Genomic DNA, 56,907 nt, shown 5'->3' with positions numbered 1-56,907 from the left:
GCGGGAATAGAAACTCGTAGCCGGCGGCCTGCATCACGCCGGGCATGGCTCGCTGCGAGGCCAGCAGGATTTCGGCGAACTCGCCGATCATCAGTCGCAATCCAAACTCCGGCGCCGGCAGGATGGCCGGGCGATGCACGGCGCTGGCCAACGCTGTGGTGAATTCGCGATTGGTCAGTGGATTGGGCGACACCGCATTGAAAGGGCCGCTTAAAGTCGCGCGCGTGGCCGCGAGGCGCAGCATGCCGACCACATCGTCGACATGCACCCACGGCATCCACTGCCGGCCGGTGGCGAGTCGTCCTCCTAGCCCCAGCTTAAAGAGAGGCAGCATTTTCTCAAGCGCGCCTCCTCCACGACCGAGCACAATGCCGATGCGCGCGATGGCGACGCGCGCGCCGATCGCTTCGGCCTCTTGAGCGGCGGCTTCCCATTCGCGGCAGACGATCGCCAGAAAGTCGTCGGCCGGTAGCGCGTCTTCGTATAGCACTTCGTCGCCGCGATTGCCGTAGTAACCCACCGCCGACGCGCTGACGAGCACCGCGCCACTTTTTGCCTGCTTCATCCCGTCAACGAGATTCTTGGTTCCTAGATGGCGGCTGTCGCGGATGGCCCGCTTCTTTTCGGGGGTCCAGCGTCCATCCGCCACGGGGTCGCCCGCCAGATGAAAGACGACATCGACTCCGTCGAACGCGGCCACCGGCGCAGGCTCTCGCTCGGCGGACCAGGCATAGGCTTCCACATCGCCGAGCGATTTTTTTGCCCGCGCCGGATCGCGACTGAGCACGACAGGTCGATCGAGCGTGGCCGCCAACCGGGAGCCGATGAATCCCGTGGCGCCGGTGACGAGTGCTCGCATGATTCGCTCCCAACGGAATGGCGTGGCTGCGCGGGCGTCTCTCGCGCAAGTCTAGGGAGGGACCATAGCGTGTCAACGCGCAGCGCGCTTTGAAGTGATAATAATTATTGATATATTCTTAGTCGCCCAATTTTTCGGTACGCTGCTGGCGTATTCTGCCGATCGACGGGCGCCTGCCGCATTGTTGCGGCGCCAGACTGTCGACCCCGGATTCACTCCGCAAACTCGCCGTGCAAGGAACATCCATGCGACGCACACTTCGATTTCAAAGTCTGTTGTTTCTGGCCGCGATGTGCGGCTTTGGCGTGGTCGGCTGCAAGAAGCCGGGCGAGACTCCCCCCGCGCCGGCGAAAGCGAGCAATGTGAACTCGGCCGCCGAGGCGCGAAATCTTCCGGAACCGTCGTCTGAGCCCGTGGCGACCGCAGAAGAATCCATGCCAGCGGAGCCGGCGGAAACTACCGCTGAGCCCGCCGCGCCAGTTAAAGCCGCAGCGGCCACTGAACAACCGATGCCCGCGGAGCCGATGCCCGAGACGCCCGCCGCGCCGGCCGAGGCTGCGGAGTCCGCCGATGGTCCATCGCTCGCTAAACCGGTGGCGCTTGAGACCGAGAAGGTGACACTCGGCGATCCATCGTTGACCGCCGGCATACCGGGGGATGGCGCGCTCAAGGTTGAAGAGATCAAGGCTTGGCTCGACAAACCAGAGAATCATGTCGCGCTCGATCCGATCTTGCCGCTGGGGCTCAACAAGGGACAGGGGGCGATCAAGGGAATCGACAAGAATCCGCTGACCCGCGCCAAGATCGAGTTGGGGCGGCAACTTTACTTCGATCCGCGCCTGTCGCGCGACGGCACCATCAGTTGCGCGTCGTGTCACAGTCCCGACGAAGGGTACGCGCGGCACACGCAGTTCGGCATCGGCGTCGACGGGCAACAAGGTGGGCGCAACAGCCCAGTCAGCTACAACCGCATTTTGAGCGACTTGCAGTTTTGGGACGGGCGCGCGGCGACGCTCGAAGAGCAAGCCAAGGGGCCGATCGCCAATCCGATTGAAATGGCCAACACGCATGATGCTTGCGTCAAGGCGCTGGGCGAGATCGAAGGCTACAAGTTGCAGTTCGATAAGATCTTTGGTGAGCTGAACATCGAGCGGGTCGCCGAGGCGATCGCGTCGTTTGAGCGCAGCATCGTCACCGGGCCTTCGCCGTTCGACTACTACGAAGAACTGCGCCCGTTCTTGACCGCCGATCTCGAAGCGATGAAAGAGGATGACCCCGACACTTATGTCTTGTACGAGAAGGCCAAGGCGGCGTCCGACGCGCATCCCATGTCGGAGAGCGCGATCCGCGGCCGAGAGATTTACTTCACGCAGAAGGGGAACTGCTCGGCCTGCCATGTCGGTCCGAATTTGACCGATGAGTTGTACTACAACATTGGCGTCGGCATGGACAAACCGGAACCCGATTTGGGGCGCTATGTCATTACCAAGGAAGAAAAGGACAAAGGCGCTTTCAAGACGCCGACCATCCGCAACGTGGCCCTTTCGGCTCCCTATATGCACGACGGCACGCAAAAAACGCTGGCCGAAGTGGTGGAGTGGTACAACAAGGGTGGCCACAAGAACGATTGGCTGAACGAACGCATCAAGCCGCTGAACCTTACCGATCAGGAGAAGCAGGACTTGGTGGCGTTCATGGAGGCCTGCACCGGAGACTACCCGCAAGTGACGCAAGATCGCTTGCCCGAGTAACCGGCGCGCATCACGCGCAAGGCGTCAGGACGAGCACACCGCAGCCCACGAGTTGCGGCGCTTGTCTTGGCGCCTTTTTTGTCGCGCTGATTGCCGCCGACAGTCCATCGGCCAGCCGGCGCTTCACACACGACGGCCAGCGCGCCAATAGAGCAGCATTGCCGAGGCAGCGCCCACCAATGCCAGAGCCCAGGCGGTTGGCTCGGGGACGGGCAGGGCCGCGCTGGCGGCGGGTTGATAGTGGTCTGCCCACAGCGTGTAGTCGGCGCCATCGACCTTGCCATCGGTGTTGAAGTCGCCCTGCGCCACCAGCGGGTTGGCTTGCTGAAAGTGATCGGCCCAGAGGGTGTAGTCGGCGCCGTCGATCAGGCCATCGTCGTTGGCGTCGCCAGTGGCGTTGAGCACGATGCGGAAGGCCTGCGTGTGGTCGTTGGGGTCGGTCCCCCAGCCGACGATCGTGCGGCCATCATCGGAGAGGGCGTTGACCCACTTGCCGGACCAGCCGGCGAGTTGATCGGCCAGGCCGTAGTGCTGGGTGAGCACCTGATTCAGGTCGCGGATGCCGTTGAGCGGGTCCCAGATGAAGCATTCGTCGGAGGGATCCACGAAATTTGCCGTCCCATTACCAACGATGCGTTGGGCGTCTGCGGACACACCCTTGGCGATGCTACCGGTGTGGCCGGGCGCTACGCCAAGCGGTTCGATTCCGCTCGATTCCGTCCAGCGCACCGCAAGCGGAGGGCTTCCGACTTGAGAATCCCATCCAACCACGATCGAACCGTCTGGAGTTATGCGAGTAGGATTGTCAAATCCCAACGAGGTGAATCCGGCGCCCTCGGTCCACATGATGGCGCCATACGTTCCGTCTAGCAGGTCAGTGGTGACCACGCGCGTGCCATCGGCAGACATGTCGAAGGGACCCAATCTGCCGGCGTGAACTTCTGGACTCGGTTCAATGGAAACTGATCCCTGGCTCTCGGACCACAAGTAGGGATGGGGCATTCCGCCAAAAAATGGGATGACGTCTACGAACGCACGGCTACCATTCGCCGAAATCGCGAAAGCGGCACCTTGAGATATGTTGAGATCGGTGGCAATGGCCTCCGTGCCGTTCAATCGCGACCAGCGCACAGGCCTAGCCGTCTCGGCCGCCGAGTGCAGAAAGGCGCCATCGTATCCCACGGCGGAATTGCCGTCGGCGGAAACGGCCGTGTACACGCCCGTGCCGGTTAGTGGCGCCGTTGTTTGCGGAGTGAACATGCCGGTCGATGACGTCCAGATGAACGGTCGTGTGCCAGGCATCGGTATGGTATATGTTTCTCCCCCCACGATTACCGAACCGTCGGCCGACACATCCCAGGCGTTGCTGGTTGTGCCGTCGGGCAAAAAGCCGAGGCCCTCAAAGTGCGCCGCGTGGGCAGGGGACCACAGCATCGCCGCGAGCAGCAGCGTGGCGGCGGCGCGAATCGAAGCCGCCATGCGATTCGGCTCGGCGAAAGTACAATGCCTGCCCACGGGTTTGCCCCTGGGGGTGAATTGCAGCAAAAATGACCGTGAAATGAGCTTATTTGACGCGGCGCGCGGCGGCAAGTGAAATGCGCCGCACATGATGTAGGTGAAATGGCGAAGCGGCCTATTTGGCGAATTTAACGAACGGGTCGTCGCTGGGATCGCGGTTCCATACGTACTCCGTGCTGGCGGCGATCTGCTCGGCGATTGGCTCGCCATAGAGCCGGGCGATCAGGTGCAGCGCCATGTCGATCCCGGCGCTGACGCCGCTGCTGGTCACGCGGTCGCCGTCGTCGACCCAGCGGGCCTCCTTGACCCAGTTGACCTTCGGCCCCTGCTTCACCGCGCCTTGAAAATAGACTTTGTTCGAGGTGGCGCGGTGGCCATCGAGCAGCCCGGCCTTGGCCAAGATGGCCGAACCGGTGCAGACGCTGGTCACGATCTCGGCGGTTTTGGCGCGCTCGCGAAGCCAGTTGAGGAAGGCCTCGTTATTGAGTTCGCGGAGGGTGCCGAACCCGCCCGGCACCAGGATGATGTCGAGCGGCGGGCAATCGTCGAAGCCAAATTCGGCCTTCATGGAAGGGCCTTGCGAGCTTTTCACATCGCCGGCGTGCTGCGCCACCATGACCAGTTTGAGGGGCCCGCCCACGTTGCCGAACATCTCGGCCGGCCCGCACACGTCCAACAGTTCAAAGCCTTGATACAGCACAATGCCGAGCGTGCGCGAACCCTTGTCCGCGGGCTTGGCGGGCTGCGCCTGGGGTTGAGGGTCGTCGGCGCGCACCGCGCTTGACAGCAAGACGCAGAGGGCGAGGCAATACAAGGCGATTGAGCGGCGGGCGCAGGCAAACATGATGGTGTTCCCAGACAAGGGGCTGGAGATGTGATGGGTTTCAATAGCCGCAGAGGCTACTACGGACTTCGTACTTGATGTGCTCTTTCTTGGATTTTCCTGGTTCGTGGCAGTGGGCACAATACGCCACATCTGGCAGATCGCGGTGTTTGATGCTTGTGCCGCGATGCACGTCGTGGCACGAAAGGCAGGTGAACTGTTCATTGCCCAACAGGGCCACTTGCCGGATGTTGTCGAGCACATGCCGATCGCCGGGGTTGACCCGCGGATCGTCGGCGAGCGACCAGTCGAACTGGAAATCTTTGAACAGGTTGTCGTCGGCGACGAAGTTGTTGGGGTAGGGGAGGCCAGACGACTTGGACTTGCCGAAGCGAATGTGGCACTGCGCGCAGATCGATGTCACCACGCGCGGCGCGTCGTGCCGCGCGTGGGAAAGGGGCATCAGCTTGGTGTCGGTGGAGTGTTCCAGCGGCGCCGCGCCGTGGCAGGCGTAGCAATCGATCGACGCCACAAGAAACGCGTGCGTGTCGGGCTCGACCGCGGTGCAGTGACAGCCGACGCAGCCTTGGGCAAACCGCGTGGTGTCCCACTCGGCGCTGGCGGCATGCAGGCGCCAGCGCGAGCCGCCGGCCGGCGTGGCGTGGGCCGCCAGCAGATCGAAGGCGCCAAACTCCGCGCCGCGGCGCAGAAATGATGTGGCGTGCCGGCCGCCAAGCGTCATTTGCGCCTCGGCGGCGACAGCGCGCGTGACGGGATCATCGGCCAAGGCCCGCATGGCGGGCATTTCGGGGCGGGCGTCTTTGATCGATTGCGAGTGGGGGTTTTTCTCCCAGGTGGGGCCGATGTCGTTGCGATGGCAGAACAGACATTCGCCGCTGTCGACAAACTCTGGCAGTTCCTGGCCGACATGATCGGCGCCCCAGGCCGCCGGATCGAGATGCACGGGCTCCTTGGTTGGCGTCGTCTCAGCGGCGGTGAGCGTAACTTGGCGCGAGGGGGAGAGCGCCGTCGCCAGCGCCAATAGGCCCAGCGCGGCGAAGGCGATCAAGATGGTGCGGCGAAGCCAGTTGCGCATGACAAGCTTGCTCGGGGCCAAGTGCTCGGCGCGCATTGTATCACGGGCGCGCACAAAACGCGGGCAAGGAATTGTGCCAATGCTTACTTGCGTTAACGAAAAACGCCCACGGGTAATACCCGTGGGCGTGAGTTGGCGTTTTACTGTTCAGCGAATTGTCGCCGTGGGCGTTACGCGTTGGTGTCGTCGCGGACCCAGCCGTAGGCGGCGTTCTCGCGCAGACCGCCATTGGCGTTGTACATGGCTTGCAGCTTGCTGAGGCCATCCTTGGGCAGGTTCTTGCGCTGCGCCTCGATGTCGATGCCATAGATTTTGGCGGCGTTCTGGCCAAAGATCTTGGCCTTGTCCTCTTTGGTTAGCTTGGAGTAACCGAACTTGTCGCACATTTCGTCGGTAATCTGGAAGCGTTTGAAGGCGTCGATCACCCACTGCGGCGAGCCCCACCAGAGGCAGTCGGTTCCCCAGATCACATGGTCGGCGCCGTAGTTCTTCACGTTCTTGCCGATCAGGTGCTGGCAGACTTCGGGGTTGTCGACCGCCAGCGACCCGAACGAGGAGCCAATTTCGGGGTAGACATTGTCGAGCTTGGGATTGCGCTCTTTGATCTTCATGAGCACATCGTGCCAGGCAAAGTCGCCTGTGGTGGGATCGTAGGCCTTGTCAAAGCCTGGCTCGGCCGGCGCGTGCTGCATGGCCGAGTGGTAAATGACAAACTTCATATCGGGGTGGTCGAGCGCGGCTTTCTCGACATCGGCCGGATTGGCGTAGTGGCCGAGCGTTTTCGACTGATACGAAAAGCCCTTGTGGACGCTGACGGTCTTGATGCCTAGCTCCTTCGACTTTTCGTAGAAGGGATAGCTGATCTTCTCGTCGTCCATGCGGAAGCCGTCGCCCGAACCTTCGCGGCTGGTGGTATGGCAGTACCACTTCCACGAGTCGATGCCGTAATCTTTGACCTCGCGCTCCATTTGCTCGAACAGCGCGGTCTTGTCCTGCGTGTTGGTCTTTTTGTCCCAATAGTGATTGGGAGCGCAGTTGCCTTGGCAGAGCGCCCGCTGGCTGCCGGCCATTTCGTTGATGTCGCGCTTGCGCATCGACATGAGCCAGCTTGGCAGGACGCCGCCGCCGCGGGCCCGCGTGACTTGCGGATCGAACGCCGGCCCTTCGATGCGATTGCCTTTGCGGTCGAAGTGCTTTTCGGCGCCGGGCACACCGGAGATGATCAGTAGCGCGGTCTCGCTATCGAAGAACATCTCCTTGACGAAGTTGGGGAATGCGTACTCCTCGGGCTTGTCGGAAATCTTGAAGCCCATGTTCTTCACGAACTCTTGGTTCTTGAAGATCGACATGCTGCGGAAGTTAAGGGCAAAGCCGTTGGTGAAGTGGGACTGCACGTCGATGATGAAGTAGTCGCTTTTGGGCCATTTGTCTTCGTAGGCGCCGAGTTCGACCGTTTCGGCCTCGTCGACATCCCAGTAATTGCCAAACACCTTGTTGCTGGCGAGGAAGGCGGTGGCCAGTCCCATGCTGGAGGCCATGTATTGCCGGCGATCCATGCCGAGGCGCTTGGCGTTGTTTTCGCCCATTTCGACGATCAGTCGTTCGACCTGTTTCAGTTTTTTGGATTGCGGGCGCGGAATGAACTCCTCGTTGGAGACCACCTGCGTCGGCATGGGGGAATCAACCCCCTTCTTGCGGTCACGAACCCATTTGGGAATCCACATGGAAGCCAAGCTCCTTGTTGGTTGTCGAGCGTTGAGCGCACCGGCGAAAGGATGCGACGAGAACGTTATTAGCAACCCACCGCAACGGCGCGCCCGCGCGGCGATTGTCTGGCGCTGGCAATTATAAGGGCGTGCTCTGGGCAGCGCCAAACAAACTATCGCTGCCCAACGACTTGGCAGAGCGGGGCGAAAAGGGGACAAACCGAGTTCGCTGTTTGCGGCAGAATGCTAGCGGGGCCTTTATCCGGTTCACAGCGAGCGCAGCGGCGCCGATGGCCGGCCTCAACGCGCCACAATAAATAAGGGCGACTGCCCCACGGGTGGGGGGCAATCGCCCTGCGCTATGCGCCGGAATGAATTCGAACGGACTTGCTAGCTCTGGGGCTCGCCCTCGGCGGGGGCCGCTTCGGCAGCCGGCTCTTCGTGATGTTCTTCTTTCTTGAGGTTGGCCAGCTTTTCGGCGTATTTGGCCGGATCTTTGCGCAGCGTTTCCTCGCATCCCTCGCAGCAGATCAGGTAATCTTGGCCTTCGACATCCTTGACCAGGACCGGCTTGCCCATCGAGCCAAGCGGCTCACCAGCGACGATGCAGTGCATGCCTTGCGCTTCGGCCAGCTTCATTTCATCGGGCGTGAGCAGGGCCAGCGCCTCTTTCACTTTGGGATCGTCGTGAGCGTGTTCGTCGTGTCCCTCGTGATCGTGCCCGTGCTCATGATCGTGGGCCGCCTCTTCGGGCTCGGCCTGGGCCAGTTCGCCCGTTTCCGACTTGGCGCAGCCGCCCAGCCAGAGAGTGGCAGTGAGAGACAAACCGGCCGCCAGGGTCCAACGTTTCCAAATTGTGTGCATTGTGATGCGCTCCTTCATATGGCAAGGTGATTGCGAATGGGGCTATCCGTCTTAACCGCCTATGCGTGGCGGGTTTCGGCATTGTAATGGGGTGGACCGGGGCAGGGGAGGGGGCGGAATCGGCCCAGGGGGCTGCGCTCTCAGCGGTAGGCGGCCCGCGTATACTGAGGTCATGCGAATCACTCGCCGGCAATCGAAGCAAATTCGAACATGGCCGCTTGCCCTAGCGGTGGCGATGTGCCTGTTCATGTCTTTAGCCGGTAACGAATCTCACGGCAGCGATGCAAATGCTCCGCCGCCCGTGATCGATTGCGTCGGTTGTCGCGAGACCCATTGGGCCGACGTTGCCTTGGGGGCGGGATTGCTGGCCGGCGTGGCGTTTATCGCACGCTGGCAGCGCGGCAAGCGCGGTTAGCGCTGGCGACGCCGGTACATCATAAAAAAGCTCGACGCGGCGAGCCGGTGGCCCGTCGCGTCGAGTGGTTTGGCAGTTGGCGAGTCGTGTCGGAGAGTGTTGCGAGCGGCTATGGCACCAGGGCCACGGCGCCCACCCAGACGCCGGCTTCAAGCAAGCCGCCGCGCAGGCTGATCGGGACCGGATAGATCATCTTGGGAGCGCAACTGCCAGGTCGGTAGTAACCGAGCGGATAGATGCACTCGCACGGCGGTTCTATGCCCATCTCGTAGGGCAGGATGGGAATGGTGAGGAAGAACAAGGCGCCCGACACGAACGGTTGCACCAAGGGACCCCACGAGTGGCCGTAGCGTTCGAGGGCAAACTGTTCGAAGTACAGCGGCTTGTGGCACAGCGCCGAGGCCTTCCAGGTGTAAGTGGTTTGGGCGAACATGCGCGGCTGGTAGGGCATGTCGCCGAGGGTGCACTCTGGCGGAAACTCGCCGGCTTGCGCCGAGATGTCGGTGGTGATGTCGCGGATGCCTTTGGCGTCTTCTGGCTTGGGGCAGGGGGGGAGTTCGCCGGCGGGGGCCTGCGCCAGTTCTTGATCGAATTCTTCCCGCTCGCGGCCGGTGGTCGGTGGCTCGGGTTCTTCGGCGCGCTGCATTTGCTCATCGGCCGCTTCGGGTAGCGGCGCTTCTTCGGTAGCGGTGTCGGGCTGTGGTTGCAGTTGGAACGGATCGGGCTGTCCCGGTTCAGCCTGCGGCTGCGCCACAATCGGCTCGACCTTCAACTTGGGTTTGGCACCGCGATCTTCGAAGAAGGGATCGGAGAAAGGATCGTCCTTGGCCTTGGTGGCGCTGGTGCGCTGGATGAACTCGGCCTCGCGCTCGGCGCGTTCTTGTTCGCGGCGCAGCGCGCGATCGGTGTTGGTTTCTGGAGGAGCGGCTTCGTCCGTCTGGCGGCCTTGCTCTTCTTGGGCCACCGCCTCGGCGGCAGGCGGCATGGGACGATACGGCTTCCAGCGAAGTCGGCCGCCTTGCGCTTTGGCGAAATCGCGCGAGCGCGATGGAGCGGGGGCTGACTCGTCTGGCGTGCTGGCGCGGGCGCTTGCGCTCCAAACCAGTACGACGGCGACGCCGAGCGCGGCGATGATCCTTGCCCGGCCATGTGCCAGCCTAGAGCGGATCACCTCCGTTGTATTCGGCGGTGTAGTTTGGCGCTTCCTGCGTGATGGCGATGTCATGCGGATGACTCTCCCGAACACTAGCCGGCGACACTTGGATGAATCGCGACTGGGTCCGCAGTTCTTCTATGTTGTGAGCGCCCACGTAGCCCATGCCGGCTCGCAGACCACCCACGAGTTGGTAGATGAAAGGTCCGAGTGGTCCTTTGAAGGGGACTCGACCTTCGACACCCTCGGGCACCAACTTGCCCGAACCTCGTTCATCGGCCTGGCGGTAGCGTTCGCTGGAGCCTTTGACCATGGCTCCGAGCGATCCCATGCCGCGGTAGACCTTGAACGTGCGGCCTTGAAAGAGGATTTGCTGTCCGGGGCTCTCGGCGAGTCCGGCGAACAAACCGCCAATCATGACCGCATGGGCGCCGGCGGCGACTGCCTTGGTCATATCGCCCGAGTATCGAATCCCACCGTCGGCGATGATTGGGGTGCCGGTCTCTTGGGCCGCTTGGACCGCGTTCATCACGGCAGTCACCTGCGGCACACCGACACCCGAAATCACGCGCGTGGTGCAGATCGAACCCGGTCCGATGCCAACCTTGACGGCATCCGCTCCGGCTTTGATCAGGTCGAGGCAGCCTTCGTAGGTTGCCACGTTTCCCGCCACGACGTCGATATCCCAGCGCTGTTTGATGGTGCGCACGGTTTCGAGCACGTTGGCCGTGTGACCGTGAGCACTATCGACGACGAGAATGTCGACATCCTTGGCGATCAAGCTTGCAATACGTTCGTAATCAAAGACGCCGACCGCGGCCCCGACCCGCAACCTGCCTTGCCTATCTTTGCAGGCATTGGGAAATCGCCGCATCTTGTCAATGTCTTTGATCGTAATCAGTCCGGTCAGTCTGTAATTTTCGTCAACCAGCAGAAGTTTCTCGACCTTATTTGCCATCAAGATCGTTTCAGCTTCCTCAAGCGATACGGTCCCTGTGGCGGTGACCAGGTTTGCCTTGGTCATCACCTCGGAAACCTTGAGGTCGCCCCCCTCCAGAAACCGCATGTCGCGGCGGGTGAGAATGCCTTGCAGCTTGCCATCGCTGGCAGTGATGGGAATGCCCGAGACGTGGTGCTTTTGCATCACCTCTCGCGCGCGGGCCACGGTGGCGTCGGCGGTGAGACAAACGGGGTCGACGATGATGCCGTTGGCGCTGCGTTTGACCTTGTCGACCTCTTCGGTTTGCCGCTCGACCGACATGTTCTTGTGGATGATGCCGAGTCCCCCTTCCTGCGCCAGCGCGATCGCCATTTCGCTCTCGGTGACGGTGTCCATGGGGGAACTGAGCAGGGGAATATTGAGGGCAATCCGCTTGGTGAGTCGCGTGCGCACATCGACATCGCTGGGGACGACATCGCTATAGCGCGGCAAGAGCAGCACATCGTCGAAAGTGATCGCCTGGCCGGCAAACTTTTGATCCATGGATCGGTTCCTGCGATTTGCTTCCTGGGCCGGGAAAGGTGGGACCTTGCATTATGGCGAAATGCGCCGCAGTGCGGAAGTAGTTCACGCAAGGCGCTCTCACGGTCACAAGCCGCGGACGCTCACTGCATGTTGGCGGCGATCGGTGGCGACTTGCTACCGACGGGAATCAACTGCAACCGCGGCAGGCGCTGCCGGAGCGATTGAATGGTTTGCTCGGAGACGACCATGCGCGACAGGGACAATTGCCGCAAGTTGGGCAATTGACCGAGCCGGACAATCCCGGCATCGGTGACGCGGCTGTAACCGAGATCGAGTGTTTCGAGCGTAGGGATGCGCAAGAGGTATTCGACACCCGCATCCGAAATGTCAGTGCCGAACAAATTGAGAAATTGCAGCTTTGTTAAACCCGCCAGATGCCTGAGGTCTTGATCGGAAACGGTTGAACCGCTCAGCGTGAGCGATCTCAATTGCGACCGTGAACTCAGGGCGCGCAGCGTGGGTTCGCCGATGCGCGCGCCGCCAAGTTCTAATTCTTCCAGCCGCGGAAGCCGAGCAATCTGGACCCCCAATTCGTCGTCCACCGACGAGGTTACTAGCTGACAGTTCACCAACCCACGCAGTTCGGGCGCCAGCGTGATTTGCGGGGGAACGGGCGTTGGATCGCGATGCCAAAGTGTTTCTGGGCGCTCGAGCAGCCAAGCGAGGCCGAGTTTGTCGGCTATGGAGTGCTGGCTGCTGGTGACATAAAAGTTGCCTGTGCTTGTAAGCTGGGAGGCGATGTCGCGCTCGCGGTCGAGACGCTGCATCCAAATGCGAGTGAGACCAAAGGCGGCGCTGACCAGCGCAACGATGAGCAACAACGCGCGCAGCGAGAGCCGGGCGCGACACCACCTTGGCTTGTGACCTGCGCGCACTGGGCACGACAAACTCATGCGGCCCCCTCCGTTCGCCATGCTTTTCAACCTAGCAGCGGCGTGGCTCAAAAAGCAAAAGTATTCTGTCGCGATTGCCAGGCAGGCGCGTTGGAGTCGGTCGGAATTGAATTCAAACGAATTTCAAAAAACAGGGGGGTAAACTCCGAAAACCGCCGCACTCCGAATTGAGAGCGGTCCGACGCGCAGCATTGCAAGTTGCTCAATAGCAAGAAGTTGAGGCAGGGATCGCTTGTCCCGGCTGGAGCTTGCTGGCGGGAGTTTTCGGAATTGGCGAATGCAAATCGTTCCATCGGCTCGCATGGCCGCATGGCTGGTGGAACGACGACTGTCGTAACGCGGAGAATTTCGCCAATCGACCCTCAGCGGGTATGCTGATGACCAAAGCGCGACCATGGACTTTCGCGCGTGGAGCCCATTGGGGGATAGCGTGATGCTCGGCCCGACTCATCCGGCTCGCTGCGCCGGCACGCTCAATCGGCGATCGTTCGTCCGGAGCGGCCTTGTTGGTCTCAGTTCCCTCTCCCTGGCCGATCTATTGCGGATCGAGGCGACGGCCAGCCAGGCCGGTCGCGAAATTGCCAGCGACAAGGCTCTGCTCGTGCTGTGGTTATGGGGCGGCCCCAGCCACATGGAGACCTTTGACCTGAAGCCCGAGGCGCCGACCGAGTATCGCGGCGAGTTTCGGCCGATTTCCACCAACGTGTCGGGCATCGAGATATCAGAACATTTGCCGAAGCTGGCTGGCCTGGCCGACAAGTTCGCGCTCTTGCGCTCGGTTAGCCACAACAGCCCCGGTCATGCGAACAGTTCGCATACCATGCTCACCGGTTATCCGGGCGAGTTGATTGAGACGCCGCCGTTTCGCCCCAAGTTTCCCGATGTCTGGGCCGTGGCCAATCATGTCTTGGGCGAGCGGCAGCCGGGCATGCCTCCGCATGTCGTGCTGCCGCACATGCGCTATCAAGGCGCCGCGTATCTGGGCAGCCAACTCGATCCGCTGGAAGTGCGCGGCGACCCGAACGAGCCCAGCTTTCAGATGCCGAACCTGACGGCCAAGGCCGAACTGCGTCCGCGGATGCGCGAACGGCTGGGACTATTGGCCGATTTTGATCGGCTGCGGCGCGAGATCGACACCACGCGCGCGATGGACTCGCTGGACGAGTTCAATCAGAAGGCGTACTCCATGCTCACCAGCGAGCGCGTCGCCCGTGCGTTCGACATTGCCGCAGAGGACCCGCGCACGCGCGATCGGTATGGGCGGCATACGGTGGGGCAGCGCTGCCTGCTGGCGCGGCGATTGGTCGAGTCGGGCGCGCGGATCGTCAGCGTCGATTTTCCGCATGTCCCCGGCCAGAAGGCGTTCAGTTGGGACGATCACGCCAGCGTGTGGAACATCTTCACCGAAATGAAGGCGCGTCTGCCGGTGCTCGATCAGGTAGTGAGCGCGCTGGTGGAAGACCTGTACACCCGCGGGTTGGACAAAAAAGTGCTGCTGGTGGTAATGGGCGAAATGTCGCACACGCCGCGGCTGTCGAACTTCAACGGGCAACCGGGCCGCGAGCATTGGGGCAACACCATGTCGATCTTCCTGGCGGGGGGCGGCATGCGCGGCGGGCAGGTGATTGGCGCCACCAATCGCCGCGGCGACGAGGTGCTGGAGCGGCCGATTTCTCCGGCCGACGTATTGGCCACCTGGTATCAGTTTCTGGGCGTGCCGCTTGATCTGTCCTTCACCGACTATGCTGGGCGGCCGACGCCGATCTTGCCCGCCTGCGAACCAATCGCCGAGTTGTGGGGTTGATATAATCTGCCGCTCAGGGGTCACTATTCGGAAAGGGTCTGGCATGTCGCGATCGCATTGGAACCGTCGGCAAATGTTGGGTAGCGTGGCTGGCGGCGCCGCCTGGTTTTCGGTGAGTGGGTTGTTCGCGGAAGAATTGGCCAAGACGCCGGCGCTCACCGAGGGGCCGTTCTATCCCGACAAGTTGCCGCTCGATGTGGACAACGATCTGTTGATTGTCGGCGACGGAACCACCCCAGCGATTGGCGAGATCACGCATTTAGCGGGGAGAATTCTTGGACCCACCGGCACGCCGCTGCGCAACGCGGTAGTCGAGATCTGGCAGGTGGACAACAACGGCGCCTATTTGCACTCGCGCGATCCGAACCAAGAGAAGCGAGACGCCAACTTTCAGGGCTATGGACGCTTTCTCACCGACTCCAAGGGGCAGTACTATTTCCGCACCATCAAGCCGCCGCCGTACACGGGCCGCTGCCCGCACATTCATTTTGGCATTAGCCAAAATGGGCGGCGGATTTACACGACGCAGCTTTTCATCCGCGGGCACGAACTGAACGACCGCGACATGGTGTTTCGCGGCATTCGCGAGGCGGCCGATCGCCAGCGGGTGATGGCCGACTTTGCGCCGCTGGCCGATTCGCGGATTGGCGAACTGGCGGCGAATTGGGACATTGTGCTTGGCGTCACGCCGCAAGACCCGGACGAAGCGGTGCAAGGGAGCTACGGCCCGCCCGAGCGCATGCGCCGCCGCCGCGGGTAACGGCGAATGGCATCTGTGATCGCTGCATTGAATTGCGCTGCTCGCGGCAATTCGCATGCTCGGAATTATTTGTGTTTCTGCTGGCCCTCGGTGGCAAGATCACCTATTCTCTGGAAAGTCAGTAGAGTTCGTTCAGATTTTCCACTCTCCCACCGGCAGCGCTAGTGAATCGAGATCGCGGCTAAGCCAACAGACTCGATCGGGGCTTTCTTCTGGGAACCCAATGAAGGACTGTGGTCCTTCTTCTTTTGCTGCGCTGCTGCGCGCCTTGGAGTGTGGGATGAGATCGCTGCTAGGTTTTTTGGTGCTTGTGACCATCTCCGCAACGTGGGCCAGCGCCGCGCCGATACCGGTTCATTTGGCGGTCACCGATGGGACCAACGTTGTTTCGTTGAACCCGGATGGAGATCTCTTGCCAATTGGCCAATATCATTCGGAGGGCAGCCAAAGCACCGCCACATTTTCACTGGAATGGGACATCTTTGCAGGTCCGACGTCAGACATTCAAATCGCAAATTACTTATCGGTGGATCTCAAGGTAACAAACCTGATGTCAACTGCGCAAACGTACTCCGCCTTGGCGACACTTCCCGTCCCGTTCCTCGCGACGTCAGGTATACAGGGGATTTGGGGCGGCGCCATCTTGGACCTGAATGGTGATGGCGCAACACTGTCTACCGATGACACAACAGGCGATCCAATGTTTTTGGGGCTGGTCGACGGAGTGCCAAAGTTTGTTGACTACCCGCACCCATTCACGCTGGTTGCCGCGCCCGGTAAAGGCAATGGAACCCTGTTTGCAGGCTTCGGACCGGCCGCTATCCTTGGTCCGCCGATAGTTGGCGAGATCGGCGTACAGCTACGATTCACGGCGTCCGCAGGCGACAAGGCGTTCTCGCATGGAACCTTCCACGCGTTTAGCGTCCCTGAACCACCAGGGTTCATGCTCGGCGGCATCGCCGCGCTCGTCACTGTCGGCTTTATCAGTAGACGCAAGCCAGGAACGGCCGCTTAGCTCTGCGCGCGGAAGCAATTCAATGTGGCTGCGATTGGCGCGCCGCGCAGCAAAAAGCCCACGAGCAGGCTCGTGGGCTTAGGGGACCAGCGGCAATTTTGTGTGGCAGTAACGTTTAGCAGTACGGACTAGTCGAGGAAGCCCGAGAGTTCTTGCGAGCGGCCGGGCTGTTGCAGCTTGCGCACCGCCTTGGCTTCGATCTGGCGGATACGTTCGCGGGTGACCTTGAAGATGTGCCCGACTTCTTCGAGGGTGTAGCTGTAGCCGTCGCCGAGGCCGTAGCGCAGCTTGATGATCTCGCGTTCGCGATAGCTGAGACTCTTGAGCACCTTGTGGATGCGGCCGCGGAGCATCTCTTGGGCGGCGCCGATCGCGGGGCTCTCGGCTGTGCCGTCGGGCAACAGGTCGCCAAAGTGGCTGTCCTCGCTGTTGCCAACCGGTCGATCGAGGCTGATCGGGTAGCGGCTCATGGCGAGCACGCGGCGCGTCTCCTCGATGGGGGTGCCGGCCGACTTGGCGGTTTCTTCAATGGTCGGCTCGCGGCCCAGTTCTTGGAGCAGCTTGCGGGCCACGTTGCGCACCTTGGACATCGTTTCGACCATGTGGACCGGAATGCGAATCGTCCGGCTCTGGTCGGCGACGGCGCGGGTGATCGCCTGGCGAATCCACCAGGTGGCATAGGTGCAGAACTTGAAACCGCGGCGGTACTCGAACTTGTCGACCGCCCGCATCAGGCCGGCGTTCCCTTCTTGGATGAGATCCAAGAAGCTGAGGCCGCGATTGCGGTATTTTTTGGCGATGGAGACGACCAAACGCAGGTTGCCTTCCGAGAGACCGCGTTTCGCCCGTTGGTACTTGGAGTAGACCGTTTTGAGAATGGCGATGCGGTTCCGCAGGCTGGTGGGGGTTTCCTGGCACGCCTTCAAGATGCCGCGATACTCCTTGAGCAGTTCGGCGCGCTGCGCGGCGACCGACTTATTTTTGGGGAGCGAGCGGATTTGATGGCGCAGTTGATCAACGCGGCGGCTGAAATCCTCCAGCGTCTTGATCATGGTCTCGATGCGCTGGGTGCGCAGACCGAGTTCTTCGACCAGGATGACCGCTCGGTGACGGCGGCGGCCGAGGCGGCGCCAGGCATCGCGGCGTTCATTCGCCTTGTGCGACTTGGAGAGAGCGATGCGGTAATCGCGCTTATTGCGCCGCAGCAGGGTGTCGAGCGTTTGCAGGTTGTGGGGCAAGCGGCCGGTGATCTGGTCCTTTTCCAGGCGATCGGTGACGGAGACCTGCACAGTGCGGTCGAAGGGGAGTTCGCCGGTATGGACCCGCTTCAAGATTTTGACCGCGTGCCGAATGACATAGTCGCATTCGAGCAGCTTGCGACGAAACCGGCGGCGGGTGAGCTCGATCTCTTTGGCCAGCGCGATTTCTTGCATGCGGGTGAGGAGCGGAATCTCGCCCATCTGGGTGAGATACATCCGCACGGGGTCGTCGGACCAGGACTCGCTTTCTTCGGCGATGACCAGGTCGTCGGCGCCCAAGTCGGCATCGTCGTCGGCGGCATCGCTCTCTTCTTCCGCCGCGAGTTCGGCCTCGACCTCGTCGTCTAGCTCACTGTCGAGCTCGACGTCCTTTTCGACATCCTCGACGGCGTCTTCGAGGGGGCCACGTTCTTCTTCCAATTCGTCCAACAATGCGTCGTACAACGTCACACTCCTACGCAACTAGGGCTATTCAAATGTTGGGCGTGCAGCGCGCAAATGGGACCACTTCTCCGCTAGACGACAGTCCACGCCGTCGACCAAGCATTGATCCGTCCGTCGTCCGGAGATTGAATCGATCGCGATCCTCAGGTGGGGGCGCACACAGCCATCGTTGGCGCCGCGCAGTGCCAGGTTCGAAGCGCTGTTTTTCTCGCATCGCGAAGGCGTCGCAGGGGCGTGAGGTAGGAGGGGGTAGCCGCCTGACAAGTCGCACAACAAACTAAGCGCCATCTCCCGGAACCGCAGCAATTATCTCAACCCTGCGGAGAAAAAGCCAACGAATTCTACCACTGATTTTGGAACATGGTTCGTGTGGTGGCCATTTGGCAAAAGATGGCGCTTGAGCAAACCTCGCAGCGCGAGAAAGGTCTTTGTAGATTTCCTATTTTCACAAATTGGCGCGATGATTGATCCATTGCTCCGCTTGAGTAGTGGTTTCGCGGTAGTGCAGTTGAGCGCGACACTTTTGTGGATGGCGCCAAGTCAAGCCCTGCGCGGCGCATTCTGACCGTCGGCCGCGCCTAGCGCAAGTGACGTCGCCGGAACCGCCGCAGCAGCGTGAGCACGGTTTTTTCTTCGCCCTGCGCGTCCCAGAGGCCGCTGTGGGGAAAGTCGTGCGGTTCGTCGTCGCGGCAGGCGTTCCAGAAGATGCCGTGAATGGCCGGCTTGGCGGCGCAGAGCGACACCAATTGCTCGGCCCAGCGTTCTTGGATGGCGACGCTCCAGGGACCGTGCTCGATCACCCCCGTCTGGAGGTGGGCCTTGGGATCGGGCGACGTCGCGCTGGGGAGGGTTAGATACACGTAGAGGGGAAGCCCGAACGTGGCCCACCAGTCGAGCAGGCGGTTGACCGCCAGCAAGGGGCGCAGGTGACTGCCGCCGGGATGGTAGCCCAGATTGAGCTCGAGCGCGATGCCGGCCAGGCCGACTTCGCTGCGCAACAGGGCGTCTGCGACGTGCAAGGGGGAGAGTTCATGGTCGCCGCCGCGCATGTACTCTGCCCAGGGCTGGTCAAAGGCCATGATGACCGGGGTATCGGGATCGCAGCGGCGCGTGATTTCGACGGCGCGGGCGGCCAGATGCAGGCATTCTTCCTCGGAGAGGGAGAGCGCATCGCCGATGGCAAACCGAGCCGCGCAGTTCCAGACCGCGATCCGGCCGCGAAAACGCTCGACGACGGTTTCGACGTAGTCGGTCACCAAGCTAATGAGGTTGTCGAAATCTCCCGCCCAAATGAAGAGCCAATCAGGACAGCCGGTGGCATCGAGCTTAAGTAGTGGGCCGCCGACGACCGGGATTTGGTGCTGCCGACACCAGGCAACCTGTTGATCGTAGACGCGCCAATTGTAGACGCGCTCTGTGGATTCGACATGCCGCCAATTGAGGGTGACGATGGCGGCGTTGCTGGCCGCCAGAAATCGCCGCGCGTGCGACTGGTCGAGCAGCGATTGCTCGAGCGCCATGCCGATCCAGGTGGGCAGCGGCGCGGTTTGTCGCTTGCGCACGTTGATGGCCTGCTCGACGAAGGCCTCGCAAAGCTGGTCGCCGAGCGCCAGCGTGGTTTCGATCGCCGCCGCCGCGGCCGCTTCGGCTTGCGCCAGATCGCCGCGCGAGGTGGCCGCCAGCGCGAATTGGCTCATCGCCTGCTGGACGTTGTCGCCGAACCCTTCGGGCAACATCAGGCCGATTTCTTGCCACTCAAACACTTGCGAGCGGAGTTGGCTGAGCGTGCCGCGAGCCAGTTCGACCGCGAGTTGATAGGGCGCGGCGCGTTCCATGAGCGAAGCGGTGCAGAGCATCAACTCGCCGCGGTCAGTGGGCCATGGGACATAGTAGACGCCCGAGTCGGGGAAGTCGCGTTCGATTGTAATGCCGCTGGCGTCGGCAAGGGCGGCAATGCCCAATGGGATGCCGTCTGGCCCGGTGAAGTAGAGTCGCGCCGCGGCGTCTGGGGCGATGCGATGGGGCGAGGTGAGCAGAAACCGGACTACGCCCATCGTGTGCTGTACTCGCCGTCGAGATTGCCGTCCGGGCAAGGGCGGCGCGGTCGCCCATTGGCAGCGCGCATTTTTTAGGTTGACCGTTCGAGCGCTGTGAGGCGAGTCTAAACCAGCCAGGTGGCGCGTACAAGCAAGCTTTCGATTGAGCCGGCGCGGCGCTGGGCCGGCCGCCGTTGCTTTGCCGGGGCGGCAACGGCATTGCTATACTCGCCGCGTGGCGCGGCTCGGCTCTCTGGCCCAGAGGTAACTCCATGTCCCAAGGTGTGGTGCTCGAAACCCATTTTGCCGGCTTGCCGGTGCGCCGCGGCAAGGTGCGCGACGTGTACGACCTGGGGGATCGGTTGTTGATTGTCAGCACCGATCGGATCAGCGCATTCGACTGGATATTGCCGACGGGCATCCCAGACAAGGGACGCGTGCTTACCCAAATGAGCCTGTTTTGGTTCGCTCGGCTGGGGGAGCCGAATCACTTGATAACGGCCGACATGGCCAATGCGCCGCTGCCCGACAGCGTGGACCGAGACCTGGTTGCGGGCCGAGGAATGTTGGTGCGCAAGGCCGAGGTCGTGCCGATCGAATGCGTGGTGCGCGGCTATTTGGCCGGCTCGGGGTGGAAGGAATACCGGCAATCGGCGACAGTGTGCGGCTTGCCGCTGCCACCGGGATTGCGCGAGAGCGATCGCCTGGCAGAGCCGATCTTCACGCCCGCGACCAAGGCGGAGAGCGGACATGACGAGAACATCAGCTTCTCGCAAATGAGCGCCCAGGTGGGCGGCGATGTCGCCAGCGAATTGCGCGAGCGGAGTCTGGAGGTGTATCGCCGCGGCGCGGACTACGCGCGGCAACGGGGTATCTTGTTGGCCGATACCAAATTCGAGTGGGGACGGGTCGACGATCGGCTGATCCTGGTCGACGAAGTGCTCACGCCAGACAGTTCGCGCTACTGGCCGGCGGACAGCTACGCGCCGGGACGAGGACAGGCGTCGTTTGACAAGCAATTTGTCCGCGATTGGCTGGAAACCAGCGGCTGGGACAAGAACAGCGTGCCCCCAGAATTGCCAGCAGAGATCGTGACGGCGACGCGGGCCAAATACATCGAGGCGTTTGAGCGGCTCACTGAGCAGAAGTTTGGCTAGCTCAATTTGGCGGACGACCTGCTAGCGGGGCATCTGACCTGGCAAGCGCGCCAGCGCCTCAAAGCGAATTTGGTCGAGCTGGTCGAGCGTGTCTTCCAGATGGTGCAGACTTTCGCCGGGCTTCAACATGCGAGCTGTCGCGTCGTCGTGTTCGGTTGACCATTGCCGCCACAAGGCGATGACGTGATCTAGCTCTTGCTGCTCGGCCGGCGTGAGCGCAGCGCGCGACCATGCCACCGGCAGCATTTCTCCCCATTGCCAAAAATCGGCGTCGATGTGGGAAGTCATTTTTACAGTCCTTGTTTCACGCGGCTGTCCGCTATTGCCGTCTGCTATCAATCGTAGCGCGAACGCCAGGAAGGGACAAGATTGTTGTCCAAGTGGCGACGGCTGGCGGGGCGGCAATTCAATCCGAATCGGCAAAGTGAACCGCAGAATGTTGACATGCGTACAGTTGATGGATAGTATAAATGCGTTCACTGATGCGACTCTCCCTGAAAGGATAACCCAACATGGTCAATCCGCTGCGTGGCGACGATTCGTGCGGTGTGTGGGCATTGAGCGACGTGTTGCTCGAGTTGCGAGCGAAGTCGCCAGAACTCTGGGAAGAGTCCGCGGCCGCGAACCGAGTCGGCGGATGGGAGAGTTGCGCGAGCGAAAGTGATTTGCTGGCCATTGGCTTGCTGGCGAGTGTTTAGCAGTCGGCGTCACGTTGGGCTCGCTTGGCGCCAACGAATGACAAAAAGATTTCATGTCAAAATAGTTGACGAGTCACAGGGCCATCGGCATATTGATACCTGTCTCCTGCTTAGCGGGAGACAAACATCGAGCCGCCTGGTCCTGCCCCGCCAGGCGGCTTCTTTTTTGCGCTGGCGCCATTCTGGGCAGCCGGCCGATGGGGCAGCGCAACCTTTCTTATGGCCTTGGCGCGCGAATGACTGCTGGCCGCGCGCGATATTTTGCAGGCACGCCAGCGCTGTGACTGCCCGGCAGGATGAAGACCTACAAGAAACTATCGAACGGAGCGGCTAGGCGGCGAAAGGTCTCGGCCGGCATGGCAACGGTGTCCCAGGCGGGGGAGATGGGTCGCGCATGTTGCGCGTAATCGCGGCGCCGGATGCCAAGAAAGGCGTACAGGCTGCCGCGAAATTCAAACAATCGCTCGGCGGGCAAAGGAGCGCGATCGCCAACCACATCGTAGGCAAAAACAAAAAGCCCTCCGAAACGTTCGCCGAACAATTGCTCCCAGGAGGCGAGACTGTCGAGATCGTCGCGCGTGGACCAGTTGCGCCAGTATTGTTTTTGCTCTCCCGAGGGAAAGCGGCGCCCCTTTACATCGACGAGCCAACTGTCGCCGGACGCGGAAGAGACGATGAAATCGACGCTCTTGAGCGACGACTCGGCGACCAAGCTGCGGCGCGACTCGTCGACGGCCACATAAGGTTGTTGGCGCGCGCGCAAGTACTCTTCGAATGCCGCTTCGTAATGATTGTCGCGTTTGGTCATCGGCCGCCCGTGCCGTGGTGATTGCCGCCGGGGTCGCTGCATCGTGCGGCAGTATATCTCGATACGCGCTAGCCGCCGAGCATTTGGCGAATCGCGGCCACCACGCCGTGTGCGTCGGGATCGAGCGGCGCGGTGACGCTGATGCCGGTCGCCAGATTCTTGATCTGGCACTGGCGCGCGTTGAACTCGTCGTCGCCCGCGATGATCGCGATCAAAAAGCCGCGGCGATCGGCGTATTTCAGTTGCTGGCCGATCTTTTTGGCGTCGGGATAAAGCTCGACGCCTATACCCGCTGCGCGCAACTGCGACGCCAGACGCACATAGTCGGCCAGTCGCGACTCGACAAAGTACGCGAGCAGCACAGGCGCCGGCGTTGCCACGCGATCGATCTGCCCCAATTCTTCCATGGCGGCCAACAGACGATCCAGTCCGAGCGATGCGCCAATGCCGGGCAAGGATTGCGAGGTGTACAGTCCGGCGAGGTTGTCGTAGCGGCCGCCGGAGCAGACGCTGCCAATCGCGGGCAAGGCGTCGAGAAAGGTTTCGAAGATCGTGCCGGTGTAGTAGTCGAGACCGCGGGCGATGGAAACGTCGAGCACAAGCCGCGCTTCGGGGACACCGGCGGCGCGGGCGGCTGTGAGCACGCCGCTCAAGCGCTCAAGACCTTCTTCTCCAACGAGACTGCCCGCCACCAATGGTCGCAATTGCGCGAGCACTTGATCGTTGGGGCCGGTCAAGTTGGCGAGTTTGAGCACATCGCGGGCCTGGTCGGCGGTGGCGCCGGCGGTGGCTTTGATTTCCGTGGCCACCTGATCGGCGCCGATTTTGTGCAGCTTGTCGAGCGCCCGCAAAATGGGAGTAGCCTGATCGGCCAACTGGAGTCGTTCGAGCAGGCCGTTGAGCACCTGGCGGTTATTGATGCGTATTGTGAAATCGGCGAAGCCGATGGCGAGCAGGAGATCGTGAATCACCAGGGCCGTTTCGACATCGGATGCCAGCGAGCGCGTGCCGATGGTGTCGAAATCGCATTGCATGAACTCGCGGTAGCGGCCGCGTTGCGTGTTTTCGCCGCGCCACACCGGCGCGATGTGATAGCGTTTGAATGGCGTGCCGAGTTCGCCGATGTGCTGCGCCGCGAAGCGGGCGAACGGCACGGTGAGGTCGAACCGCAGCGCCACCGAGCGGCCGCCATGATCCTGGAACTTGTAAAGTTGCTTGTCGGTTTCGTCGCTCCCCTTGCCAGTGAGGATTTCGAGGTATTCCAGCGCCGGCGTGTCGATGGGGCTAAAGCCGTAGGAACGGTAGACGCGCCGCGCCGTTTCCATGAGCCGCTCGCGCGGCATCATGGCGTCGGGCTTGTAGTCGCGAAAGCCCTTGAGCGTGCGAGGTTCGATGCGGCGCAGTGTGGTCACGAGGCGAGAATGGGCAACAGGTCGGGGCGGGGAGTGCGAAAACCACTGCCAGGAGGTGGCCCCAGCACGGCTTCGGCAAACTCATAAACTTGCTGTGGGGTTTCGAAATATCGCTCGTACACCCAATCGTCCTCGAATTCGCAGGCGTCGGTCGAGTATTCGCGACAGATTTGCGGACGGGTGTCGTAGATGCCGCAGCGCTGGTCCGCTTGCAAATGATCGCAGCAATTGTGAACGACCAGGTACCAGTTTTCGTCTTCGATGAACACCGAGACCTGCCCGTGCAGCAAGTACCAGCGAATGAAGTCGAAGTCCTGCCAGGTAGTGGGCGTTTCGATCGGCAGCGCGAAGTAGCGGCAGCACTTGGCGGTGCAATGGGCGCAGAGCACCTCGCCCGGCGCTAGATCTTCACGTCGAATTTTCTTGATTTCGGCGATCGCCATGCGCGATGGTCATGAATAGGATTGGGCCAGAGCGCGACGCTGGCGTCGCGCGGAGCATCAGAGTAGCAAACGGCGCGCAGACTGACCAGCGGCCAACATCACACAGCGCTCACCACGACCGCGCACAGCTAGGCGGTCGTAAACGCGACCGCCGCCGACTGTCCACCGGCAGTGGTGTTCACCGAGACGCATGCGCGCTTAACGCAGCTTGCCGGCTCGTCGCGGACCAGTTGAATAGGGCAAGCGGGATCAAGCTGGTCGCAGTTCAGCGTCCGCGGCACGATCCCTTCGACCAGCGCCAGCAAATTCGCCGCAAACTCGACCGCGCCGCTGCCGGCGCCTAGATTGCCGAAATAGCTTTTGGGGGCGAAGACCCGCGATTTTGGCAAAACTTCGGCCAGGGCGCGAGCCTCACGGCGGTCGTCGTTGGGGGTGCCTAGCCCATGTGCGCCGACATGTCCCACATCGGTCGGCTTGAGTTGTGCCCCGCGGAGCGCGGCCGCGACGGAGCGCATGATGCCCTTTGAGCAGTGCGTCGATCCATTTTGCCCGTTGTCAAAGCTCGATCCCCAGCCGGCAATGCGCGCCAGCACCGGGGCGCCGCGTCGCTCGGCATGCGCGCGACTTTCAAGGATCACCGCCGCGGCGCCTTCGCCGCGCACCTGGCCATCGCGCGCCAAGTCAAAGGGTCGTGCCGCCGACGCCGGCGGGTCGCAGCGCCGGCTCAGTTGGTCATAGAGGCAACTGCGCACCCAATCGTAGGGGTGCATGCGCGACGCGGAGCTGCCTGCAATCATCACATCGGCGGCGCCACGGGCAATCACCGCCGCCGCCTCGCCAATGGCGAGCAGGCCGGAAGCCTCGGCGCTGCAGACGGTGTTGTTGGGCCCGCGCGCGTCCTTGGCGATGGAGATGTGGGACGCCAACATATTGGGAAGGTTCTTAAGCATGCTCAGCGGATACATGGCGGCCGCGCCATCTTGACCCCAGCGCTGAAAATCGAACTGGGCGCTCTCCATGCAACTGCGGTAGGCGTCGGCGATTTCTTCCAGGCTGTTGCGAATTCGATCGGCGCCAAAGACGACGCCGTACCGATCGGGATCGACCGCTCCCGACTCGAAATGCGCATCCACGCAGGCCAGTTCGACGGAGGCGACCGCGAATTGCGCGCAGCGCGACATGATCTTGAGGTTCTTGCGTGGTCGCACGTACTCCTTGGCGTCGAAATCGCGAACTTCGCCGGCGATGCGCACCGGAAATTCCGCAGTGTCGAATTGCGAGATCCAATCGATCCCGCTTTGCCCGGCCAAGAGCGCGTTCCAAAACGCTTGCCGGCCCACGCCAATGGGGCTCACCACGCCAACGCCGGTAATCACCACATCGGCTGAGCGGGAGTGATCGACGAGGTGGGGCATTTCCATTGACACCGGTATGGGGGGACCTGCGATGCCAAATCGGCGCTCGCCGCCGCCAGCCTTAGGGAACGGCGGTAGTTAGGGGATTTAGCGGCGTCGTGCCTACGTCACGACTTGGGGCGTCCCGGTTAACTTCGCCCGGGTTGCCTATCTTCGCTCGTTTTTGACGCAGGGTCAAACGGCCGAGCCGCTGAATGGCGCCATTCGGCTTGTCGGACCCCCGGTGTTCTCGTATTCTCCGCCGCCCCACCAAAGGCCAGCGTCACCTGGCGCGGACCTCCCTAAGGCGGCCCCTGAAACGGTTTTGGCATGACGCCACGCGTAACGACCAGGCCACGATGCCTTGCAGCACTGTTTGCAGCGAGCGTGCTGGCCGGTTGCGCGGCGCCGCCACAGCCGAAGCTCAGCGCGGTGCCGACGGCGGCGTTTCGACCGGCTCGCGCCCCGAGCGATGCCGCCGAGTCGTCGTCAGTAGATTCAGCGCAGAGCGCTGATGGGGTGTTACAAGATGCGCTGCAAGCGGTCGCGAAGGGGCAATCGGCGCAGGCGGCACGTGAGCCATCGAACGACGCAGCGGCCGACGAACTACTGGCGGAAATCGAGGCTTTGGGCACGCTCAGCGCAGCGGAACAAACTCGGCTGGCCGCCGACCTCCAGCGCACCGATCCCGCGCTGCGGCAGCAGATGCTGGCGCTAGTTCGGGCTGCCGCTGCTGATCAATCGCGCGGTGAGCAACGCGCCGAAGCGAAAGCGGTCGCCGCCACTGTGGATGGCGAGGCCAGTCGCGAGGTAGAGGAGGCCGCCGGACCGCGCGCCGCGCGCCGCACTTCCCATTCTGCGTTAGCGCAGCGCGAAGCGAGTGAGGAACTCAATTCTGAGCGACATAGCGCCAAATTGGCGCCGCGTCGAGGAGAGCGGCCAACCGCCGCTGCCGATCCAGAGCAGACAGCTACCGATGAACCGCGACCATTACCCAATACTGAAGAGCCGGCGCCGATGGACGTGGCGCGAGCCAGCGGCATGAGCAAAGGCGAATCGCGCGCCAATCCGATCGCCGCGTCATCGTACACGACTGGCGCCGGGGAAGCCGATCCGACCGGCAATGCGGTGGCGGCGGCCTCGTTCGAGCGCCCCGCGGCGGCGCACCGCGCCGCCAGTGGATGGAAGGACCGCCTGCGCGATTTGGCGATCGAACTACAATCGGAGGCGGAGGGAACGGAGCTTGGTCAGCGGCAGCGCGAAGTGTATCAACGGCTACTGTGGCTAATGGCCGGCCAGCGCGAAGACGCGCTACGTTCGCTGCCGGGGGCCGAACCGGCCGAGCAAGAGTTTTGGTCGAAGGAGTTGTATGGCCTGTGCGCGCTGCTGGACGAAGAGCGAATTCCCGACACCGATCGCCGCGCCGCCGAGGCCGCGCTGCATCTGGGGGACGCTGCCGCTCGACTGCGTGAGACCGCCACGCTGGTCGTGCGCAATCTCTCCTTCTGCACCGAAGTGGCCAGCTTTGGTGTATCGAAACCGTTCGAGAAATACGAGTTTCGGCCGGGACAGGAGGTGCTGCTCTACGCCGAAGTGGAGAATTTCAAGAGCGAGCTCTTGCCCGACGGATTCAAGACAAAGCTCAACAGTCGCTATCAGATCTTTGACAAAAGCGGGCAGCAGGTGGACCAGCGCGACTTTGGGGCCACCGAGGATCTGTGCCGGAATCGTCGTCGCGACTTTTTCATTCGCTACCAGTTTGCCATGCCGCAGCGTTTGTACGACGGCGCGTATACCCTCAAGCTGACGATCGAGGACGCGCAGGGCGAAAAGATCGGGCAGTCGTCGATCGACTTTGTCGTGAAGGACGCCAAACCCTCGGGCGAATGAGGCGCCGTGCGGCCGGTCAACCGCGCCGCGCCAGCCGACAGAGCGCCTCGACTCCGCGCTCGAGCGTGCGCTGGTCAGCGGCGTACGACAAACGAAAATGCGTGTCTTGCCGGCTGAAGACGTTGCCGGGAATGACGAGCACGCCCGCCTCGATGGCGCGTGTGACGAACTCGGTTGCCGAACCATGTGGGGCGCGCGGAAACATATAGAACGCGCCACCGGGGCGAACCAGGTCGAAGTCGTCTTTCAGTCCGGTGTACATGAAATCGCGTTTGGCTCGGTACTGCGCTAGTTCGGCTTCGAGCCGCATTTCGAGCGCTTTGATTCCCGCCCATTGCACTGGCTGCGGCGCGCATACGAAGGTGTATTGTTGCAGTTTGATCATCTCGTCGATCACAGCGGATGGTCCGTGGGCAAATCCCAGTCGCCAGCCGGTCATGGCATGGCTCTTGGAAAAGCCGTCGATGACGATCGTCTGATCGTTCCAGCGCGCGGGAGAAACGAACGCCCCGTCGTAGCAAAACTCGCGATAGATTTCGTCACTCACCAGCGCGATGCCGCGTTCGGCCGCGAGTTCCGCCAGTCCTTGTGTTTCCGACGCCGTCGCCACTACGCCAGTCGGATTGGCGGGGCTGTTGAACAGAATCAACTTGGTCCGAGAGGTGATTGCCGCTGCGACGCGATCGAGGTTGATGCGAAAATCAGGGTAGGTGTCTACGAGTATCGGCGTGCCGCCGACGAGGTTCACCAGCGGTTGATACATCACAAAGAACGGATCGAAGACGATGACTTCGTCACCCGGGTTAACCAACGTGAGCATCGCCACCACCAGGCCGCCGCTGGTGCCGCTGGTGACGAATACATTGCGATCCACGTGCCGTAGGTCGGCGTCGACACGATGTTGCAACTCCTGGCAAAGCGGCGCAATGCCTTGCGTTGGCGAATAGGCATTGCGCCGATTGCGAATGGCGTCGATCGCCGCGTCCTGAATTTCGCGCGGCACATCAAAGTCGGGCTGGCCAATCGATAGATTGATCGGGTCTTGGAGCTTGCCCGCCAGTTCGAATACGCGGCGGATGCCCGAGCTATCGAACGTGCGCATCCGATCGGCGATCCAGGAGCGGGGCAGGGCAGGGGGCATGTGGTTGGTCCAAATGGTAGCGGCAGGGCAGGGGGGAGGCAGCGATCAGGGGCATCGTATGCCGCCGCGTGCGAGATTGCCAAGGGACGGTCGCCGGCAACCAACGGCCAAGACAAGTGACGCTAGGGCAAGGTTCTTTTCGCCCCCTGGAAAGTGCTGCGCCGGGCGCTAGCTGCACGAGTGGCCGCGATCGGCGGCGGCGCCACAGGGGGAGGCTAGCGCGGTTTTGAACACGCGCCAGGCCAGCAAGCAGCAGCGTTGCCGCGTGGGGGTCAGGCGGGGGCCGAAGAGCGTCAGCATGTCGGTGGCGGCGAAGCGAGCCGCCTCTTCCACAGGCTTGCCGTACAGATGTTCTAGCAGCATCGACGCCGCGGCCTGGCTCACGCAGCAGCCATCGCCGTGGAAGCAGGCATCGCACACGCGACCATCGGGGGAGATTTCCAGCTCGATGGCGATATGATCGCCGCAGAGCGGATTGTCGTCTTCAAAACGATGCGTCGCATGCGGGCAATTGCCACAATGCCGCGGATTTTCGTAGTGCTCGAGTATGCGCTGCTGATATAGGTCGTCGTCGACCATGCAATTGGCCCTTGGGTCGCAAATGTGCTTGTGGTCGTATTCTAGCTGGCGCGGGCGTTTGCCTCCATTGGCAGAGGCCAGCGTCGCCTGGCCTACTTTGCCGCCTGGGCAAATGGCGTCGGCCCAAACCGTCGAATTTGACCGCGCATTATGAAATTTCGTTGCATTGTACGAATGCCAATAAAACACACGGCGCGCCCTGGTCGAAAGCTAGCAATGAGAGTTGCAGGTCGAAATATGTCCGCCTGCGGCCTCATTTCAATGCAGTGAACGGTCAAGCAAGGCCGCGGTGATATGAGACGGATATTTTGGACGGCGCTGGCAGGGGGATGGTTTGCCGCCGCGTCGTGGGGCGCCGAGAGTGAGAAGCTGCTGGACGATTTCGACGTTAGCCGCCCGGCAAATAATCTTGTCCTGACGGCCGCTGCTCAGCAGCAGCCAGCGCCAGCCGCAGGCGTCAAGCCGCCGCCCAAACCAGCGGCGCCGCCCAAGGGACCATTCGCCAACTCGCCGCCAACGTTTATCTTTCCGCGGCTGGGCCACTTCATTAACTTTCCGACCGGCCCCGGCTATTACTCGGCGGCCGATTGGCTGACGGGCAACTACCGCGAGAAGGCGCCGCCGTTTCCGTGGGGCCGCATCAGCCTCAAGGCTCAGCCCTTTTACGATCTCGATTTTCGCTATCTCGACGATCCTAAGAACACCTACCACATGTGGTCGGACGGACTCAAACGCCGTCGGATCGGCGATGGCTGGATCTTCTCGACGGGTGGCGAGTTTCGCGATCGCTACATGAACGAAGTCGACTCGCGACTGACTCAGATCAACAACAGCTATGAGCAGATTCGCACAATGGCCTATGGGTCGATGTACTACTACGATGACTTCGGCGTCTTCGTGCAGTACATCGACGCGCAGCACTTTGGCCACGAGTTGACCCCGCTGCCGATCGACGTGAACCGATCCGATCTGCTCGACCTGTTTGTCGACGTGAAGGTGATGGAGTGGGAAGACAAGCCGGTTTACGTTCGCGGTGGTCGGCAAGAGCTTTTCTTGGGATCGCAGCGTCTGGTGTCAAACCTCGATTGGGCCAATACGTTGCGGACCTTTCAAGGGGTGCGGGCCTTCCGGCAGGGGGAAAATTGGGACATGACCGGCTTTTGGGTCCAACCGGTTCCGCCCGACCCCTCGAACTTCGACTCGCCCGACGAAAATCAAAACTTCTCGGGGTTTTGGAGCACGTATCGCAGCAAGCCAGGGCGTTTTTGGGATTTTTACGCGTTGAACCTGGACAACGACAATCCCGTCGCGCAAGGACAAGGGGGCGCGGTGGGAGGAGTCAATGTCACGACGTTGGGATCGCGCGCCGTCGGGGATATCGACAACACCTGGCTCTACGACCTGGAAGGGATGTTTCAGATTGGTAAATACGCCAATCAGCAATTGCAGGCGGGAGCGGTCACAACGGGCGGAGCGTACTGTTTCAAAGACCTGCGGATGATGCCGCAGTTGTGGGTCTATTACGACTACGCATCGGGCGACACCAATCCCGGGCAGGGGAGCAAGTTCGGCACCTTTCAACAGTTGTACCCATTCGGGCATTACTACCTGGGCTGGCTCGATCTGATCGCGCGTCAGAACATTCAAGATTTCAATATGCAATTTGTCACCTTCCCGGCCAATTGGATTTGCTTTATCGCGCAGTATCACAACTTTCACTTGGCCGAGGCGCGTTCGCCGCTGTTCAATGCGGGGGGCGTCGGGCAGCGCGTCTCTCCCGACGGATCGGCCGGCACCGATGTGGGGGACGAGCTTGATTTGATCGTCAACTTTCATCTCACCGCGCACCAGGACATCTTGATCGGCTACAGCAAGCTGTTCGCGGGCAATTACATTCGCAACACCGGACCCGATGTGTCGCCGGAGTTGCTCTATGTGCAGCATCAATTGCGCTGGTGATACGAGCAGGCTGCTGGTTTGACGCTGGTTTGCCGCGCGGCGTATAGTGGGCCCGCCTACCTGTCGCGCGCGAAACCAGGGCGTTTTGTGATCACCATCATCGATTACGGATCGGGCAATTTGCTGTCGGTGGCCACCGCGTTTCGCCGGCTGGGCGCCGAGATCACCGTGTCTTGCCAGCCGGCCGACGTGCTAGCCGCAGAACGGATCGTCTTGCCGGGCGTTGGCTCGCTGGCGGATGGGATGAACCGCCTGCGCGAAACGAGGGTGGCTGAAGCGCTCGAGCGTAAAGTGGTCCAACAGCGGACCCCGATTCTCGGCATTTGCCTGGGAATGCAGATGTTTTCGCGCCGCAGCGAAGAGGGGGACGCGCCGGGTTTTGGTTGGATCGACGCGGAGACGCGCCGTTTCGCGCCGCCCGCCGACAGCGCGCTCAAGGTGCCGCACATGGGCTGGAACGAAGTGCGACTGGCGCGGCCGCACGCCATTGTGCGACAAGTGCCGAGTGGAGCGTGTTTTTACTTTGCGCATTCTTATCATGTGGTATGCGAAGATCCCGCCGATGTGTTGGCTACCACCAATTTTGGCGGAGAGTTCACATCGGCGGTGCAGCGCGAGCATGTGTTTGGCTTTCAGTTTCATCCGGAAAAAAGCCACGAATTGGGCGCGCAATTGATCCGCAATTTTCTCGACTATCGCGAGTAGGCATGCTCAAGACGCGCGTCATTCCTTGTTTGCTCCTCCGCGAGTGGGGCATCGAAAAGAGCATCCAGTTCAAAGATCATGTCTACGTCGGCAGCCCAATCAATGCCGCTCGCGTCTTCAACGCGCACCATGTGGACGAGTTGATCTTGCTCGACATCCAGGCCACTGGACAGGGACGTGGACCGATCCGCGAGATCATCGCGCAAATCGCCGAAGAGACCTGCATGCCGCTGACCGTGGGGGGAGGAGTGCGCTCGTGCGACGAGGCTTGGAAACTGTTGCAAGCGGGCGCCGACCGGATTGCCATCAACACCTATGGCGTGGAGCGGCCCGAGATTTTTCGCGAGGGCGCCGAGCGCTTCGGTCGGCAATGTATGGTCGCTTCGATCGACGCCCGCCGGCGCGCGGATGGACAGTACGAAGCCTTTACGCATGGAGGAACGCGCGGCACGGGACGCGATCCACTCGACTTGGCGCTGGAGTTCGAGGAGTTGGGAGCGGGCGAGATATTGCTCAATTCCATTGATCGCGACGGCACGATGAGCGGCTACGACATTGAGTTAATACGACGGGTGGCCGACGCAGTGAAGATTCCGCTCATCGCGCTGGGCGGGGCGGGAAAGGTTCAGCACTTTGCCGCGGCGATCCACGAGGGGCACGCCGCGGCCGTGGCCGCCGGCGCGTTTTTCCTATTCTATGGCCGGCGTCGCACCGTGCTCATCACCTATCCCAACGACGAGGCGCTGGCCGGCGCGATCGGTAGCGACTTGGTGCGCTGGAAGAATATTGAGGCCCCGACTAAGGAGTGAAGCGCAACGAGGCCCGAAATTCCCGGATCACCGTGAAAGTCGGATCGGTGGCTTTGGCCGCCAAGTCAATACGGTAACCCTGGTCGACGGCGCGGATGTTCAAAGAGTCTCGCTCGACGGCACGCGGCGCGCGAGGATGGCGACGACCTGCTGCCCCTTGCGCGTGACGAACAACGTGCCACGTCCGTCGCCTTGCAACGGCAATCGCCGGCGCAGTTTTTCGGGATGGATTTCCACTCCGCGCTGTTTGATTTCGATTTCGCTCCAGTGTTGGGCACGAACCAGTTCGATGACGGCACGCTCGCGAAACGGGACGTCGGCGATGATTTGGAAACTGGCGCACAGGGCGCCAGCGAGGGGCGAGTCGCTGGTCAGATAGATGGCGCCAGGGGCGATCGCGGCAAGCTGGTGCTGGTTGGCCAGCGCTCCCACGAGTTGGCTGGCGATCACCGCAGCGTCGGGTTCATGCAGATAGCCACTCAAATGGCTGGCGACCGAGCAAATCTCGCGTGGGGCGCCAGATAGCGAGGCAGTCGCTTCCCCAGAAATGGAGACCTGGGTCGCCCGGCGTGAGCCGGAGTCTCTCGCAAGCGAGCCGAACCAGGCCACCAATTGGCGACATTCGCCGCCGCGGCTGATCCATTCCAACTCGGCCGCTGACTGCCAATGTGTCGGCGGCTGGCTGGCCGGGGCCAGTTTGATGGCGCCGGCGGGTTGTTCCTCCAAGAGCCGGTCCATCCATTCGGCATTGGGCTGAAACTGATCGACTTGGGTGGTGCGGCGACCGCTGGCGGCACGGCGATCAGGATCGATATGCCAGGCGGCGAATTCTCGCCAATCGCGCGTGGTCACATCGGCAAGGATCGACTCGCCGCGTCCCTCGTGACCAGCGACCCGCAAATTCTCTTGCGACAAGAGACGCACGGCCGCGTCGCTGTCGACGCCGACCGTGGGGCCGCGCGCCGCTAGTGCCAGCAGATCGCCACCCACGCCGCAGCACAGGTCGACGATTGGTTGATCGTTGGGAAAACGCCCGGCCTTATAGGCCGCGATGGCGTGGTCGGTCGCTTGTTCCAAAGCGATGCGAGTGAAGTACATTTGCGCAGCAAGGGGGAATTTGTCTCTCGCGCGGTGGCGGAGATCGACTTGCGCAAGCGCCAGGCGAGCACGCGCGGGCCCAAGTGTCGCACGCAATCGGCGCGACTGCGCCAATTCGCCATCAGGCGAAGTGGCCAGTTGCGCGAGCAACTCCCCCACCTCTGGCGAAATCAGCCACTGAATGTCGTCGATATCTGCGATTGGTGCGCGAGCGGTCAAGAGCGTGTCGTGGAGAAAGCGGATGGCTGGGCGAAAATTCACTTGAACTTGGCCAGTGAATGCCAATGATGAAGTACAGGCGTGGTTGTCTCAACACCCCAGGTCGACTGCCGACGGCATTCATGAACGAATTGGCCATCTATCTGCACTTGGCGCAGGCGAGCCATCGCCGCCGGCGACCGCTGGTTCGTGACAAACTACTGGTATTGGCGGGCGTGATCGCGCTGGGCCGCAATCTGGATCAAATCGCCCAATACTGCCGACAGCTCATTCTCACGCACAATCCGGCACATCTGGTGGGGCATTGGGCTAGCTTTGACGCCGCATTGGCCGATGACGACTTTCGCATTTATCTGCGACGCTTGGCACGGCTTTACCCACTGGAAAAGGCGGAGCATATGCTCCAGTCGTGGGGGATCGATCTGGCTCATGAGCGTCATTTGTACCTCGACGACCATGAATATGCCGCCGGTATTTTAGGCGCCACACCCGATCTGTTGGCCGCTTCCACCTTGCAACCGCCGGTGCGCCGCGTGGAGTGTGGACGGGGAGAACCACGGGCGCCGCTTGCCGCTCGACTTTCTGCCCGGTTGAAGTCGCTGGTTCGTTTCTTGCGATAGCGACGTTTTCTCCGCATCTCTGTGGATTGGTTGTGACGAGCGCGAAGACTGCGCCGTCGGGGCGACGGACGATCAATCTGACAAGTCTCCGCGCGCCGATACTGTTCGATGACGGGCCGTGCTATTCATCGCGTCCGCGCGGAGCGAGATCGGAATGGGTCGACCAGGATTATTGGGCTTGGGGCTCGCGGCGGCGATCGGCCTGCCCTATGTGACTAGCCCCGACAGCGGCTTGCGCAAGTGGGCCAATTCGGCCGTGGAAAAGCCGGCGGCAACGAGCACCGCCGCGGCAGCCGGACTCTCCGCCGCTGGTTCGGCGCCGAACGCCAGCCATCCGGTCACCCGCCCGGAGGGGCAACCAGTGACCCATCTGGGTGAGGTCTTTCGCTTTGATGTTACGACTGGCTGGGTGCTTGCCCGCTGGCCGCGCGTGACGACTCGATTGGCCACGCTTGACCTGCAAGGTTATCGCGTGGCGCTGGTCACTGGCACCAAGGAGAGCGATCTGGCGGGCTCGTTGACGTATTACTTCAACCCGGACCAGCGCGTGCAGCGCATCGCCTTCAAAGGGACAACCGGCGACACGCGCATGTTGGTGGCATTGCTTTCGTCGCAGTTTGGGTTCGTACGCACAGCGACGCCCGATCCGCATTTGCACCTGTATCAGGTGAAGGAGGATCGTGAGGTGGTCAGCGAACTGCGGATCCATTCGATCAGCACGATCAAATCGACCGATCCGCACGGTCGCTTTCAGGTGGCGCTGGTGATCGAGCGCCCCAGCGAGTCCTAGGCTCGCCAGTCATGCGAGCGAAGGCGAGGCGCTAAAGTCGAACACGCTTTCGCACCACGCCGCGACGGCGAGGGTTTGCGCTTCGCCCAAGTTGGGACCAATCAATTGCACCGCGACCGGCAGGCCGTTATCGGCCAGTGAGCAGGGAATAGATACAGCCGGAACGCCGGCGTAGCTCCACGGCGAGTTGAACACCGGGTCGCCGGTTGTGGACAAGTCGCGCGGCGCGGTGTCGCAGGTGGCCGGCAGCAGGATCGCATCGACCTCCTGCAATGAATCGTGGACGGCGTGGCAGAAGCGCTTTTGATGTTCGATCGCCGCGACATATTCGCCGGTTTCGATCGCCAGACCTTCATCCAGCAGCGTGGTGATCTGCGCGCCATACTGTTCGCGTCGCTTGGCGAACAGATCGCGATGGAGGTGCGCGGCCTCCACCGCCATGATGCGGCGGTGCATGGTGTGGACTTCGTCGAAGCCGGCTGGCAGCGGCAACGGTTGGATGGTGGCTCCCGCCGCGGCGAGTCGCTGTATCGCGGTCGCGGTAGCCTGTCGTACCGCGGGGGAAGACCGCTCGTGGAAGAAATCCGCGACGGTCCCTAGTCGCGGCGGATAGCCGGCATTCAACAGCGACGCATAGGCAGGCGCTTGCATTGGAGCTAAGTTATTGACGGCGGATGGATCGGCCAGCACTTGCAGCAAGATTGCCAGGTCTTCGACACGGCGCGCCAGCGGGCCGGGATGATCGAGGTGATAGGTGAGCGGTACGACGCCAGCATCGCTAATTAGCTGAAAGGTTGGTTTGCAGCCCGCGATGCCGCAGTAGCTGGCGGGGCGAGTGATCGAGCCGCCGGTCTGCGAACCGATTGCCGCCAGGCACATGCCGAGCGCCACGGCCGCCGCCGAGCCGCTGGATGATCCGCCGGGGGTACATTCAAGATTCCAAGGATTGCGGGTCGGCGGTGGGTCGAACGACGCAAATTCGGTGGTGACGGTCTTACCGACGAGAATGGCGCCGGCCGCGCGCAACCGCGCCACTAGCAGCGCGTCGGCCGCGGCCGGGCGATCGGTGGTCAAGAGCGAACCGGCCCGGGTGGGCCAGCCCTCGACATCGATCAAATCCTTGATGCCAATCGGTATGCCGTGCAGCGGCCCGAGCCAGCGCCCCTGGGCCGCGGCCAGATCGGCTTCGCGAGCTTGTCGGCGCGCGTCGTCGCGTGCGACCAGGACCCAAGCTCGCACTTGCTCTTCCCATTGATCGATGCGCGCCAAGCACTGTTCCAGCAAGTCGCTGGCGGTCAATCGCCCTGCGCGCAGCGCGCTGGCGGCCTGAGCAAGGTTCCAATTTTCGCGCATGCGACACGAATTTCTAGGGAGATTGAAACGACCCGGGAATACGACGGGTATGTACGGTGCGCTGCGCGCCATGCCAGCTGGATGCAGAAGTTACCGCAAAAATTCTTGCAAATCTTGGCCAATCTTATGAGAATCCGGAAACGAGCGCCGGCTTTCAGGGCCGAGATCGGCGCCACTGGGGACCCTAGCGAATGAATTTTCCCTTGGGCCAAATCGTTGTCACGCGGCGCGCAGAGGAACTGCTCGAAGCGTCGGGACTGACGATCAACGACCTGCTGCAACGGCACCGGGCGGGTGATTGGGGAGACTCGACCGCCGAGGAACGGCGACTCAATGAGCACGCGCTGGCGAACTCGATGAGCGTGATTTCCAGCTTTCTCGTTGGCGCCGGCGAGCGATTGACGGTCCATACGCGACCTGACCGCAGTGTGACGATGGTGCATGTGGCGCCCGCCGTGAGTCGAGTAGCGCGTACGGCTTGACAGGCCACCAAGATTTGCGGGCTAACCTTGCCGCTAATAACGCTGTTTCTTGCTGCGCGGCTTCGCTATTCTGGTGCTCCTTGACGCGTACCCGAGGCTCTCGGCCAGCAAGCAATATGATCTTTGGGCCAGTCTTCACGGCCGAAATCATCACTAGCAGCAGGCGGCGGCGCAACTTTTCATTGCGTATCGGCTACGGCTTGTTGTTGCTGGCGGCGCTGTGCATGGTGTACTCCGAGTATTGGCGCCCGCGGCGGCGTGGCACGGTGCAAGAATCGGCCATGGCCGCAAGCGCCTATTTTAGCACGTTCGCCACTTTGCAACTGTTGGGCGTGGTGATGATCGCGCCGGCGCTGGCGGCAGGCGCCATTGCCAGCGAACGAGAGCGCCGCACCATCGAGTATCTGTTCGCCACCGATCTATCGAACTGGGAGATCGTGTTTGGCAAGTTCATGGCGGCTTTGCTGCGATCGGTCGCCTTTCTGCTGGTGGGGCCGCCAATTCTCTCGCTGGCGATGTGGATGGGGGGGGTGGGCATCGACCGCTTGTTGGCAGTGCTGTTGATCACCCTCAGCACGCTGGTGGCGGTCACCGCGCTGGCGGTGGCCGTGTCGGTGTGGTCGCCCAAGGCGCGGCAGGCGGTCGTCCGCTGTTATGTGGCGCTGTTAATTTTGCTGCTCGTGCCCGCGTTCTTGAATTTGATGCTCAGTGGCGGGATGTGGCAGTATCCCGCTTGGGCGCAATATTTCTTGAATTGGCTCGCCAGTACAGCGGAAACGGTATTTAACGCCAATCCATTCTATGTGCTTGCACAACTGATGGGTGCGACTGGGCGAGTGGGATTTTGGGAGTTGCTCGGACCGATGCTCCGCGATCACGCGGTGCTGGCGGCCGTGTGTCTGGTGGCAGCGCCGTGGGCCGTGCGGCGCGTGCATCTGCGCAAGTCTTCGGCGGGCGTTAAGGGGCCGTCGGCACGCGCTAAGCGGCGCGCGGTGGGGGATAGCCCGATGCTCTGGAAGGAACTGTACGCCGAGCGGATGGGCAACCGACTCGGCTGGGCAGGGCGCCTCTTGTTTTTCTTGTTATTTGCCAGTCTTGCAGGCTTCACCCTATGGGCATTCTTGCAAGCGCTGATCCACGACCCCAAAGATTTTGAGCCGTACGCGATCACGATTGCCGTGATTGCTTGCAGCCTGACAGTGCTCGGGGTCGGCGCGCGGGCGGCGACCTGCGTGACCGCCGAGAAAGAGCGCGACACCTGGTTGACGCTGGTCAGCACGACCCTCACGCCTCGCGAGATTGTGTTGAGCAAGTGCGCCGGCGCCATGAGCGTCGCGTTGCCGCTGTTGTTTCTCTTGGCAGCGCTGTGGATCATGACGCTGGCGCTCACGCCCGAATACTTTATCGCCATTCCGCCAACTCTGTTCTCGTTGACGGCGCTGGTGGCGTTCGCCGCAGCGCTGGGGACATGGTTTTCGTTGTGGTGTCAGAATTCGACGCGCGCCCTCGGCGCCACGCTCGGCACGCTGGTGCTGCTTGGGGGCGCCTATCTCCCCTTTGTCACTTGCTGCTGCGGCGGTATCTTCTTCAGTCAGTTTATTGGCACGGGGCCCAGCCACTTGGCCAATTTCGTCTGGCCACACGTATTCACGCCGTGCGGACCGTATTTGCTGGGACTGCCGAGCACGCTGCCGTCGCTGCTCCGTTACAACGGCAGTGATTTGTTCGAAATCGAGTCAGTTGGCTTCATGTCCTCATATCTGGTGGGCAATGCGGCGTACCTTGTGGCCACGTTCGCATTGTTGCAAAGATCAACCCTTGGCTTCGATGCGCTGGTGGGGCGGGTCACGGATAGCACCACTCGCTGGCGCCCGAGACTCTCGGAGCAGTCGCCTGCGCTCGCCGTAGTCATCGACATTGCCGCGCTCGACGACGAACCGGCGGAGGGTTCCGCTCATGCTCCGCCAGCGGAGCCGTAATGTGTGATGGCTAGCGCGTGATGCCTAGCGCGACCAATCGCCGGCCGCATTGGTGGAGCGCGGGGGCGCGACTACAATGCCGCGATGAAAGTTCAGCTCATGGTCACCTGTTTGAGCGATGTGTTGCGCCCCGCGGCGGCGCAGGCGACTGTGCGCTTGTTGCGCCGATTGGGACATGAGGTGACGTTTCCCGCCGCGCAAACGTGCTGCGGCCAACCGCTCTACAATAGCGGACTTGCTGATGCTGCCCGTCAGCAGGCGGAGCATACGCTGCGCGCCTTCGCCGACGAAGCGCCGGTGGTGACCCCTTCGGGTTCCTGCGCGGCGATGGTGAAGGTGGAGTATCCGCACTTGTTCGAGCCTGGAACCTCGCTGCGCACGGAGATCGACGCGCTGGCGGCGCGAACGTTTGAGTTTTCTGATTTTCTGGTAAATCAACTGGGAGTGCTCGACGTGGGGGCGAGGTTCGCCGGGCGCGTCACCTATCACTACGCCTGCCACTTGCGAGGGTTAGGGCTGGTGAACGAGGCGATTCGGTTGATCGAGCATGTGGAGGGCGCCACGTACGTGCCGATGGAGCACATGGACCAGTGCTGCGGATTTGGCGGCTCGTTCGCGGTGCGCTACCCACATATCTCCACGGCGATGGTAGACGACAAGACGCGCTGCACGCTGGCCACGCAGGCCGAGGTGGTGGTGGCCACCGACGCGGGCTGCCTGATGAACATTGGCGGTCGGCTGCGACGGCAAGGCGCCAAGATCGAGGTGCTGCATTTGGCGGAACTGCTCGATCGCCGCTAATTCGCGCGGAGAGTCGCGGGAACGCTCGGCCCTCCACTCGCCGCCGGTGAGGCTCGCCCTGTCGGCCTCTCGTGGTCCGACGTATGATGGTTGTGTTGCGAAGTTTTGGAATCGAGCAGCGGCATGGGCGTACCTCAGGTAGTGATTGTTGGCCGGCCCAACGTCGGCAAATCCAGCATATTCAATTGGTTGGCCAACAAGCGCCTGGCGATTGTCGAAGATCGCCCCGGCGTGACCCGAGATCGATTGAGCCATTTGCTGGAAGTGGACGATCGCTACTTCGAGCTGGTCGACACTGGCGGCATGGGGATCAAGGACGAGGACAACCTGACCGCGCACATCGAGCGGCAGATCGATCAGGCGATCGACTCGGCCGATGTCATTTTGTTTGTCGTCGATGGCCGCGCGGGGCTGACCGCGCTCGATCAAGATGTTTCCAAGCGGCTGCGCTATGTCCACGCGCCGGTGATTCTGGTGGCCAACAAATCGGACGCCCCCAGTCTCGACGCGGGCGCGAACGATTTCTATCGGTTGGGGCGCGGCAAGCTGGTGCTGACTAGCGCCACGCAGAACCGGGGCCGCGAGGAGTTGTTGGAGCAGATCGCCGAACGGTTGCCCCCCGCGCACGAGACCGACACGGTGGCCGAACCGGTGATGAAAGTGGCGATTGTCGGGCGTCGCAACACCGGCAAGAGCACCTTCGTCAACACGCTGACCAAAGCGGAACGGATGATCGTTAGCGAGGTTCCGGGCACCACGCGCGACAGTGTCGATGTGCGCTTTGATTTGGACGGCAAGCCGTTCGTGGCGATCGACACGCCGGGCCTCAAACGGGCCCGCAGCATCGGCACGGATCTCGAATACTACAGCTTTCATCGGGCGCAGCGCAGCATTCGCCGAGCGGACGTGGTGCTGTTGTTTTTTGACGCCTCGCAGCGGATCAGCAAGGTCGACAAACAACTTTGTCATTACATCGATCAGCAGTACAAGCCGTGCGTGTTCGTGGTCAACAAGTGGGATCTGCTGGTCGATGCGATGCCCACCGAGAAGTGGGCGGTGTACTTGCGCGACACGTTTCGCACGATGCAATACGTGCCGATCGCGTTCATCACCGGCGAGACGGGCAAGAACGTGAAGGCGCTGGTGAACCACGCGCAGATGCTGTTCAAGCAGTCGCGGCAGCGTGTGCCGACGCCTGATCTGAACAAGTTGGTCAAGGCGGCGCTGGAACGCAATCCGCCGCCCTATCACCAAGGGTTGCAGCCCAAAATCTATTACGCGACGCAGGTGAGCGAGCAGCCACCGACGATAGTGCTGTTTTGCAACAGCCCGCGTTCGATCGCGCCTGATTATCAGCGCTACCTATTGGGAGTGTTTCGGGATCATCTGCCGTTTTCCGAAGTGCCCATCAAGCTGTATCTGCGCAAACGGGACAGCGGCCAGAAACCGCGGGCCGCGGAGGGGCCCGACGAGTCGGAAACGGCTAAATCGGACTGGCACGAAGAATAGCAGCGGCGTCCGCGTCGATCAGTCCGCGCCGGGTGCGTGCTGGCGAAACAGGGCGTCCATCTGGCGATCGAACTGGCCGCGCGAGAGCACCAGATCGCAACCAGCGGTCTGCGCGGCGGCGAGGCGGGCCTCATGCACGTGGGGCGCAAAAGCGATGACGATGGGGCGTGGCGTGAGTGCGGCCAGTTTCGCCATGACGACGGCAGGATCAAGTCCGCGCAAGGCGAGATCGAGGACCACCGCGCGCGGCGTCGATTCGGCGGCCTTGGCGAGGGCCGATTCAACACTGAGCGCGGTGACCAATGCGGCGCCGGCGCGCGTGGCGGCGGCCTGGCACTTGGACGTCATCATCAAATCGCCGGAGACCAGCAGGATCGACATACGGCGAGTTTACTGCGAAGCGGCGGTTTTTTGGAATGGCCGAAATAGAGTAGTGGCGCTTCGCACCCCTGATTGCATCGGCTAACATCAAGGCAGCTTACAATCGCACGGAGGCGCAACCGCAATGAGCGCAGACAAGTCGCTGGGCACGTTCGCCGAGTTCTTCGCTGGGATTGGCCTGGTGCGGCTGGCGCTGGAGCAATGCGGTTGGGTGGCCGCGTTCGCCAACGACATCGACGCCAAAAAGGCCGAAATCTACCGGCATAATTGGCCTGACGACCAACACCTTCTGCTAGGCGACATCCACCAGATCGATGTCGAGAGTCTCCCCTCTGTCGAACTGGCGACGGGTTCGTTTCCGTGCAACGACCTTTCCATCGCCGGCAAATGGGACGGGCTGGATGGGCAGGAATCGTCGGCGTTTTGGGGGTTGGTAAGTATTCTTGATCGACTGGACGAACGGCGGCCGCCGCTGGTGCTGCTCGAAAATGTCGTGGGCTTCTTGCAGCGCAATGGCGGGCGCGACCTGGAGACGGCGCTATTGGCGCTGAACGAACTGGATTACTCGGTCGACGTGATGCTCATCGACGCCGTGCGGTTCACGCCGCAGAGCCGCCCGCGGCTGTTCGTGGTCGCCAGCCAGGGACAGCGCCTCGATCGGCGCACGACGTCTTGCGAAAGCGATGTGCGGCCCAAGAAGCTGGCGCAGTTCATCCATCTCAACGACCATTTACGCTGGGACGTGCGCGAGCTGCCGGCATTGCCGCGCAGCGCCTTGCGCGTGGCCGACATTGTCGAAGACCTGCCGGACGACGATCCTCAGTGGTGGAACCGCGAGCGCGCGGAGTATTTCATGGGCCAACTCAGTCCGCGCCATGCGGAGCAGGCGGCGTCGATGATCGCCGGCCCACAGGTTAGCTACGCGACCGCGTTTCGACGCGTGCGACAGGGCCGAAGCATGGCGGAACTGCGGGTCGACGGCATCGCCGGTTGCCTGCGCACGCCGCGCGGTGGGAGCGGACGACAAATACTGTTCGCGGCGGGTCTCGGCGATTATCGGGTGCGCTTGCTCACGGCCCGCGAATGCGCCCGACTGCAGGGTGTGTCCGACGACTATGTGATCGACGTGCCGACGAATCAGGCGCTGTTTGGTTTTGGCGACGCGGTCTGTGTGCCGGTGATTCAGTGGATCGCCACGAACTACCTGGGGCCGTTGTTGCAAGAGCGCGGCGTCGCCGCGTTAACCGGGGCGGCGGGCGGCTGAACCGATGGCCGACAATATCACAAGCGCCGAGCGTTCGCGGGTGATGCGCTGCGTGCGTTCGGTCGACACGCGTCCGGAGCGGATGGTGCGTTCGATTGTGCATCGGTTGGGTTACCGATTTCGACTGCATGTTCGCGAGCTGCCGGGAACGCCCGACATGGTGCTCGCGCGGCTGCGCACGGTGATCGAAGTGCGCGGCTGTTTTTGGCATGGTCATGCCTGCGGCCAGTGTCGGATACCGGCGACGCGGCGCGGTTATTGGCTGGACAAGATCGAACGTAACCGGCGGCGCAACGCGCGCACGAGTCGGGCCTTGCGGCGGGCTGGCTGGTCGGTGCTGGTGGTGTGGGAATGCGAAACCCGCCAGCCGCAGCGATTAAGCGCGCGTCTGGCGCGGCTGTTGGCTCGATCATTGCCATGATGCTCTGTCGTTTAAGGCATACGGCTTATTGCGACAAGTCGTTGTACAGTTTCGAGGGTTGGCGACAGACAACGATGACGCCATTGCGCATCGCGAGAGCGATGTCTGCCGCGGGCCATACTTGGTCGCGTCTGAGTATTGTTTTGATCGAATTCGATAGCTGGCCTCGCGCTTGCCAAGCAACAGGGGTTGTTTGACACGGCGATCGATCTGAAGATGTGTGCATGGATGATCGACTGCCACAATTGCTTGCCGCGCGCTTGGAGCGGCCGCTGCCCGGCCGTGCGGCGCAGCGCGATTTCGAACCGGAGCTAAGCTACGGTCGCCATTACGCGCCGGCGCCGGCGGAGAGCCGAGCGGCCGCCGTCATTGCCCTCTTGTATCCCAGCGACGACGGCTGGCTGCTGCCGTTGATTGTGCGGCCGCAGACGATGACCGATCACGCGGGGCAGGTCAGTTTGCCCGGCGGCATGATCGATCCGGGTGAGTCTCCAGCCAGCGCCGCCTCACGAGAATTGGAGGAAGAGCTGGGCGTCGACCGGCATAGTGTGCGGATCGTGGGGCAGTTGTCGCCGATCTACCTGTTTGTGAGCAATTTCAGCGTGCAAGCGTGGGTTGGGTTCTTCGGCCAGCGACCGCGACTGACGCCCAACCCGCACGAAGTGGCCGAACTGCTCGAAACGCCACTAGCGCATCTGGTTGACAAAACGAACTATGGGCGACACGCTCGCGACTTCAATGGCCTGCAATTTGGTGTGCCGCACATTCGCTTCAAGACGCATTACGTCTGGGGCGCGACGGCCATGATCTTGGCCGAGTTGATTGCTTTGGTGCGCGAACTTGAGGACGCTGCAGTATGCTAGCTTATTTAGCGTCTGTGGATGGCGCGGCAAGTTCCGCGGTCAACTCTTCGGCAAGCACCTGAAATCCGGCGCGCACCAGAGGCATACGCTGTGCGCTTGATTGACTGCGCCGCGCGGCGGCGCGCACGCGAACCCGGTCGGCCAGGCGTGGGACGCGCACTGATAGTTCGCCGTTGTCGGCCAGCGCGCCGCGCAGCCGATCGAGCGCGTGATTCACTTGCGCGCGGGTGGCGGCGGCCATCTGCTGCCCGGTGGGTGAATTGAGGTTGTCCATCACCAATCCGGCGGCGCACACCAGATCGAGATCGATGCGTGGGCCTCGCGCGCACTGTGTTTCGGCGGGTTGCTGCTGCGCAAGGTCGATCAGCTTGGCGGTCAGGTCGCCGCTGGTGGCGACGATGAACCGCTCACCGACAACGCCAATGGCCGGCGTGAAGTTATAGCGCATCCGTTCGCCGGTGGCGCCCGCCTCGGGCGCTTGAAAGCGCGAACTGGCGAAGAACGCCTCGCCGCGTTTGCCGCTGGTCATCAAGATTCTTGGAGTTTTCTCTTTGTCAGCCTTTTCATTGATGCCGCGAATCAGCCCCCAGTAGGTCGCCAGCAGCATCGATTTCGAGCGCCGCTGATCGCGCGGTTCAAAGATGATTGCAATGCCGGGCAACACGGGATCGGGACGAGTTTGCAAAGCGCTCAGATCTTGACGAGCAACGACGACTTGAATCTGCGGCTCAAGCTGCTCCACCAGCGGAGCGGCCGCCGCCAACAGGGGAAGCAGTTCGGCCAACTCCGGCGTTTGCCGTCGCAAAAGCACCAGCGCGTCGGGATCTTTGAAGCGGCGTTCCAGAATATCGATGCCTTCCGGCGTCAGATGTCCGCACATCGAGGCGATCGTTCCGGTCGGCATCAGCGGGCGCGGAACTGGATGCTCGTCGCACAATAGCGCCATGAAGCGAATGAAATCAACTATCCGCTCGAGGTGGGTTGATCCTTGTGGATCAGCGGCCGGAGCGTCGTGAGGAGCGGGTAATGCCTTTTTGGGCGCCGGCGCTGGTAGTTCCTCGGGCGCCGCTTTGATGGCCAACGGCATCGCCAGTAAGCTCAGCGCTATACCGATGGCTACCAACGCGCGAAACGCAAAATGGGTTGTGGGCAAGCTCTGGCCCATGCGCCGGCCTCCTCGTTATGATTCCCGGGTGCGCCACGTCGGTCGCCGTCGCGCACGCTTCGTGGAGCTACGGCTCTATTGTGAGCAGGACGCGCCAATCACACAACAGATACTCCGGTTTCCACGCCGATCTGACAGCCCCATGACCCATCGCGCACCGAAATCAAAGCCCAAAGCGGTGGTATTCGACCTCGATGGGCTGATGTTCAATACAGAGGAGCTTTACCAATTTGTCGGCGGCGAAGTGCTGCGTCGGCGCGGACACGAGTTCTCGGCGGACCTGCTGGACGCCATGATGGGGCGGCCGGGCGCTGTGAGCCTGCAAATCATGATCGACTGGCATCAACTCGACGACACCGTGGAACAATTGGCCACGGAGTCGGACGAGGTTTTCGCCACGATCTTGGACGAGCGGCTGGAGACGATGCCCGGCTTGTTGGAGTTGTTGTCCGCACTCGAGAGCGCGACAATTCCGAAGGCGATTGCAACCAGCAGCGGGCGCGCCTTTGTCACCGATGTGCTATCGCGATTCGAGCTGGCGCCGCGATTCGCGTTTATTCTCACCGCCGAGGATGTAGTTCAAGGCAAGCCGAACCCCGAGATCTATCTGACCGCCGCCCAGCGATTTGAGATCGAGCCGGGCGAAATGCTGGTGCTCGAAGACAGCCAGAACGGATGCCGGGCCGCGGCGGCCGCGGGCGCGTATACTGTCGCCGTGCCCAGCGGACACAGCTTGCGCCACGATTTCAGTTGCGTGTCGCTGCGAGTCGATAGCTTGGCGGACTGGCGATTGTACGAAGTACTTGGTCTGCCCGGCGCCTGAAAGGGCGTCAGGCCGCGCGAGCGGCGGCCAGCGTGTGGCTGCCGGCGCGTAGTTCGTCGAGATAGCCGTTGGTTGACTGCGCGGCGAAGCATTCCAATCCTTCGCGCAATAGTGGCATTGCTCGCCCAAGTTCGCGCCGCGCACGGCGTGTGTTGAGCGATGTTTCGGCGACAGGCCGCGCGACAGCAACAGTACACTCGGACGCTGTAGTCGAGCGAAAAGGTTCTACGCCAAGCGCGGCGGCCAGTTCGGCGCCAAAGCGATGCGGATTTGTCCGCTCCGCCCCCGTGATATGGTAGAGGCCGGTGAGTCGCGGTCTCACGGCGCCGAGCAGTAATTCGGCCAGATCGGAGGCCAAGATCGGCGTTGCGTAGCGTTGTCCATCCAGTTCCGGGTCGGCGCCGGCAGTCAGTTTGAGCGCCAGCGATTCGGCCCAGCAGGGTTCCTCTTCGGTGGCCGACCAGCCAAAGGCGTGCGTGCGGACCACCAACACCGGCAATCCTCGCAGCGATTCCTCCGACCTGCGGACGGCCTGCGCAAACGGCGTCGCCGCTGCCGCGGGCCATGTTTCTTCATGGAATAGACGTGGCCCAGCGAACACCGCATCGCTACTAAGTAGCGCAAACTGGCTCCCCCGCGAGATCGTGGCTTCGGCGGCCTGACGAATTGGATCGGCCGCGGCTCCGGTTATCTGGCGTTCAGCGGGCACGTCCCAGGCCGAGCGAGCGGCCGCGCCGGCGTACACCACCCAGTCGGGGCGATGTGATTCGATCGCCGCGACGACTGCGGACGGCTGACGAAGGTCGCAAGGTTCGGTGGAAGTGCCGGCCGGTTCTACCTCGAACTGGTCCCAAAGGCCAACGCAGTCCATCTGTTTGCCGCAGACCAACGCCAAGTTGGCGCCGAGCATGGTATCGACGCCGATGACCAGAACCTTCGTCATGGTGGCCTCCCTGCCAGCCGGATAGGTGAGTTTTTGGGCGGGCCAACAGTGTAATGACAGCAGCTTATTGGTCCAAGACGACTTGGCGCCAGCATGCCATGTCTTGACCTGTGACAAAATACGCCAGTAGACTTCCGCGCGCTTTCGCACGGATTGGCTTGCGATCATTATCGCAGGCAGCGCCCACTTTCCGCGGGCAAACGGACTTGAGGTGATTCATGGACGGAACCATTGCCGTGATCGAAGCCCGAGCTAGTGAGGTGTGTCGGCGCAAGCTGGAGCGTCGCTTGGGAGGAAAGTCGCTGTTGGAGTGGGTCGTGCGTCGGCTGGGAGAATCCGCGCGGCTCGAAAAAGTGGTGGTGGCGCTCGACGACGAATTTGACGCGGGGCAGATCGCGGAACTGGTTCCGCGCGGCGTGCCGGTGTTTCGCCATCGCGGAGACTGGCTGGCGCGCTACGCCGCCTTGGCGCATGCGCATCCGTGTCAGGCGTTGGTGCGCGTGGCGGCCGTCCATCCTTTGATCGACGCCACTTTGATCGATCGGCTGATCGCCGCCGCCGACGCGCATCCGAGTTGCGATTACATCAGCTATCGTTCCGGTCAGTCGCGCGCCGTGATCCTATCAGCCTTGGGCATGTTCGCCGAGTGGTGCCGCGCGTCGGCCCTGCTGCGCGCGGATCAACAGGCTGCGCATGCCGCCGATCGTCAGCAGGCGACGCGGTACTTGTATGCGCATCCCGAGCATTTTTCGACGCGTTTGCTGACGGCTCCGGCGCCGCTCGATCGCGCTGATTTGCGGTTGACGGTCGAGCACGACGAGGATTGGGACCATCTGGAGACGATCTTCGAGGCGCTGGGCTTTGACCGGCTGGATTGGCAGCAAATTACCGACTTTCTCGATCACCAGCCACGCATGCGGGCTCGCATGGCCGACCTCAATCTGCGCCATCTTGGAGCGGCGTAGTACGCGAGCAACCGACGCAATGCGGCCTGTGGAAAGGATTCCCATGCCGATGCAGGAAGGAGAATCGCGACGGGCGACAGCCCAACGCGTGGTGGCGCCCGACGCCAACGAACGCTCGCGGGGAGCGCGGGGCGCCGCATCGCCGTTGGCGGTCAGCGCGCTGCTGATGGAAATGTCTGGCGTCTTGCACGACGCCACGGTCTGGTGGCGCTGGATGGCCGCATTGATTCAGCGGCTTCATGGCGATCTGACGCCGGCGACGCTGCAGCGCGAATGGATCACAGGCTACTTGAACGCAGTGCGCTGTGGACAGCGCGAGTTTAGCGAAGCGCTGGAATCATTTCTTTGGGCGCAAGGCCTGTCGCGGGGCGAGATCGACGAGGCGCTGGCGGCCGGGCTGTCGCGTCGTCGCGATCTGGAGTTTGAAGTATTGCCGTTTCCGGGAGTGAAGAAGACGCTCGCGCGCTTGCGGCAACGGGGACTGCGCATGGGCATCGTCACCGACGCGGCGCATACGAGCGAAGAGTTGTCGCAACGCATTGAGAGACTTGGACTCGCCGGCATGTTCGAGACGGTGGTCTCGTCGGTTGAGCTCGGCTGCATCAAGCCCTCCGCGCCGGGCTATCGACACGCTGTCGGTCAACTCAACCTGTCCGCGGCGGAAGTCGCATTCTTGTCGACATCCGACCGCGACCTGGAGGGCGCGGCCGCCATCGGGCTGCGCACGATCGGGCTTGGCGGAGCAGTGTTGCGCGGCGATGCGAAGATTGGCAGCATTGAAGAATTGATGGCGACGCTTGAACAACGTGAATTGGCCAGCGTCTAAATCCTGGCAAGGGGTGCAGAACACGTGTCGAGCATAACGATCGAGACCAGCGCCGTTTCGCCCGTCGCCGGCTGGCGTCGCTTTCTTGCCGACAGTCTGTTGGTGGGGGCGGCGACCTTGGTATGCCAAGCGCTGGGCGTCTGTACCAGCATCCTATTTCGATTGCTGCTCGATCCGGCGCAGATGGGGGTGTGGCAAGCGCTCAAGATGGCGCTGGGTTACGCCAACTACGCCAACCTGGGCGTCAGCAAAGGGGCAGCGCGAGAGGTGGCCATTGCTCGGGGACGTGGCGACCATGTCGCCGCCGCGGCGTGCGCCAATCTGGCGTTCACCGCAAATACCGTGAGCAGTGCTGTTTATGGATTGGCACTTTTGGCCTTGGCCACGGTGATTCTCATCCAAGATGCCGGACCCTCGGCGCGAGCATGGTCGATGGGGCTTGCGGCGATGTCGATCTTGGTCGTCTTGCAGCGACACGTTTCGTTTCAAGTGACGCTATTGCGCGCCAGGCGATCGTTCGGCGTCACATCGCTGGTCAACTTATCGGAAGCAACATTGACACTCTGCGCCGGCGCGCTCTTGGTTTGGTGGTGGGGGCTGTTGGGCCTGTATCTGGCGACAGCCCTCACGTTGTTGGCCTCGCTGGCGTTGGTGGAGCACAACTCGCCGCGACTCGCCTGGTCGTGGGACCGCGCCGAATTGCGGCGATTGCTGCGGATCGGGGCGCCCATGTTATTAGTTGGCTTGGCGACGACGTTAGCGTTCTCCATGGATCGCTGGGTCATTCTGACTTGCTCCACACGGCGCGAGTTTGACCTGGGGTGCTATTCCCTGGCTCTGTTAGGGACAGCGCAATTGAACGGAATGGCGAGCTTGTTTTCGATCGTTGCGGGACCGCAGTACGCGGAACTGTTCGGCCATTCGCAAGACACGCGGTCGGTGGCGCGCTTCGCCGCGCGGGTCAGCGAAGTTGTCGCCGCCGCGATGAGCATTGTAGGGCTGGCCGCAATCGTTCTGGCGCCCTGGCTGCTGGGCAGCATCCTGCCGGACTATCGCGCGGGACTAGCGCCGCTTGCGGCGCGTGTGCCCGGCGCCGTGGCGATGGCGCTGGCGGCCACAGCGAATCAGCACTTGTTGGTCGTCGATCGCGCGTGGAAGGCGCTCGCCGCGCTGATGCCCGGCATGCTAATCTCTGGAATCGGTGGTTGGTGGGCCATATCCCACGGACAGGGGCTGATCGGCGTGGCCTGGGCAATGACCGCCAGCGAGATCGTTTATTTGATCATTGCGAGCCATCTGGCGTTTGGCGGCGAACTACGGTTGCGCGAGCGGGCCCGTCACTGGGGCATCGCCCTTTCGGCGGTGGGCGGTCTGGCGATCGTCGCCATGCGGCAGGGCGCCGATCACGACATGGCCGCTTGGGGAGGCGTCGTTTTTGTTCTGACCTCGTCTCCCATACTGCTTTGCGTCTGGCAAGGAGCAAAATCAAGGAATCGTCGATGCGCCGACTCGAATTGAGCGAACTAGAAGCACGCTGTCAAAAGCTGGGCCATCGAGAGTTGGGCACCTGGATGGCGCGAACGGTTGGTCGACCGATGGCGCTGCGCGTGACGCAGACCATCGCCCCTTGGGGCATCTCGGCCAATGCGGTCACGCTTTGGGCCTGGGCGCTGGCGGTGGCGGCCGCCGGCAGTTTTGCGATTGGCGCCACCTGGTCGTGGATCATTGGTAGCGTGCTGTGGCAATTGTGGTACTTGCTCGATCATGTCGATGGCCAGCTTGCCCGGCTGCGGCGCACGGAATCGTTGGATGGGGTGGCGCTCGATTACCTCATGCACCATACACTGCACTTGCTTATGCCACTGGGATTGTGCGGTGGCATCGCGGCGTGCCGCTTGGAGCCGCTGTGGGTTTATGTCGGCGTGGCGTGGAGCTTGGCGCTGCTCCTACTGCACTTGCAAGCCGACGTGCGGTATAAGGCGTTTATCCAGCGACTCAAGCGCGTGGAGGGACAACTGCTAGTCACCGGCGGGGCAGGGGGGAGGCCCTCGGCGGAGAGTCTGCCCAGCGGCGCTGTTCGCCGCGTTCGCTGGCTTGCCGCCAAGTTGTGCGAAACACACGTGCAGATGAATCTAATTGCCGTCACTTCGCTGGCGGAATTAGTCGTAGGTGATGGAGGCCTAATGCTAGCGCGCGTTGTGGTGTTGATCCTTGCGGGAACTGCTAGCATGCGCGCGGCGGTGGCGCTCTATCGGATGCTCGGTCGCCAGCAAGCGGAGCGCGAGTACAGCGCCTGGTATCGGCCGCCCGCAAATTCGGTGGTCGTGTATCAAGAGGGGTGGTGGCGCGTTCACAACATGCCAGGCCCGCACTTCGACGTGGGCGCATCGGCATCGTCTTGACCCACCTCGGCCATCGTCCTATCGTAGGCCGCCCGTTGGGCAAAGGCATGCCTGATTTGCGCAGCATGCCAGCGCAAGCAGACTCAGGGATCGAGCGGCGCGCATGTCGGTGCCATTGTTGGTTTTGAACTACAACGGTCGAGCGTTGCTCGCGGAGTGTTTGCCCTCGCTGGTAGCCGCCGCGCGCCGAGCGAGATGCGGCGCCCGCGTGGTGGTGATCGACAACAGCTCTACGGACGATTCGCGCGCGTTTTTGGCGAAGCAACATCCCGCGGTGGAAGTGATCGATCGCCCAAATTTTGGTTTAACCAGCTACAACAGCGTGCTCGCGGAGATCGAATGCGACGTCGCGCTGTTGCTTAATAACGATGTGAAGCTCGACGACGACGCCATCGATCGCCTGGTCGCGCCGCTACAAGCGGGTTCTGGGCGCGCTGCGTGCTTCATGACGGCGCCACAATGCCGTCGATTTGACGGAGTCACCTACGAGGGGCTCAAGACCGCCGTACGGTGGCGTCTGGGTTTGGTGCAGGCCTCCTGTTTTTATCCAGGGCACATGGTTGCCTCGGATCGCCCCGCCTGCACGGCCTGCGCCGGCCCTGTGATGGCGGTTCGCCGACAAGCCTTCCTCAAGCTGGGGGGATTCGATCCCTTGTTTCTGCCCGGGCGCCTGGAGGACCTCGATCTGGTGTATCGCGCGTTTCGCGCCGGCTGGCACGCGCGGTACGTGCCGGGCGCGGTGGCGTATCACGCCGGGGGGGCCACGTTTCATCACGTGTATGGCGCCGCGGGGTCGGATCAACTGGCGCTGCGCAACACGCTGTTGTTCCAATGGAAAAACCTGCGACATCCGGCGCACTGGTTGCGGGAGGCCACGGGCATCAGCGCGCGATTGTTGGCCGAGCCGCTACGAGCGATCGCGGCGCCGCGCGACGAGCGCTGGCGATTCACGCGGGCTGTCTGGTTGGCCTGGCGACGCTGGCAACAGATGGGGCACGTCAGCCGGCGCACCGATTCGCTGGCAACCTTGCGCCGCGAGCGCGACTATTTTCGCCGCTTTCATCCCACGCGGATCGACCGGAGCGACTCGACGGACGAGGAGCCGCAATCGTCTCTTGGCGCGATAGGGCAGTCGTCACGCAGCGCGTCGCACGCTTCGGAGCTCGCCGCAGCGAGATAACGCGATGAGCAGTGCGTCACTCCCTCATACCGTCGTCAGCCACGAACGGAACCGCGCCAAGAACTACCCAATTGCCCGCTGGTATCTGCGGCCATTGGCGGAGGTTGTGGCCGAGTATCTGGCGGGCACCAGCGCGCGGCCCATTTACTTCACTCTCGCAGGTCTGGGCTGCGCGATGGTGGCGGCAACATGGATTGTGGCGCTGCCGGCGCATTGTTCGCTGGCTAGTTGTCTGGTGCTGGCTGCCTGGTTTTGCGATCGCACCGATGGACTTTTGGCGCGTCGACAGGCGTCGTCTACCCCGTTGGGTGGTTGGCTCGACGCGAACATCGACGAGCTGGCCGACCTGGGTCTGCACATCGCCATGGCGCTTGCGGCCCATTCGATCAGCGGATCTTCGCTGCCGATCGTAGCGATCGTCGCTTTCTTGGGAGGCAAATACCTGTTGATGTACGGACTTGGTTCGGAGCCAATCTCCATGGCAGAAACTCAGCCGGTCACTGGAACATCAAGTGAATCGTGGTTGCGCGGGCTCTATCATCTGCCGGCCAACGCCGATGTGCGCATTCATCTCTGTGCCCTGGCGATCCTGACCGGACAGTTCACGCTGGAGCTGGCGGTGGTTGCCGCATACTACAACTTGCGTTGGCTTGCTCGATACGCGCTGGTGTATCGCCGCTGGCAAGGAGTCTTGGCATGAGCAGGCCGCGGCCCACGATTTCGGCCACAATCATCACGCTTAACGAAGCGGAGAATCTGCCGCGACTGTTGGCGCGGCTGGGTTGGGTTGATCAAGTCGTTGTAGTCGATGGCGGCTCGACCGACGGCACAGTCGAGCTGGCTCAAGCGGCCGGCGCGTTGGTACATCAACATCCCTTTGACAATTTTGCCGCGCAGCGCAATCGAGCGCTGCGCTTGGCGACTAGCGAATGGACATTGGCCATCGATGCCGATGAGTTGCTCACGCCGGCGCTGATCGAGGAGATTCAATCGACGATTGCGCGAGCGGAGCGCGAAGCTTACCGATTGCCGATTCGCAGTCGCATCTTCGGCGCGCAGTTTCGCTATAGCGGCACGCAAGACGACACCCCGATTCGCCTGGTTCGCGCCGGGGCCGGAAGCTGGCGCGGCGAAGTTCACGAGCGGCTAATCGTCACGGGGAAGGTGGGACGATTGAGCGCGGCGCTCGAGCACGAGACGATTCCTGATTTGGCGACGTTTCGTCGCAAAATGCGTCATTACACGCGACTTGAGGCGCTAGCTCGCGTGGCCCAGGGAGCGGCGCCGCGCTGGCGCGACCTGTTTTGGAACCCGCCGCGCGAGCTGGCTCGCCGCCTGCTGTGGAAGCGGGGCCTGCTGGATGGTCCGCCGGGCTGGGCGTTTTGCGCCTTGAGTGGCTGGTCGGAATGGAATCTGGCGAAGACGCATCGCGCCCTTTGGCGTGAGCGGCAGCACGGTAGTTGGGTACGGCCGCTTAAGCAATCAACCATCGGTCCCCTGGGCATCTAAGCGTCTCGACGCGGCACGATGCCGTGACGTCACAATCAAAAAGCTCACGGAAGAGCATGCTCGCACCAGCGCCCCCCTTACTACCGCTAGTCCTCGATCGGGTCCCGCCCGGACTGCGCTTGGCGCTTGGCCAAGAAGGTGTGCCGTTTGTCGAACGACGCGCGGGCAGAATCGACGGCCGGTTTGTGCTGTTCGACTCACGCGGCCCGGCGCCGCAAGGCCTGGTAACGGGTCAGCAGGCGATTGATGTCGATGGTTGTCGCGACGGCTGGCGCGGTGACCCGCTGGAGGATTTGCTCGATGAGCGCAGCGGGAGGCTAGGCTGGCGCATCGGCGGATTTCAGGTGAGCGAGGAGGTCGCTCGCGTCGACAAACGGGCGACGCGGCGACACGTCATGGAGCGACTGCGGGCGATGTTGGAGCGGCGCGGAGGGGTGTGGTTTCGCATAGGCGCGTATCCCTTCCCATACCAAAGCGCCTTCAATTTTCGCTTTGATCACGATGAGTTCGACGCGGGCGACTTCGACGCCGTGCTAGGCGCCATTGCGGGCTACGAGCAGGCGACGAGTCACTATGTGTGCGCTTCGACTCACGAATCGCAAACCGAGGCGCTGGCCCGATTGCGCGGCTTGGACGTCGGGTCGCACGGCTACCTGCACCACACTTATCAAGACAGTGAAGAGAATTCTCGCAACATCCGCCGCGGCATCGAAACCTTGCGGCGGCGCGGCATCGAACCGAGCGGGTTCGTGGCGCCTCATGGACGCTTCAATTTGGCGCTCTTGTCGGCGATGGAGTCGCTGGCCATTACGCATAGCTCGGAGTTTGGACTGGCCCACGACGAGTTGCCGTTCTTTCCGGTCGGCAGCAACGTGCTGCAGATTCCGATCCATCCGATTTGCCTGGGCATCTTTCTCGAAGCGCTGGCGAATCGCAATCGCGATGCGCGGGCGGTGGCCGACGATTCGCAGGTCGCCAGGTCCAAGGCGCGGCTCTGGTTCGACCAGGTGGCGGGAGGCGATTCCACGATTCGCAGGCTGAGCCTGCTCGAAGCGCAGCACGGCGTGTTGACGCGAGACCAAGAGCAGACGGTCGGCGATGCCGCGATTGAGTCCGCGGTTGACGCACTTTGTGTTCATTTTGCCGCGCTGGTCAGAGCCAAGTACCACGCCGGTGAGCCCATCTTTTTGTATGGGCATCCCAATGGCCGCGTTGGGCGGCATCCGCGCGTGCTGACCGCAGCGCTGGAGGCTGTCGGCAACTTGTCTGCCGTGTGGCTTACCAATATGACCGAGTTCGATCGCTGGTGGCGCAGTCGCGCGAGCGTCAGGGCGCGCGTAGTTGCTGCCGATGGCGGGTATTGCGTGTTGGTCGATCACCGCCCGCGCGGTTATCGCATCGCGGGCGAATACTGGCGCGGCGAGCATGTGGCCACGGTGCCGCTCGATGAGTCGATGGTGGCGCTAGCGCCCGAATCGCTGGCATTTCAGGCGCGGCGCGCGCCCGCGCCTCAGCAGGTGTTTCGCATCGATCCGCCGCAAGGGCTTCGCAGTGCCGTGCGCAACTACCTGGATTGGGAAAAAGTGACGCCGGTGGAGGAGATTGGCGTCACCACCTGGCGCGGCTGGATGAAACGCACCCTCCGGCGCATCAAGGACTGAACTGAATCCTATCGCCACAGGCCAGAACCAAGTCGTTGACAGCACAAAACCATCTCACACGAAACCAATCGATGTCGATAGCAGCGATCACTTCCAGAAACTCACGCGGCCGAAAGCGGATGGCGATGAACGCGCTGCGCGAGATGTTAAGCGATAGTCGAACGGCGCGAAGCGCGCCGCGTGTGCGGCTGGCAGGACCGACCGCTGCGCTGGCCGCGCCGGGCGGTGGCGAAGTGCAAATGCGCTCGCTGGCCGACGCGCTCGCGACACAAGGAATTGACGCGCGTCCGTGGCGCCCTTGGGAAGAAGGATTTGACGGATTCGATTGCCTGCATTTGTTTGGCAGTTTGCCGGAGCATTTGCCCACGGTGCTGGCGGCGAAGCAGCGCGGCCTGGCGGTGGTGTTGTCGCCCATCGTGTGGTTCGACATGGTCAGTCGTTGGCGCGAGCGCGCGTCGTTGCTTACACGCGTGCGCGGCGCGGCCGGCATGCTGGCGCGGCGCTCAGTTCCCAGACTGCCAGACTGGCGGCGGCGGCTGTACCTGGCGGTCGATCGGTTGTTGCCCAATTCGATGGCGGAGGCAGCGCAGATCGAGCGCCATGTGGGAATCGATTGCCAGCGGCAAACTGTCGTGCCGAATGCGGCCGATCCAAATTTCGCCGAGGCCGACGCGCAATTATTTGAGCGCGAGTACGGCCTGCGCGACTTCATTTTGTACGTGGGTCGCATCGAGCCG

52 protein-coding genes (1 of these 52 only partly in view) are annotated in these 56,907 nt (G+C 62.3%); 29 read left to right on the top strand and 23 right to left on the bottom strand.

The features are described from left to right. Window positions 1–859, bottom strand: the 5' portion of a protein-coding gene (locus K1X71_06670) for a TIGR01777 family oxidoreductase (protein MBX7072816.1). Its footprint begins 38 nt before the window's first position; the window shows 859 of its 897 coding nt (coding positions 1–859); the start codon lies at window positions 857–859; its stop codon lies off the left edge, out of view. A gap of 509 nt (window positions 860–1,368) precedes the next feature. Between K1X71_06670 and K1X71_06665 the strand changes: the two genes are divergently transcribed. Then, window positions 1,369–2,610 (top strand): c-type cytochrome, encoded by a 1,242-nt coding sequence (locus K1X71_06665; protein MBX7072815.1) that lies wholly within the window; start codon window positions 1,369–1,371, stop codon window positions 2,608–2,610. 123 nt (window positions 2,611–2,733) lie between these two features. On the opposite strand, the gene K1X71_06660 is transcribed toward K1X71_06665, so the two are convergent. From K1X71_06660 to K1X71_06625, 8 genes are all read right to left on the bottom strand, one after another. After that, window positions 2,734–4,089: a hypothetical protein gene (locus tag K1X71_06660; protein MBX7072814.1), complete on the bottom strand. Its 1,356-nt coding sequence runs from the start codon at window positions 4,087–4,089 to the stop codon at window positions 2,734–2,736. Between the two features lie 154 nt (window positions 4,090–4,243). After that, window positions 4,244–4,972: a DJ-1/PfpI family protein gene (locus K1X71_06655; protein ID MBX7072813.1), complete on the bottom strand. Its 729-nt coding sequence runs from the start codon at window positions 4,970–4,972 to the stop codon at window positions 4,244–4,246. Between the two features lie 40 nt (window positions 4,973–5,012). Next, window positions 5,013–6,047 (bottom strand): hypothetical protein, encoded by a 1,035-nt coding sequence (locus K1X71_06650; protein ID MBX7072812.1) that lies wholly within the window; start codon window positions 6,045–6,047, stop codon window positions 5,013–5,015. A 170-nt stretch (window positions 6,048–6,217) separates the two neighbouring features. After that, window positions 6,218–7,771 (bottom strand): amidohydrolase, encoded by a 1,554-nt coding sequence (locus tag K1X71_06645; protein MBX7072811.1) that lies wholly within the window; start codon window positions 7,769–7,771, stop codon window positions 6,218–6,220. 372 nt (window positions 7,772–8,143) lie between these two features. Next, entirely contained in the window at window positions 8,144–8,617 is a 474-nt protein-coding gene (locus tag K1X71_06640; GenBank protein MBX7072810.1) for a hypothetical protein, read from the bottom strand. A gap of 524 nt (window positions 8,618–9,141) precedes the next feature. Next, window positions 9,142–10,203: a hypothetical protein gene (locus K1X71_06635; GenBank protein MBX7072809.1), complete on the bottom strand. Its 1,062-nt coding sequence runs from the start codon at window positions 10,201–10,203 to the stop codon at window positions 9,142–9,144. Then, window positions 10,190–11,668, bottom strand: coding sequence for an IMP dehydrogenase (gene guaB, locus K1X71_06630; protein ID MBX7072808.1), 1,479 nt, complete (start codon window positions 11,666–11,668; stop codon window positions 10,190–10,192). The genes K1X71_06635 and guaB overlap by 14 nt, the downstream gene beginning before the upstream one ends. 122 nt (window positions 11,669–11,790) lie before the next feature. Further along, window positions 11,791–12,603: a hypothetical protein gene (locus K1X71_06625; protein MBX7072807.1), complete on the bottom strand. Its 813-nt coding sequence runs from the start codon at window positions 12,601–12,603 to the stop codon at window positions 11,791–11,793. A gap of 433 nt (window positions 12,604–13,036) precedes the next feature. Here K1X71_06625 and K1X71_06620 point away from each other — a divergent pair, with 433 nt between their 5' ends. From K1X71_06620 to K1X71_06610, 3 genes are all read left to right on the top strand, one after another. After that, window positions 13,037–14,407 carry a DUF1501 domain-containing protein gene (locus tag K1X71_06620; GenBank protein ID MBX7072806.1) on the top strand — a complete coding sequence of 457 codons (1,371 nt, stop codon included), beginning with the start codon at window positions 13,037–13,039 and terminating at the stop codon, window positions 14,405–14,407. A gap of 73 nt (window positions 14,408–14,480) precedes the next feature. Beyond that, entirely contained in the window at window positions 14,481–15,167 is a 687-nt protein-coding gene (locus tag K1X71_06615; GenBank protein ID MBX7072805.1) for an intradiol ring-cleavage dioxygenase, read from the top strand. A 280-nt stretch (window positions 15,168–15,447) separates the two neighbouring features. Further along, window positions 15,448–16,182 carry a hypothetical protein gene (locus K1X71_06610; protein ID MBX7072804.1) on the top strand — a complete coding sequence of 245 codons (735 nt, stop codon included), beginning with the start codon at window positions 15,448–15,450 and terminating at the stop codon, window positions 16,180–16,182. A 128-nt stretch (window positions 16,183–16,310) separates the two neighbouring features. Here the strand turns inward: K1X71_06610 and K1X71_06605 are convergent, their stop codons facing one another. Then, window positions 16,311–17,657: a sigma-70 family RNA polymerase sigma factor gene (locus K1X71_06605; protein MBX7072803.1), complete on the bottom strand. Its 1,347-nt coding sequence runs from the start codon at window positions 17,655–17,657 to the stop codon at window positions 16,311–16,313. 806 nt (window positions 17,658–18,463) lie between these two features. Beyond that, complete coding sequence (locus K1X71_06600; GenBank protein ID MBX7072802.1) at window positions 18,464–19,939, bottom strand: endo-1,4-beta-xylanase; 1,476 nt, start codon at window positions 19,937–19,939, stop codon at window positions 18,464–18,466. Between the two features lie 254 nt (window positions 19,940–20,193). On the opposite strand from K1X71_06600, the gene K1X71_06595 reads away from it, so the two are divergent. Then, window positions 20,194–21,078, top strand: a complete 885-nt coding sequence (locus tag K1X71_06595; protein MBX7072801.1) for a phosphoribosylaminoimidazolesuccinocarboxamide synthase — start codon at window positions 20,194–20,196, stop codon at window positions 21,076–21,078. 21 nt (window positions 21,079–21,099) lie between these two features. On the opposite strand, the gene K1X71_06590 is transcribed toward K1X71_06595, so the two are convergent. Further along, window positions 21,100–21,366, bottom strand: coding sequence for a hypothetical protein (locus K1X71_06590; GenBank protein MBX7072800.1), 267 nt, complete (start codon window positions 21,364–21,366; stop codon window positions 21,100–21,102). Between the two features lie 224 nt (window positions 21,367–21,590). Between K1X71_06590 and K1X71_06585 the strand changes: the two genes are divergently transcribed. Further along, window positions 21,591–21,776: a hypothetical protein gene (locus K1X71_06585; protein ID MBX7072799.1), complete on the top strand. Its 186-nt coding sequence runs from the start codon at window positions 21,591–21,593 to the stop codon at window positions 21,774–21,776. A 304-nt stretch (window positions 21,777–22,080) separates the two neighbouring features. On the opposite strand, the gene K1X71_06580 is transcribed toward K1X71_06585, so the two are convergent. From K1X71_06580 to K1X71_06565, 4 genes are all read right to left on the bottom strand, one after another. Then, window positions 22,081–22,584 carry an HYExAFE family protein gene (locus K1X71_06580; GenBank protein ID MBX7072798.1) on the bottom strand — a complete coding sequence of 168 codons (504 nt, stop codon included), beginning with the start codon at window positions 22,582–22,584 and terminating at the stop codon, window positions 22,081–22,083. 68 nt (window positions 22,585–22,652) lie between these two features. Next, complete coding sequence (gene hisS, locus K1X71_06575) at window positions 22,653–23,987, bottom strand: histidine--tRNA ligase (GenBank protein MBX7072797.1); 1,335 nt, start codon at window positions 23,985–23,987, stop codon at window positions 22,653–22,655. 5 nt (window positions 23,988–23,992) lie between these two features. After that, window positions 23,993–24,439, bottom strand: a complete 447-nt coding sequence (locus tag K1X71_06570) for a YkgJ family cysteine cluster protein (protein ID MBX7072796.1) — start codon at window positions 24,437–24,439, stop codon at window positions 23,993–23,995. A 128-nt stretch (window positions 24,440–24,567) separates the two neighbouring features. Further along, window positions 24,568–25,854 (bottom strand): beta-ketoacyl-[acyl-carrier-protein] synthase family protein, encoded by a 1,287-nt coding sequence (locus K1X71_06565; protein ID MBX7072795.1) that lies wholly within the window; start codon window positions 25,852–25,854, stop codon window positions 24,568–24,570. Window positions 25,855–26,163: 309 nt separating this feature from the next. Between K1X71_06565 and K1X71_06560 the strand changes: the two genes are divergently transcribed. After that, entirely contained in the window at window positions 26,164–27,723 is a 1,560-nt protein-coding gene (locus K1X71_06560; GenBank protein ID MBX7072794.1) for a hypothetical protein, read from the top strand. Between the two features lie 16 nt (window positions 27,724–27,739). Here K1X71_06560 and K1X71_06555 read toward each other — a convergent pair whose 3' ends face one another. Both K1X71_06555 and K1X71_06550 read right to left on the bottom strand, forming a co-directional pair. Then, window positions 27,740–28,864 (bottom strand): aminotransferase class I/II-fold pyridoxal phosphate-dependent enzyme, encoded by a 1,125-nt coding sequence (locus tag K1X71_06555; protein ID MBX7072793.1) that lies wholly within the window; start codon window positions 28,862–28,864, stop codon window positions 27,740–27,742. A gap of 168 nt (window positions 28,865–29,032) precedes the next feature. Then, window positions 29,033–29,443 (bottom strand): iron-sulfur cluster assembly scaffold protein, encoded by a 411-nt coding sequence (locus K1X71_06550; GenBank protein ID MBX7072792.1) that lies wholly within the window; start codon window positions 29,441–29,443, stop codon window positions 29,033–29,035. A 294-nt stretch (window positions 29,444–29,737) separates the two neighbouring features. Here K1X71_06550 and K1X71_06545 point away from each other — a divergent pair, with 294 nt between their 5' ends. From K1X71_06545 to K1X71_06535, 3 genes are all read left to right on the top strand, one after another. Beyond that, on the top strand, window positions 29,738–31,402 hold the full coding sequence (locus K1X71_06545; GenBank protein MBX7072791.1) for an alginate export family protein: 1,665 nt from the start codon (window positions 29,738–29,740) through the stop codon (window positions 31,400–31,402). Between the two features lie 87 nt (window positions 31,403–31,489). Continuing rightward, window positions 31,490–32,107 (top strand): imidazole glycerol phosphate synthase subunit HisH, encoded by a 618-nt coding sequence (gene hisH, locus K1X71_06540; GenBank protein ID MBX7072790.1) that lies wholly within the window; start codon window positions 31,490–31,492, stop codon window positions 32,105–32,107. Window positions 32,108–32,109: 2 nt separating this feature from the next. Then, a complete protein-coding gene (locus tag K1X71_06535; GenBank protein MBX7072789.1) occupies window positions 32,110–32,916 on the top strand; it encodes an imidazole glycerol phosphate synthase subunit HisF in 807 nt (268 codons plus the stop codon). A 99-nt stretch (window positions 32,917–33,015) separates the two neighbouring features. Here the strand turns inward: K1X71_06535 and K1X71_06530 are convergent, their stop codons facing one another. After that, complete coding sequence (locus K1X71_06530; protein ID MBX7072788.1) at window positions 33,016–34,233, bottom strand: hypothetical protein; 1,218 nt, start codon at window positions 34,231–34,233, stop codon at window positions 33,016–33,018. Between the two features lie 122 nt (window positions 34,234–34,355). Here K1X71_06530 and K1X71_06525 point away from each other — a divergent pair, with 122 nt between their 5' ends. After that, on the top strand, window positions 34,356–34,853 hold the full coding sequence (locus tag K1X71_06525) for a hypothetical protein (GenBank protein ID MBX7072787.1): 498 nt from the start codon (window positions 34,356–34,358) through the stop codon (window positions 34,851–34,853). Between the two features lie 154 nt (window positions 34,854–35,007). After that, window positions 35,008–35,643, top strand: a complete 636-nt coding sequence (locus K1X71_06520) for a hypothetical protein (GenBank protein MBX7072786.1) — start codon at window positions 35,008–35,010, stop codon at window positions 35,641–35,643. Window positions 35,644–35,652: 9 nt separating this feature from the next. Here the strand turns inward: K1X71_06520 and K1X71_06515 are convergent, their stop codons facing one another. Further along, window positions 35,653–36,996: an amidase gene (locus K1X71_06515; protein ID MBX7072785.1), complete on the bottom strand. Its 1,344-nt coding sequence runs from the start codon at window positions 36,994–36,996 to the stop codon at window positions 35,653–35,655. A gap of 191 nt (window positions 36,997–37,187) precedes the next feature. Here K1X71_06515 and K1X71_06510 point away from each other — a divergent pair, with 191 nt between their 5' ends. From K1X71_06510 to der, 4 genes are all read left to right on the top strand, one after another. Continuing rightward, window positions 37,188–37,478 (top strand): hypothetical protein, encoded by a 291-nt coding sequence (locus K1X71_06510; protein MBX7072784.1) that lies wholly within the window; start codon window positions 37,188–37,190, stop codon window positions 37,476–37,478. Between the two features lie 116 nt (window positions 37,479–37,594). Next, entirely contained in the window at window positions 37,595–39,457 is a 1,863-nt protein-coding gene (locus K1X71_06505; GenBank protein ID MBX7072783.1) for an ABC transporter permease, read from the top strand. An 84-nt stretch (window positions 39,458–39,541) separates the two neighbouring features. Beyond that, window positions 39,542–40,258: a (Fe-S)-binding protein gene (locus K1X71_06500; GenBank protein MBX7072782.1), complete on the top strand. Its 717-nt coding sequence runs from the start codon at window positions 39,542–39,544 to the stop codon at window positions 40,256–40,258. Window positions 40,259–40,381: 123 nt separating this feature from the next. Next, window positions 40,382–41,767, top strand: a complete 1,386-nt coding sequence (gene der, locus K1X71_06495) for a ribosome biogenesis GTPase Der (GenBank protein ID MBX7072781.1) — start codon at window positions 40,382–40,384, stop codon at window positions 41,765–41,767. Window positions 41,768–41,785: 18 nt separating this feature from the next. On the opposite strand, the gene K1X71_06490 is transcribed toward der, so the two are convergent. Then, window positions 41,786–42,148 carry a hypothetical protein gene (locus K1X71_06490; GenBank protein ID MBX7072780.1) on the bottom strand — a complete coding sequence of 121 codons (363 nt, stop codon included), beginning with the start codon at window positions 42,146–42,148 and terminating at the stop codon, window positions 41,786–41,788. 124 nt (window positions 42,149–42,272) lie between these two features. Between K1X71_06490 and dcm the strand changes: the two genes are divergently transcribed. The 3 genes from dcm (at window position 42,273) to K1X71_06475 (ending at window position 44,696) form a co-directional block, all read left to right on the top strand. Further along, window positions 42,273–43,412, top strand: a complete 1,140-nt coding sequence (dcm, locus tag K1X71_06485) for a DNA (cytosine-5-)-methyltransferase (protein MBX7072779.1) — start codon at window positions 42,273–42,275, stop codon at window positions 43,410–43,412. A 4-nt stretch (window positions 43,413–43,416) separates the two neighbouring features. Further along, a complete protein-coding gene (vsr, locus tag K1X71_06480; GenBank protein MBX7072778.1) occupies window positions 43,417–43,833 on the top strand; it encodes a DNA mismatch endonuclease Vsr in 417 nt (138 codons plus the stop codon). A 224-nt stretch (window positions 43,834–44,057) separates the two neighbouring features. Continuing rightward, window positions 44,058–44,696, top strand: coding sequence for a CoA pyrophosphatase (locus K1X71_06475; protein ID MBX7072777.1), 639 nt, complete (start codon window positions 44,058–44,060; stop codon window positions 44,694–44,696). A gap of 1 nt (window position 44,697) precedes the next feature. Here the strand turns inward: K1X71_06475 and K1X71_06470 are convergent, their stop codons facing one another. After that, window positions 44,698–45,861 (bottom strand): hypothetical protein, encoded by a 1,164-nt coding sequence (locus K1X71_06470; protein ID MBX7072776.1) that lies wholly within the window; start codon window positions 45,859–45,861, stop codon window positions 44,698–44,700. Between the two features lie 142 nt (window positions 45,862–46,003). Here K1X71_06470 and K1X71_06465 point away from each other — a divergent pair, with 142 nt between their 5' ends. Then, window positions 46,004–46,684 carry an HAD family phosphatase gene (locus K1X71_06465; GenBank protein MBX7072775.1) on the top strand — a complete coding sequence of 227 codons (681 nt, stop codon included), beginning with the start codon at window positions 46,004–46,006 and terminating at the stop codon, window positions 46,682–46,684. A 7-nt stretch (window positions 46,685–46,691) separates the two neighbouring features. On the opposite strand, the gene K1X71_06460 is transcribed toward K1X71_06465, so the two are convergent. Then, window positions 46,692–47,627 (bottom strand): sugar nucleotide-binding protein, encoded by a 936-nt coding sequence (locus tag K1X71_06460; GenBank protein ID MBX7072774.1) that lies wholly within the window; start codon window positions 47,625–47,627, stop codon window positions 46,692–46,694. A 218-nt stretch (window positions 47,628–47,845) separates the two neighbouring features. On the opposite strand from K1X71_06460, the gene K1X71_06455 reads away from it, so the two are divergent. From K1X71_06455 to K1X71_06415, 9 genes are all read left to right on the top strand, one after another. Further along, entirely contained in the window at window positions 47,846–48,592 is a 747-nt protein-coding gene (locus K1X71_06455; GenBank protein MBX7072773.1) for an NTP transferase domain-containing protein, read from the top strand. A 43-nt stretch (window positions 48,593–48,635) separates the two neighbouring features. Next, on the top strand, window positions 48,636–49,418 hold the full coding sequence (locus K1X71_06450; GenBank protein MBX7072772.1) for an HAD family hydrolase: 783 nt from the start codon (window positions 48,636–48,638) through the stop codon (window positions 49,416–49,418). A gap of 24 nt (window positions 49,419–49,442) precedes the next feature. Further along, the gene (locus K1X71_06445; GenBank protein MBX7072771.1) at window positions 49,443–50,936 is read left to right on the top strand and encodes a lipopolysaccharide biosynthesis protein; all 1,494 of its coding nucleotides are present in this window, start codon (window positions 49,443–49,445) and stop codon (window positions 50,934–50,936) included. Continuing rightward, window positions 50,918–51,820 (top strand): hypothetical protein, encoded by a 903-nt coding sequence (locus K1X71_06440; GenBank protein ID MBX7072770.1) that lies wholly within the window; start codon window positions 50,918–50,920, stop codon window positions 51,818–51,820. The genes K1X71_06445 and K1X71_06440 overlap by 19 nt, the downstream gene beginning before the upstream one ends. Before the next feature lie 103 nt (window positions 51,821–51,923). Continuing rightward, window positions 51,924–53,000: a glycosyltransferase family 2 protein gene (locus tag K1X71_06435; GenBank protein MBX7072769.1), complete on the top strand. Its 1,077-nt coding sequence runs from the start codon at window positions 51,924–51,926 to the stop codon at window positions 52,998–53,000. Window positions 53,001–53,004: 4 nt separating this feature from the next. Then, window positions 53,005–53,700 carry a CDP-alcohol phosphatidyltransferase family protein gene (locus K1X71_06430; GenBank protein ID MBX7072768.1) on the top strand — a complete coding sequence of 232 codons (696 nt, stop codon included), beginning with the start codon at window positions 53,005–53,007 and terminating at the stop codon, window positions 53,698–53,700. Continuing rightward, window positions 53,697–54,509 carry a glycosyltransferase family 2 protein gene (locus K1X71_06425; GenBank protein MBX7072767.1) on the top strand — a complete coding sequence of 271 codons (813 nt, stop codon included), beginning with the start codon at window positions 53,697–53,699 and terminating at the stop codon, window positions 54,507–54,509. Before K1X71_06430 ends, K1X71_06425 begins: the two co-directional genes overlap by 4 nt. Before the next feature lie 56 nt (window positions 54,510–54,565). Continuing rightward, window positions 54,566–56,170 (top strand): hypothetical protein, encoded by a 1,605-nt coding sequence (locus K1X71_06420; GenBank protein ID MBX7072766.1) that lies wholly within the window; start codon window positions 54,566–54,568, stop codon window positions 56,168–56,170. A 125-nt stretch (window positions 56,171–56,295) separates the two neighbouring features. After that, the coding region (locus tag K1X71_06415; protein ID MBX7072765.1) for a hypothetical protein at window positions 56,296–56,907 on the top strand (612 nt) is incomplete at its 3' end.

The organism is Pirellulales bacterium, from assembly GCA_019694455.1.
Lineage (GTDB): Bacteria > Planctomycetota > Planctomycetia > Pirellulales > JAEUIK01 > JAIBBY01.
This window is presented reverse-complemented; position numbering and strand designations above follow the sequence as displayed.

Coding starts and splice junctions, on each gene's coding strand:
- K1X71_06665 (MBX7072815.1), top strand. CDS start 1,369: ATGCCCGCGGAGCCGATGCCCGAGACGCCCGCCGCGCCGGCCGAGGCT.
- K1X71_06660 (MBX7072814.1), bottom strand. CDS start 4,089: ATGGCGGCTTCGATTCGCGCCGCCGCCACGCTGCTGCTCGCGGCGATG.
- K1X71_06655 (MBX7072813.1), bottom strand. CDS start 4,972: ATGTTTGCCTGCGCCCGCCGCTCAATCGCCTTGTATTGCCTCGCCCTC.
- K1X71_06650 (MBX7072812.1), bottom strand. CDS start 6,047: ATGCGCAACTGGCTTCGCCGCACCATCTTGATCGCCTTCGCCGCGCTG.
- K1X71_06645 (MBX7072811.1), bottom strand. CDS start 7,771: ATGTGGATTCCCAAATGGGTTCGTGACCGCAAGAAGGGGGTTGATTCC.
- K1X71_06640 (MBX7072810.1), bottom strand. CDS start 8,617: ATGCACACAATTTGGAAACGTTGGACCCTGGCGGCCGGTTTGTCTCTC.
- guaB (MBX7072808.1), bottom strand. CDS start 11,668: ATGGATCAAAAGTTTGCCGGCCAGGCGATCACTTTCGACGATGTGCTG.
- K1X71_06625 (MBX7072807.1), bottom strand. CDS start 12,603: ATGAGTTTGTCGTGCCCAGTGCGCGCAGGTCACAAGCCAAGGTGGTGT.
- K1X71_06620 (MBX7072806.1), top strand. CDS start 13,037: ATGCTCGGCCCGACTCATCCGGCTCGCTGCGCCGGCACGCTCAATCGG.
- K1X71_06615 (MBX7072805.1), top strand. CDS start 14,481: ATGTTGGGTAGCGTGGCTGGCGGCGCCGCCTGGTTTTCGGTGAGTGGG.
- K1X71_06610 (MBX7072804.1), top strand. CDS start 15,448: ATGAGATCGCTGCTAGGTTTTTTGGTGCTTGTGACCATCTCCGCAACG.
- K1X71_06605 (MBX7072803.1), bottom strand. CDS start 17,657: ATGTATCTCACCCAGATGGGCGAGATTCCGCTCCTCACCCGCATGCAA.
- K1X71_06600 (MBX7072802.1), bottom strand. CDS start 19,939: ATGGGCGTAGTCCGGTTTCTGCTCACCTCGCCCCATCGCATCGCCCCA.
- K1X71_06595 (MBX7072801.1), top strand. CDS start 20,194: ATGTCCCAAGGTGTGGTGCTCGAAACCCATTTTGCCGGCTTGCCGGTG.
- K1X71_06590 (MBX7072800.1), bottom strand. CDS start 21,366: ATGACTTCCCACATCGACGCCGATTTTTGGCAATGGGGAGAAATGCTG.
- K1X71_06585 (MBX7072799.1), top strand. CDS start 21,591: ATGGTCAATCCGCTGCGTGGCGACGATTCGTGCGGTGTGTGGGCATTG.
- K1X71_06580 (MBX7072798.1), bottom strand. CDS start 22,584: ATGACCAAACGCGACAATCATTACGAAGCGGCATTCGAAGAGTACTTG.
- K1X71_06570 (MBX7072796.1), bottom strand. CDS start 24,439: ATGGCGATCGCCGAAATCAAGAAAATTCGACGTGAAGATCTAGCGCCG.
- K1X71_06565 (MBX7072795.1), bottom strand. CDS start 25,854: ATGCCCCACCTCGTCGATCACTCCCGCTCAGCCGATGTGGTGATTACC.
- K1X71_06560 (MBX7072794.1), top strand. CDS start 26,164: ATGACGCCACGCGTAACGACCAGGCCACGATGCCTTGCAGCACTGTTT.
- K1X71_06555 (MBX7072793.1), bottom strand. CDS start 28,864: ATGCCCCCTGCCCTGCCCCGCTCCTGGATCGCCGATCGGATGCGCACG.
- K1X71_06550 (MBX7072792.1), bottom strand. CDS start 29,443: ATGGTCGACGACGACCTATATCAGCAGCGCATACTCGAGCACTACGAA.
- K1X71_06545 (MBX7072791.1), top strand. CDS start 29,738: ATGAGACGGATATTTTGGACGGCGCTGGCAGGGGGATGGTTTGCCGCC.
- K1X71_06535 (MBX7072789.1), top strand. CDS start 32,110: ATGCTCAAGACGCGCGTCATTCCTTGTTTGCTCCTCCGCGAGTGGGGC.
- K1X71_06525 (MBX7072787.1), top strand. CDS start 34,356: ATGAACGAATTGGCCATCTATCTGCACTTGGCGCAGGCGAGCCATCGC.
- K1X71_06520 (MBX7072786.1), top strand. CDS start 35,008: ATGGGTCGACCAGGATTATTGGGCTTGGGGCTCGCGGCGGCGATCGGC.
- K1X71_06515 (MBX7072785.1), bottom strand. CDS start 36,996: ATGCGCGAAAATTGGAACCTTGCTCAGGCCGCCAGCGCGCTGCGCGCA.
- K1X71_06510 (MBX7072784.1), top strand. CDS start 37,188: ATGAATTTTCCCTTGGGCCAAATCGTTGTCACGCGGCGCGCAGAGGAA.
- K1X71_06505 (MBX7072783.1), top strand. CDS start 37,595: ATGATCTTTGGGCCAGTCTTCACGGCCGAAATCATCACTAGCAGCAGG.
- K1X71_06500 (MBX7072782.1), top strand. CDS start 39,542: ATGAAAGTTCAGCTCATGGTCACCTGTTTGAGCGATGTGTTGCGCCCC.
- der (MBX7072781.1), top strand. CDS start 40,382: ATGGGCGTACCTCAGGTAGTGATTGTTGGCCGGCCCAACGTCGGCAAA.
- K1X71_06490 (MBX7072780.1), bottom strand. CDS start 42,148: ATGTCGATCCTGCTGGTCTCCGGCGATTTGATGATGACGTCCAAGTGC.
- dcm (MBX7072779.1), top strand. CDS start 42,273: ATGAGCGCAGACAAGTCGCTGGGCACGTTCGCCGAGTTCTTCGCTGGG.
- vsr (MBX7072778.1), top strand. CDS start 43,417: ATGGCCGACAATATCACAAGCGCCGAGCGTTCGCGGGTGATGCGCTGC.
- K1X71_06475 (MBX7072777.1), top strand. CDS start 44,058: ATGGATGATCGACTGCCACAATTGCTTGCCGCGCGCTTGGAGCGGCCG.
- K1X71_06470 (MBX7072776.1), bottom strand. CDS start 45,861: ATGGGCCAGAGCTTGCCCACAACCCATTTTGCGTTTCGCGCGTTGGTA.
- K1X71_06465 (MBX7072775.1), top strand. CDS start 46,004: ATGACCCATCGCGCACCGAAATCAAAGCCCAAAGCGGTGGTATTCGAC.
- K1X71_06460 (MBX7072774.1), bottom strand. CDS start 47,627: ATGACGAAGGTTCTGGTCATCGGCGTCGATACCATGCTCGGCGCCAAC.
- K1X71_06455 (MBX7072773.1), top strand. CDS start 47,846: ATGGACGGAACCATTGCCGTGATCGAAGCCCGAGCTAGTGAGGTGTGT.
- K1X71_06450 (MBX7072772.1), top strand. CDS start 48,636: ATGCCGATGCAGGAAGGAGAATCGCGACGGGCGACAGCCCAACGCGTG.
- K1X71_06440 (MBX7072770.1), top strand. CDS start 50,918: ATGCGCCGACTCGAATTGAGCGAACTAGAAGCACGCTGTCAAAAGCTG.
- K1X71_06435 (MBX7072769.1), top strand. CDS start 51,924: ATGTCGGTGCCATTGTTGGTTTTGAACTACAACGGTCGAGCGTTGCTC.
- K1X71_06430 (MBX7072768.1), top strand. CDS start 53,005: ATGAGCAGTGCGTCACTCCCTCATACCGTCGTCAGCCACGAACGGAAC.
- K1X71_06425 (MBX7072767.1), top strand. CDS start 53,697: ATGAGCAGGCCGCGGCCCACGATTTCGGCCACAATCATCACGCTTAAC.
- K1X71_06420 (MBX7072766.1), top strand. CDS start 54,566: ATGCTCGCACCAGCGCCCCCCTTACTACCGCTAGTCCTCGATCGGGTC.